The 56465-nt window shown below is 69.6% G+C and carries 56 protein-coding genes and 1 pseudogene (1 of these 57 running past the window's edge); 42 read left to right on the forward strand and 15 right to left on the reverse strand.

The annotated features are described in order from the left end of the window. The 3 genes and pseudogenes from IEX31_RS11560 to IEX31_RS11570 all read left to right on the forward strand — a co-directional run. Positions 1–808, forward strand: a pseudogene (locus IEX31_RS11560) (hypothetical protein); the annotation flags it as partial. A 2672-nt stretch (positions 809–3480) separates the two neighbouring features. Further along, on the forward strand, positions 3481–4383 hold the full coding sequence (locus IEX31_RS11565; RefSeq protein ID WP_308423502.1) for a ParA family protein: 903 nt from the start codon (positions 3481–3483) through the stop codon (positions 4381–4383). Then, on the forward strand, positions 4373–5356 hold the full coding sequence (locus IEX31_RS11570) for a ParB/RepB/Spo0J family partition protein (protein WP_188743593.1): 984 nt from the start codon (positions 4373–4375) through the stop codon (positions 5354–5356). The genes IEX31_RS11565 and IEX31_RS11570 overlap by 11 nt, the downstream gene beginning before the upstream one ends. A gap of 93 nt (positions 5357–5449) precedes the next feature. Here the strand turns inward: IEX31_RS11570 and IEX31_RS11575 are convergent, their stop codons facing one another. The 6 genes from IEX31_RS11575 to IEX31_RS11600 form a co-directional block, all read right to left on the reverse strand. Next, positions 5450–6409, reverse strand: a complete 960-nt coding sequence (locus IEX31_RS11575; RefSeq protein ID WP_188743594.1) for a D-alanine--D-alanine ligase family protein — start codon at positions 6407–6409, stop codon at positions 5450–5452. Positions 6410–6426: 17 nt separating this feature from the next. Next, positions 6427–7749 carry an aminotransferase-like domain-containing protein gene (locus tag IEX31_RS11580; RefSeq protein WP_188743595.1) on the reverse strand — a complete coding sequence of 441 codons (1323 nt, stop codon included), beginning with the start codon at positions 7747–7749 and terminating at the stop codon, positions 6427–6429. 151 nt (positions 7750–7900) lie between these two features. Then, positions 7901–8365: a thioredoxin gene (trxA, locus tag IEX31_RS11585; protein ID WP_373285521.1), complete on the reverse strand. Its 465-nt coding sequence runs from the start codon at positions 8363–8365 to the stop codon at positions 7901–7903. Then, a complete protein-coding gene (gene trxB, locus IEX31_RS11590) occupies positions 8265–9239 on the reverse strand; it encodes a thioredoxin-disulfide reductase (RefSeq protein WP_188743597.1) in 975 nt (324 codons plus the stop codon). The genes trxA and trxB overlap by 101 nt, the downstream gene beginning before the upstream one ends. Positions 9240–9396: 157 nt before the next feature. Beyond that, on the reverse strand, positions 9397–11013 hold the full coding sequence (gene murJ, locus IEX31_RS11595; RefSeq protein WP_229662296.1) for a murein biosynthesis integral membrane protein MurJ: 1617 nt from the start codon (positions 11011–11013) through the stop codon (positions 9397–9399). Next, positions 11006–13411: a DUF6049 family protein gene (locus IEX31_RS11600; RefSeq protein ID WP_188743598.1), complete on the reverse strand. Its 2406-nt coding sequence runs from the start codon at positions 13409–13411 to the stop codon at positions 11006–11008. Before IEX31_RS11600 ends, murJ begins: the two co-directional genes overlap by 8 nt. A 97-nt stretch (positions 13412–13508) precedes the next feature. Between IEX31_RS11600 and IEX31_RS11605 the strand changes: the two genes are divergently transcribed. From IEX31_RS11605 to IEX31_RS11650, 9 genes are all read left to right on the forward strand, one after another. Further along, complete coding sequence (locus IEX31_RS11605) at positions 13509–14939, forward strand: CCA tRNA nucleotidyltransferase (protein ID WP_188743599.1); 1431 nt, start codon at positions 13509–13511, stop codon at positions 14937–14939. A gap of 218 nt (positions 14940–15157) precedes the next feature. Next, positions 15158–16102: a hypothetical protein gene (locus IEX31_RS11610; protein WP_188743600.1), complete on the forward strand. Its 945-nt coding sequence runs from the start codon at positions 15158–15160 to the stop codon at positions 16100–16102. Positions 16103–16470: 368 nt separating this feature from the next. Further along, on the forward strand, positions 16471–16890 hold the full coding sequence (rpsF, locus tag IEX31_RS11620) for a 30S ribosomal protein S6 (protein WP_188743601.1): 420 nt from the start codon (positions 16471–16473) through the stop codon (positions 16888–16890). Positions 16891–16895: 5 nt separating this feature from the next. Beyond that, a complete protein-coding gene (locus IEX31_RS11625; RefSeq protein ID WP_188743602.1) occupies positions 16896–17417 on the forward strand; it encodes a single-stranded DNA-binding protein in 522 nt (173 codons plus the stop codon). Positions 17418–17462: 45 nt separating this feature from the next. Beyond that, a complete protein-coding gene (gene rpsR / locus IEX31_RS11630) occupies positions 17463–17723 on the forward strand; it encodes a 30S ribosomal protein S18 (RefSeq protein ID WP_056727560.1) in 261 nt (86 codons plus the stop codon). An 11-nt stretch (positions 17724–17734) separates the two neighbouring features. Further along, positions 17735–18187 (forward strand): 50S ribosomal protein L9, encoded by a 453-nt coding sequence (gene rplI, locus IEX31_RS11635; RefSeq protein WP_188743603.1) that lies wholly within the window; start codon positions 17735–17737, stop codon positions 18185–18187. A 557-nt stretch (positions 18188–18744) separates the two neighbouring features. After that, entirely contained in the window at positions 18745–20118 is a 1374-nt protein-coding gene (gene dnaB / locus IEX31_RS11640; RefSeq protein ID WP_188743604.1) for a replicative DNA helicase, read from the forward strand. Between the two features lie 443 nt (positions 20119–20561). Further along, on the forward strand, positions 20562–21131 hold the full coding sequence (locus IEX31_RS11645) for a dihydrofolate reductase family protein (RefSeq protein WP_188743605.1): 570 nt from the start codon (positions 20562–20564) through the stop codon (positions 21129–21131). 294 nt (positions 21132–21425) lie between these two features. Further along, complete coding sequence (locus IEX31_RS11650) at positions 21426–22376, forward strand: CPBP family intramembrane glutamic endopeptidase (protein ID WP_188743606.1); 951 nt, start codon at positions 21426–21428, stop codon at positions 22374–22376. Positions 22377–22442: 66 nt separating this feature from the next. Here IEX31_RS11650 and IEX31_RS11655 read toward each other — a convergent pair whose 3' ends face one another. Both IEX31_RS11655 and IEX31_RS11660 read right to left on the reverse strand, forming a co-directional pair. Beyond that, positions 22443–22598, reverse strand: coding sequence for a hypothetical protein (locus IEX31_RS11655; protein WP_188743607.1), 156 nt, complete (start codon positions 22596–22598; stop codon positions 22443–22445). Continuing rightward, positions 22595–23263 carry a hypothetical protein gene (locus IEX31_RS11660; RefSeq protein ID WP_188743608.1) on the reverse strand — a complete coding sequence of 223 codons (669 nt, stop codon included), beginning with the start codon at positions 23261–23263 and terminating at the stop codon, positions 22595–22597. The genes IEX31_RS11655 and IEX31_RS11660 overlap by 4 nt, the downstream gene beginning before the upstream one ends. 115 nt (positions 23264–23378) lie before the next feature. On the opposite strand from IEX31_RS11660, the gene IEX31_RS11665 reads away from it, so the two are divergent. From IEX31_RS11665 to pntB, 7 genes are all read left to right on the forward strand, one after another. Then, entirely contained in the window at positions 23379–23885 is a 507-nt protein-coding gene (locus tag IEX31_RS11665) for a GNAT family N-acetyltransferase (protein WP_229662297.1), read from the forward strand. Between the two features lie 201 nt (positions 23886–24086). Further along, positions 24087–24416, forward strand: a complete 330-nt coding sequence (locus tag IEX31_RS11670) for a PadR family transcriptional regulator (RefSeq protein ID WP_188743609.1) — start codon at positions 24087–24089, stop codon at positions 24414–24416. A gap of 2 nt (positions 24417–24418) precedes the next feature. Continuing rightward, complete coding sequence (locus IEX31_RS11675) at positions 24419–24787, forward strand: DUF1048 domain-containing protein (RefSeq protein WP_188743610.1); 369 nt, start codon at positions 24419–24421, stop codon at positions 24785–24787. Beyond that, a complete protein-coding gene (locus tag IEX31_RS11680; protein WP_188743611.1) occupies positions 24784–25626 on the forward strand; it encodes an ABC transporter ATP-binding protein in 843 nt (280 codons plus the stop codon). The genes IEX31_RS11675 and IEX31_RS11680 overlap by 4 nt, the downstream gene beginning before the upstream one ends. Next, complete coding sequence (locus tag IEX31_RS11685) at positions 25623–26387, forward strand: ABC transporter permease (protein WP_188743612.1); 765 nt, start codon at positions 25623–25625, stop codon at positions 26385–26387. The genes IEX31_RS11680 and IEX31_RS11685 overlap by 4 nt, the downstream gene beginning before the upstream one ends. Before the next feature lie 669 nt (positions 26388–27056). After that, positions 27057–28622 carry a Re/Si-specific NAD(P)(+) transhydrogenase subunit alpha gene (locus IEX31_RS11690; RefSeq protein WP_188743613.1) on the forward strand — a complete coding sequence of 522 codons (1566 nt, stop codon included), beginning with the start codon at positions 27057–27059 and terminating at the stop codon, positions 28620–28622. A gap of 105 nt (positions 28623–28727) precedes the next feature. Continuing rightward, positions 28728–30071: a Re/Si-specific NAD(P)(+) transhydrogenase subunit beta gene (gene pntB / locus IEX31_RS11695; protein ID WP_229662319.1), complete on the forward strand. Its 1344-nt coding sequence runs from the start codon at positions 28728–28730 to the stop codon at positions 30069–30071. On the opposite strand, the gene IEX31_RS11700 is transcribed toward pntB, so the two are convergent. Next, positions 30058–30252 (reverse strand): hypothetical protein, encoded by a 195-nt coding sequence (locus IEX31_RS11700; RefSeq protein ID WP_188743614.1) that lies wholly within the window; start codon positions 30250–30252, stop codon positions 30058–30060. The two genes, pntB and IEX31_RS11700, sit on opposite strands and share 14 nt — an antisense overlap. A 141-nt stretch (positions 30253–30393) precedes the next feature. Between IEX31_RS11700 and IEX31_RS11705 the strand changes: the two genes are divergently transcribed. Continuing rightward, positions 30394–30981 (forward strand): hypothetical protein, encoded by a 588-nt coding sequence (locus tag IEX31_RS11705; protein ID WP_188743615.1) that lies wholly within the window; start codon positions 30394–30396, stop codon positions 30979–30981. Continuing rightward, a complete protein-coding gene (locus tag IEX31_RS11710) occupies positions 30978–31250 on the forward strand; it encodes a hypothetical protein (RefSeq protein ID WP_188743616.1) in 273 nt (90 codons plus the stop codon). The genes IEX31_RS11705 and IEX31_RS11710 overlap by 4 nt, the downstream gene beginning before the upstream one ends. A gap of 125 nt (positions 31251–31375) precedes the next feature. Here IEX31_RS11710 and purB read toward each other — a convergent pair whose 3' ends face one another. Then, entirely contained in the window at positions 31376–32758 is a 1383-nt protein-coding gene (gene purB / locus IEX31_RS11715; RefSeq protein ID WP_188743617.1) for an adenylosuccinate lyase, read from the reverse strand. Beyond that, positions 32755–33282: a low molecular weight protein-tyrosine-phosphatase gene (locus IEX31_RS11720; RefSeq protein ID WP_188743618.1), complete on the reverse strand. Its 528-nt coding sequence runs from the start codon at positions 33280–33282 to the stop codon at positions 32755–32757. The genes purB and IEX31_RS11720 overlap by 4 nt, the downstream gene beginning before the upstream one ends. An 87-nt stretch (positions 33283–33369) precedes the next feature. On the opposite strand from IEX31_RS11720, the gene IEX31_RS11725 reads away from it, so the two are divergent. The 3 genes from IEX31_RS11725 (at position 33370) to IEX31_RS11735 (ending at position 35622) form a co-directional block, all read left to right on the forward strand. Continuing rightward, positions 33370–33705, forward strand: coding sequence for a protein kinase family protein (locus tag IEX31_RS11725; protein ID WP_188743619.1), 336 nt, complete (start codon positions 33370–33372; stop codon positions 33703–33705). A gap of 100 nt (positions 33706–33805) precedes the next feature. Further along, positions 33806–34138, forward strand: coding sequence for a hypothetical protein (locus tag IEX31_RS11730; RefSeq protein ID WP_188743620.1), 333 nt, complete (start codon positions 33806–33808; stop codon positions 34136–34138). Continuing rightward, positions 34135–35622 (forward strand): hypothetical protein, encoded by a 1488-nt coding sequence (locus IEX31_RS11735; protein WP_188743621.1) that lies wholly within the window; start codon positions 34135–34137, stop codon positions 35620–35622. Before IEX31_RS11730 ends, IEX31_RS11735 begins: the two co-directional genes overlap by 4 nt. Here IEX31_RS11735 and IEX31_RS11740 read toward each other — a convergent pair. Next, positions 35597–35980: a phage holin family protein gene (locus tag IEX31_RS11740; protein ID WP_188743622.1), complete on the reverse strand. Its 384-nt coding sequence runs from the start codon at positions 35978–35980 to the stop codon at positions 35597–35599. The genes IEX31_RS11735 and IEX31_RS11740 overlap by 26 nt on opposite strands. Before the next feature lie 122 nt (positions 35981–36102). Between IEX31_RS11740 and IEX31_RS11745 the strand changes: the two genes are divergently transcribed. From IEX31_RS11745 to IEX31_RS11760, 4 genes are all read left to right on the forward strand, one after another. Further along, positions 36103–37212, forward strand: coding sequence for a histidinol-phosphate transaminase (locus IEX31_RS11745; protein WP_188743623.1), 1110 nt, complete (start codon positions 36103–36105; stop codon positions 37210–37212). A gap of 16 nt (positions 37213–37228) precedes the next feature. Beyond that, a complete protein-coding gene (locus IEX31_RS11750; RefSeq protein ID WP_188743624.1) occupies positions 37229–38362 on the forward strand; it encodes a thiamine pyrophosphate-dependent enzyme in 1134 nt (377 codons plus the stop codon). A gap of 125 nt (positions 38363–38487) precedes the next feature. After that, a complete protein-coding gene (locus tag IEX31_RS11755; RefSeq protein WP_188743700.1) occupies positions 38488–39471 on the forward strand; it encodes an alpha-ketoacid dehydrogenase subunit beta in 984 nt (327 codons plus the stop codon). Between the two features lie 118 nt (positions 39472–39589). Further along, entirely contained in the window at positions 39590–40984 is a 1395-nt protein-coding gene (locus IEX31_RS11760; RefSeq protein WP_188743625.1) for a dihydrolipoamide acetyltransferase family protein, read from the forward strand. Between the two features lie 32 nt (positions 40985–41016). Here the strand turns inward: IEX31_RS11760 and IEX31_RS11765 are convergent, their stop codons facing one another. After that, complete coding sequence (locus IEX31_RS11765) at positions 41017–41499, reverse strand: GNAT family N-acetyltransferase (RefSeq protein WP_188743626.1); 483 nt, start codon at positions 41497–41499, stop codon at positions 41017–41019. 152 nt (positions 41500–41651) lie between these two features. On the opposite strand from IEX31_RS11765, the gene IEX31_RS11770 reads away from it, so the two are divergent. Genes IEX31_RS11770 through IEX31_RS11790 form a run of 5 tightly spaced genes read left to right on the forward strand, consistent with a single transcriptional unit; the run spans position 41652 to position 45701 of the window. Further along, positions 41652–42704, forward strand: a complete 1053-nt coding sequence (locus IEX31_RS11770) for a metal ABC transporter substrate-binding protein (protein WP_188743627.1) — start codon at positions 41652–41654, stop codon at positions 42702–42704. Positions 42705–42708: 4 nt separating this feature from the next. Further along, a complete protein-coding gene (locus IEX31_RS11775) occupies positions 42709–43539 on the forward strand; it encodes a metal ABC transporter ATP-binding protein (RefSeq protein ID WP_188743628.1) in 831 nt (276 codons plus the stop codon). 46 nt (positions 43540–43585) lie between these two features. Continuing rightward, positions 43586–44458 (forward strand): metal ABC transporter permease, encoded by an 873-nt coding sequence (locus IEX31_RS11780; protein ID WP_229662299.1) that lies wholly within the window; start codon positions 43586–43588, stop codon positions 44456–44458. Further along, entirely contained in the window at positions 44458–45300 is an 843-nt protein-coding gene (locus tag IEX31_RS11785; protein WP_188743630.1) for a metal ABC transporter permease, read from the forward strand. The genes IEX31_RS11780 and IEX31_RS11785 overlap by 1 nt, the downstream gene beginning before the upstream one ends. Beyond that, positions 45297–45701, forward strand: coding sequence for a Fur family transcriptional regulator (locus IEX31_RS11790; RefSeq protein WP_188743631.1), 405 nt, complete (start codon positions 45297–45299; stop codon positions 45699–45701). The genes IEX31_RS11785 and IEX31_RS11790 overlap by 4 nt, the downstream gene beginning before the upstream one ends. A 187-nt stretch (positions 45702–45888) precedes the next feature. On the opposite strand, the gene IEX31_RS11795 is transcribed toward IEX31_RS11790, so the two are convergent. Further along, positions 45889–46557: a GAP family protein gene (locus IEX31_RS11795; RefSeq protein WP_188743632.1), complete on the reverse strand. Its 669-nt coding sequence runs from the start codon at positions 46555–46557 to the stop codon at positions 45889–45891. 688 nt (positions 46558–47245) lie between these two features. On the opposite strand from IEX31_RS11795, the gene gad reads away from it, so the two are divergent. The 7 genes from gad (at position 47246) to IEX31_RS11830 (ending at position 53005) form a co-directional block, all read left to right on the forward strand. Continuing rightward, positions 47246–48613, forward strand: coding sequence for a glutamate decarboxylase (gene gad / locus IEX31_RS11800; RefSeq protein WP_188743633.1), 1368 nt, complete (start codon positions 47246–47248; stop codon positions 48611–48613). An 11-nt stretch (positions 48614–48624) separates the two neighbouring features. Further along, positions 48625–49272: a hypothetical protein gene (locus IEX31_RS11805; protein ID WP_188743634.1), complete on the forward strand. Its 648-nt coding sequence runs from the start codon at positions 48625–48627 to the stop codon at positions 49270–49272. Between the two features lie 217 nt (positions 49273–49489). Further along, positions 49490–49726 carry a 50S ribosomal protein L28 gene (gene rpmB / locus IEX31_RS11810; RefSeq protein WP_136708936.1) on the forward strand — a complete coding sequence of 79 codons (237 nt, stop codon included), beginning with the start codon at positions 49490–49492 and terminating at the stop codon, positions 49724–49726. After that, positions 49726–49893, forward strand: coding sequence for a 50S ribosomal protein L33 (gene rpmG, locus IEX31_RS11815; protein WP_089916186.1), 168 nt, complete (start codon positions 49726–49728; stop codon positions 49891–49893). The genes rpmB and rpmG overlap by 1 nt, the downstream gene beginning before the upstream one ends. Before the next feature lie 3 nt (positions 49894–49896). Continuing rightward, positions 49897–50202, forward strand: a complete 306-nt coding sequence (gene rpsN, locus IEX31_RS11820; RefSeq protein ID WP_188743635.1) for a 30S ribosomal protein S14 — start codon at positions 49897–49899, stop codon at positions 50200–50202. Positions 50203–50560: 358 nt separating this feature from the next. Then, a complete protein-coding gene (locus IEX31_RS11825) occupies positions 50561–50848 on the forward strand; it encodes an HU family DNA-binding protein (RefSeq protein WP_136708938.1) in 288 nt (95 codons plus the stop codon). A gap of 141 nt (positions 50849–50989) precedes the next feature. Next, entirely contained in the window at positions 50990–53005 is a 2016-nt protein-coding gene (locus IEX31_RS11830; protein WP_229662300.1) for a bifunctional copper resistance protein CopD/cytochrome c oxidase assembly protein, read from the forward strand. Between the two features lie 48 nt (positions 53006–53053). Here IEX31_RS11830 and IEX31_RS11835 read toward each other — a convergent pair whose 3' ends face one another. Beyond that, the gene (locus tag IEX31_RS11835; protein WP_188743636.1) at positions 53054–54100 is read right to left on the reverse strand and encodes a hypothetical protein; all 1047 of its coding nucleotides are present in this window, start codon (positions 54098–54100) and stop codon (positions 53054–53056) included. A 185-nt stretch (positions 54101–54285) separates the two neighbouring features. On the opposite strand from IEX31_RS11835, the gene IEX31_RS11840 reads away from it, so the two are divergent. Further along, positions 54286–55611: an ATP-dependent DNA helicase gene (locus IEX31_RS11840; protein WP_188743637.1), complete on the forward strand. Its 1326-nt coding sequence runs from the start codon at positions 54286–54288 to the stop codon at positions 55609–55611. Positions 55612–55700: 89 nt separating this feature from the next. Beyond that, positions 55701–56465, forward strand: the 5' portion of a protein-coding gene (locus tag IEX31_RS11845) for a serine hydrolase domain-containing protein (protein WP_188743638.1). 546 nt of this gene lie beyond the right edge of the window; only the first 765 of its 1311 coding nucleotides appear in the window; the start codon lies at positions 55701–55703; the stop codon falls past the right edge of the window.

The raw sequence follows: 56465 nt of genomic DNA on the forward strand, positions 1-56465 counted from the left end.
CGATCCGCACCGCACCCTGTCTGAAGTCTTCATCGAACTTCCGATACCTGCTCATCGCTCCTCCTACTTAAGCGATGTCTCCACGATACGAGGGGAAACCCACGGCGGGGTCGATCACGTCTTCGGGTACAGCTTCATCCTGACCAACCTGGAAATCACCACGCCGGAACACCTCGCCGAGACCGAGTGGTGGTACCGCCACCGCACCGACATCGAGGCGCTGAACAAGGACGCCAAGCACGGCGGGGCGCTGCGCCACCTGCCCTCGAAGTACCACGCCGTCAACACGGTGTGGATGTGGGGCGCGCTGCTGGCCTGCGCGATCTCCGCCTGGCTGCAAGAGATCACCGGGCTCGACCGCGGAAACGGGCGCGGCCGGCGCACCCTCGCGACCCTGTGCCGTGAGCTGATCAACGTCCCCGCCCGCATCACTCGCCGAGCGGCGTCATCGTGCTGCGACTGCCCCCCGGTGACCAGCTCCTGGCTGCCGTCCTGCCCTGCTTGCAGCAACTCCCACGCGCCGGCTGACCCACGAACCATCCAACCCCACCAAGACGAGAAGGACCATCGGAGCGGAACCCCGCCCACCCGGCGCGACAGCCGGGCCGGCGTCATGCGTTCACCGCACCGGACACGCAAACGACACGAACCCTCAGCAAACCGATGCACGCGCGACCGCTACTCGCAGATCTGGGTCAGAGTAGCGTTCTCCAAGAATTCGCTGCCGGCCGAACCTCGAGGGCCTCGGCGACATCCGGCCCCCTGCCCGCCGCTGGACCACAAACACGCCGGAGCGCCGCCGCCGTAGGACCCGGCCGTATCAGTGCAGCACCAGGGCTTCAGGTGAAACAGTTGCTCTGCTCGGCAAGGTAGGCCTTCCGCACCCAGAGCGCCCAAGGCTCGGCTTGGACGAGCGCTCTCAACGCTCTGCTTGGTAAGGGCGGGAATTCAACAGCCACAGCGCCCGAGACGCTCCTCAGCGCCCGAGACGCCCCTCAGCGCCCGAGATGCGAGGCTCGGCTCGGACGAACGGGCTCAACCCTCCGCCGAGCAATTCTTCTCTGAATGGACCCGACGACGTCCGGCGTCTGCACGCCCACGTCGCCGCGCAACGTTCCTGCCGGAGCGGCTGGTGCCGTGGGGTCGCTCGGATACGGTAGCGCCCAACGTTTCACGCAATACGTCTTCTGCTTGGGATGGGCGGGAATTCAACGCCACAGTGCCCGAGACGCCGAGGCTCGGTTCGGACGAGCGCACTCAACACTCCGCCGAGCAATTGTTCTCTGAAAGGACGCGACGATGCCGGGGGCCTCCGCGCGCCCACGCCACCACGCAACCTTCACGCCGGACCGTCGGCGTGGTAGGCGGCTCGGATACGCAGCACGAAGGGTTTCACGTGAAACGGATCGCTCCGGTCGGAGAAATGGCCCTCCCCCAGATGGCCTCAGCGACCGAAACACTCATGCTCGGAGGAGCGCTCTCGGAAAGGCCCTGTCGCCAGAATCGGAGGCGGGCTCGACGTAGTCCGGTTACAGCAGCCCGGACGGCGAGGACCTGGCCGGCGGTCTCCATCAGCCGGCGTGCGATGCGCAGGCCGCTTCAGGAGGGACGCCGGGATCGATGATTGACCGAGGACCGGTGTGCCAAGGCCGCGACCGTCGTCAGCTTGGAGGAACGTGGCACCTCGACGTCTGTAACGCGAACGACAGAACGTGACACCGTCGCGCGTGACAGGCATACGTCCGGGGTTACACCCGCGTTTCACGTGAAACACCCACCTCGTCGACTCCACGCGGCGTTCAGTTGCCGCCGCCGCGCGACCCGTCCTCACCAGGTCTCCTCGACACACATCAGAATGCGGTCATCCGCGTTCCACACCGTCGTCGCCGCCGCCGCCGGTTAGGCTTGAGTGTCGGATCGGCGGAGCGTTGCCGGCCACGCTGGCACGAGCATCGGGTGGGAGCAGTCGGAATGGGACAAGGCGCCGGACGCGGGTGGTTCCACCGCAAGCGCCACGAGCCCGACTCCGACGAGATCGGCGGCACGACACACGCCAGTGCCGACCGAAGCTTCGACGTTCAAGATCAGGACGAGGTCGCACCCACGCCTCCGGCTCCGACGTCCGACCCAGTCGACCACTCGCAATGGAGCCCTGAGGCCCGGGGCAGCATCCCACCCCGGCAGCCGGACGTACACCCGGTCGACGCCCTGCGAACAGAGCGTCACGAGAGCCGGGCGGCGCCGCCTGAGAGCCTCGGCGTTCCGTCGCGGGCAGGGGTGGCCGAAGCACCCTCGAACTGGCCCGCAGGGGGAATCGCCGCAGACGACGACCGGGACGCTCTCGCCCCGACGTCCGGCCGCGACAAGGACGGCCCGGGTCACTCGCCTGATGATGACAACACGTCCGACCCAACCACGGTGATCGCGGGTGACGTCAGCCAACGAGCAACGCCAAAAACGACGAGCATCGATTGGGACGCGGCTACCGCGGCTGCGCTCAGCGACGAGACGGAACCATTGGGGACGACACTCAACCCGCGAGCGGTCTCAGGATCGACCGCGGATCGACTCCTCGAGGACATCATCAGGGAGATCGTCGGTGATGCCGCGGCCGACACGGTCTCGTCATTGCAGCCGTCGCACATCGACCCCGAGACGTACACCGCCGCACCCGCTGCCCAGGTCGGCTCCACCTCGCAGTCCGAGTCGACGGCATCTGAGTACACGCCCCCGACCGCGTCGACAGCGACGCCCGAGTCGGAGGGCTACAACGCTGACGGCAAGGACGATGTTGCCGCCGCGGAGGCAATGGACCATCGGACTGCGCCTGCGCGCGCCGAGGTCAGCATCGTGACCGGTCCAGCCGATGGTGAGCCGCTCCGATCGCGCACGACAGAGTCGAACACTTTCCTTGCTGCGGCACTGTCGGACACCACAGCCCACGCAGACGACGCGTCAGCCTCAGAGCCGCCACAGCAGCAAGCGGCGCCCGACGAGGCCCTCGCCGCGCCGACCGCGATCGAGGGTGCCTCGATCGACCGGGTGGTTGTGGAGTGGCAATCGCAGGAGACCGGCGAGGACGCCGCTCCCGCCGCGACCGGGGTGAACGGGACGGCGAAGGCGGTGTTCACGATGGAGTCATCGCGGATCTCGGCCACCCATTCGGCCGCAGTGAATGCGGCCGCCGGGCATCCCGCTGACGCGGAGCACGTCGACGTGACATCCGATGATGCATCCGACGTTCTCAGATCAAGCCCACCGGTGGCCTCACCAGACGTGCATCAGGTGACGGTCGATGACGATGGATCGCTGGACTCAGATGTGCCCGAGCCCACCGATGTCGACGCGCACAACCCCCAACCCCTGAACGCGTCGTGGCCGACCGAGGCCTCGATCGCCGCAACCACGACCGGCGAAGGCATCGACGTTTCACGTGAAACTGTCGTTCGCGCTGCAACACCCGTTTCACGTGAAACGGTCATCGAATACGGAGGAACTCCCCTGGCTGACCAACTCGCCGACGAGACTCGTCGGCGCCTCGCGCTGGATGAGGCGGTGCTTCCGATCCCCCCGAGCACGCGCATCATCACGATCTCGAACCAGAAGGGGGGCGTGGGCAAGACCACGACCGCCGTCAACCTCGCCGCCGCACTGGCGCGTTCCGGTGCGCGCGTGCTCGTGGTCGACCTCGACCCCCAAGGCAATGCGTCCACGGCGCTCGGTGTCGATCACCGCTCCGAGCAACAGAGCGTCTACGACGTGCTCGTCGCGGACTTGCCGCTCGCCGAGGTCATCCGGCCGTCGACCGAGCACGATCGCCTGGACTGCGTGCCCGCCACCATCCATCTCGCGGGCGCCGAGATCGAACTGGTCTCACTCGTTGCTCGCGAGCAGCGCCTCCGACGCGCACTCGACAACCACCTGGCCTCGATGGAACGACCGTACGACTACGTCTTCATCGACTGCCCACCGTCGCTGGGCCTCCTCACGATCAACGCATTCGTCGCGGCCCGTGAAGTGCTCATCCCGATCCAGTGCGAGTACTACGCCCTCGAAGGACTCTCGCAACTGCTCAGCAACATCGAGCTCATCGAGAAGCACCTCAACCCCGAGCTCCGCCTAACGACGATCCTGCTCACGATGTACGATTCGCGCACCAACCTGGCGCAACAAGTGGCGCAGGAAGTGCGCGACCACTTTCCCACCCAGACGCTCAAGACGATCATTCCGCGTTCGGTGCGGGTATCCGAGGCGCCCAGTTATGGTCAGAGCGTCATCAGCTACGACTTCGGATCCACGGGGTCGTTGTCCTACCGTGAGGCGGCCGCCGAGATCGCGCGCCGATCCGTCTCCAACCCGAAGGAACACACGCATGGCAACTAAGCGAACCGGACTCGGACGTGGAATCGGGGCCCTCATTCCGAGCGGAGACGACGCGACTCGTCCGAACCGGCCGGTCGACGTCTTCTTCCCCGACGCCGAATCCACGCCAGCCACGGCGATCGCGGCGGTCGAGCAGGCCGCGACAGCCGAGGGACTCATCACGGTGCCGGGCGCCCACCTCGCGCGGCTCGATCCGAACGACATCGTTCCGAACGCGCAGCAGCCGCGAGTTGTGTTCGACCCCGATGATCTCGCGGAACTGGTGCATTCCATCCGCGAGTTCGGAGTCCTGCAACCGATTGTCGTGCGCCCACACCCCACGGAGCCCGGCAAGTACGAGTTGGTCATGGGTGAGCGTCGGCTGCGCGCGACCAAGGAGGCCGGGCTCGACTCGATTCCCGCCGTGGTGAAGGACACCGCCGACGAGGCGATGCTCCGTGACGCCCTACTCGAGAACCTGCACCGCTCACAACTGAATCCGCTGGAAGAGGCGTCGGCCTACCAGCAACTGCTGTCTGACTTCGGAATCACGCAGGAGGAACTCGCCGCCCGCATCGGACGTTCCCGCCCACAGGTCACGAACACCCTGCGGCTGCTCAAGTTGCCCGAGTCGGTGCAATTGCGAGTCGCTGCCGGCGTGCTGAGTGCGGGACACGCGCGGGCGATCCTCTCGATAACCGGCGACGCCGAGGCGATGCAGCGTTTCGCCGACAAGATCGTCAATGAAGAACTGTCGGTGCGGGCCGCCGAGGCGGTCGCCACCGGCACACCGAAGCCATCGCGCGCCAAGCCAGCGGCGGGCAAACGACAGGACTTCCTCGACGATCTCGCCGGCCGGATGAGTGACCGGCTGAACACCCGGGTGCGCATCGCGTTGGGCGCACGAAAAGGGCAGATCAGCATAGATTTCGCGACCGTGCAGGACCTTCGCCGGATTCTCTCGGATCTCGGCGAACAACTCGACGGCGTGTAGGAGGCCGACGCGCGCAGAATCGTTCCTGACAACCGAAACGCCCGCGTCGAGCTTCCTCGACACGGGCGTCTCACGTCCAGGTGGTCGCGGTCCTCAGGACACGCGAGCGACAGCGGCGTGCACGAGGCCGTTGTACACGGCAGCCGCATTCGTCTGGGAAGCTTCGATCGCGAGGGGGACGAGCGACGTCTCAGTAAGGCCAGGGATGACATTGGCCTCAAGGAACCACGGCACCCCCTCGTCGTCGACGATGAAGTCGACGCGCGAGAGGTCGCGAAGACCGAGGGTGCGGTGCGCGAGCATCGCGGCATCCGAGACGGCGGTCGAGATCTCGTCGCTGAGACGCGACGGAGCGTAGAACGTGGTCTCCCCCGCGTTGTACCGCGCCTGGAAGCCGTACACCCCGTCGACCGGTTCGATCTCGACCGGCACGAGCGCCCGAGGCCCATCCCCGAGGTCGACCACCGCGACCGCGATCTCGGTGCCGACGACCCGCCGCTCCACCACAGCCACCTCGTCGTACGTGAACGCCTCGACCATGGCGCGCGGCAGGTCGTTGGGATCGCCGACGATCGTGACGCCCTGCGCGGAGCCGCCCGACCCGGGCTTCACCACGAGGTCGCCCTCGAGAGCACCGCGTACCACGCGGAGCACGCTCGCGGCACCGAGCTCCCGGAACGCCTCGTGCGACAGCACGATGGACTCAGGCACGGCGATGCCGGCCTCCGCGATGAGCGAGCTCGCCACAGGCTTCGACCAGGCCTGCCGTGCAGCGGCGCCCGTCGATCCGACCGTCGGCACTTCGAGCGCACGAAGCAGGTCGAGCAGCGACCCGTCCTCACCGCTCGAGCCGTGCAGCGCGGGGAACACCACGTCGGGGCGCTCGCGCGCGAGGAACGGCAGCAACCCGGCATCCGGATCGCGAAGCTCCACCCGATGACCAGCATCAGTGAGGGCGTCGGCGACCCGACGCCCGGAGCGGAGCGAGACGTCGCGCTCGTGCGAGATGCCGCCCGCCAGCACAACGACGTACAGGCCACTAGAATCACTCATGATCTGGGTTTTCTCCACTACTTGAGGTCGGAAGGCGGGGCGGCTTCGAACCCGGCGCTCGGGGGGAGCTGTAGCGGGCCGGTGCCGGCGAAGGTGTCGAGCAGGTCGAGTTCGCCATTCACGACCGTCGCGAGGCGCCGGATGCCGACGCGGATGGCATCGGGTGTCGGGTAGCAGAAGGACAGGCGCATCGCGTGTCGGCCTCGTCCGTCGGCGAAGAATGCGGTTCCGGGCGTGTACGCAACGAGTTCCCTGACGGCGCGGGGCAACATCTGCTTCGAGTCGAGCACGTCGGGCATGGTGACCCACACGTAGAAGCCGCCGTTGGGGTTCGTCCAGCTGAGTTGCGGCAGGTACTCCCCCAGCGCCTCGATCATCGCGTCCTTCCGTTCGCGATAGACGCCGCGGAAGGTGTCGATCTGCGCCCGCCAGTCGGTGGTCGACAGGTACTCCGACACGACGAACTGGCTGAACGAGCTCGGGGAGAGGATCGCCGACTCCGCGGCGAGGATGAGCTTCTCGCGGATCGCGTGCGGGGCGAGCGCCCACCCCACTCGGAATCCCGGCGCAAGCGTCTTCGAGAACGAGCCCAGGTAGATCACGCCGTCCTCGTCGAGTGAACGCAGCGCGTTCGGCGCCGGCTCGTCGAAGTGGAGGAGGCCATACGGGTTGTCCTCGAGCACGAGGATCTCGTTGCTGCGGCAGATCTCGAGGATCTCGGGTCGACGCTCGGCCGACAGCGTGACCCCGGCCGGGTTGTGGAAGTTCGGGATCGTGTAGAGGAACTTGATGCGGCGACCTTGGCCACGTAGGTGCGCGATCGTCTCCCGGAGCGCCTCGGGGATGAGCCCGTGTTCGTCCATCGCGACGTGTACGACGGTCGCCTGGTAGGACCGGAAGACCCCCATCGCCCCGACGTAGCTCGGCGCCTCGGCGAGGATCACGTCGCCCGGGTCGATGAAGAGCTTGGCGACGAGGTCGAGCGCCTGCTGCGACCCTGTGGCGGTGACGACGTTGTCGACGCTGCCCCGGATGCCCTCGAGGGCCATCACGTCGAGGATGTGCTCGCGGAGGGCGGGGATCCCCTGGCCCGACCCGTACTGCAGGGCCACCGGGCCCTGTTCGCGCATGACGCGCTCCATCGACGAGACGATGAGCTCCTGCGGCAGCGCCGAGACGAAGGGCATGCCGCCCGCGAGCGACACCACCTCGGGGCGGGAGGCGACGGCGAAGAGGGCTCGGACCTCTGAGGCGGCCAGTCCCGCGGCACGCTCGGCGTAGTTCGCGTACCACGGGTCGAGATTGTTGCCGGTCCGCTGGGGGACGCCGTCAGAGGTCACATCGCTTCCGTTCTGCTCAGGATATTCATGCTAGTTGCTGGGCTCACGCCGCCCGTTTCCGTGACGATACTCGAGGCCCGCACGCCCGGACGACGCGAAAGACCCGCCCGGTTCGCACCGGACGGGTCTTCTGGAATCGCGAGGTCGCCGGCTACGAGATGAAGGCGGCGAGGTCGGCCTCGAGGGCGGGCTTCGGCTTGGCGCCGATGACGGTCTTCACGACCTCGCCCTTCTCGAACACCTTGAACGCGGGGATCGCCGTGATCTGGTACTTCATCGCGAGGTTCGGGTTCTCGTCGACGTTGAGCTTCACGATGTCGAGCCGGTCGGAGTTCTCGGTGGCGATCTGGTCGAGGATCGGGCTCACCGCGCGACACGGGCCGCACCACTCGGCCCAGAAATCCACGAGGACGGCCTTGTCGTTCATGAGGACCTCCTGCTCGAAGGTGGCTTCGGTAACGGCACGTGCGGTCATTGCGTTTCTCCTTTGGTGGAAATCGGATGTAGCGTCGACGTCAGTCGACGACGGCGAACTCGGTCTCGAGCACTGCCTCCGCGGCCTTCTCGTTGCCGAGCGCGGCGAGGAAGTGCTCGGCGTCGAGTGCGGCGGTCGCACCGGTGCCCGCCGCGGTGACGGCCTGACGGTAGGTCGGGTCGATGACGTCGCCGGCTGCGAAGACGCCTGCGACGGACGTCCGCGTCGAGCGCCCCTCCACGGCGATCGTGCCCTCGGGGGTGAGGTCGAGCTTGCCATGCACGAGGTGCGTGCGCGGATCGTTGCCGATCGCCACGAAGAGGCCGTCGAGGTCGAGGCCGCGCACGTCACCAGTGACGGTGTCGCGGAGGCTGACGCCGCTCACCTTGGACTCGCCGTGGATCGCCGTGACCTCGGCGTTCCAGACGAACTCGATCTTCTCGTTGTCGAACGTGCGCTGCTGCATGATCTTGGACGCCTTGAGCGTGTCACGGCGGTGGATGACGTAGACCTTGTCGGCGAAGCGGGTGAGGAAGTTCGCCTCCTCCATGGCCGAGTCGCCGCCACCGACGACCGCGATCGTCTTCTGGCGGAAGAAGAACCCGTCGCACGTGGCGCACCACGACAGGCCATGACCCGAGAAGACCTCCTCTTCGGGCAGACCGAGCTTGCGGTAGGCCGAGCCGGTCGCATAGATGATCGCCCGAGCCTCCTCGACGCCGCCGTTGCCGAGCTTCACGCGCTTGACGAGACCGTCGAGCTCGAGCTCGACGACATCGTCGTAGACGACCTCGGTGCCGAATCGCTCGGCCTGGGCCTGGAACTTGGCCATCAGGTCGGGGCCCATGATGCCCTCAGGGAAGCCGGGATAGTTCTCGACCTCCGTGGTGTTCATGAGTTCGCCGCCGATCTCGACCGAACTCGCGATGAGCAGCGGCTTCAACTCTGCGCGCGCGGCATAGATGGCCGCCGTGAACCCTGCCGGGCCCGATCCGATGATAATGATGTCGCGCAACGCCACTCCTCTGATCACTGCCTGCATCGGGCACCCACACGAGCGGATGCCACGACATTGTGAACACAGTCTAGGCGGCGAGTATTCCGGCGGTCTGTACGACAGCGCACGTTCGGGTGGCCCGCCCACGCGGCATCCGCGGACTCCGCCGGTTCGGTCAATCGCGGCCGACGCGGCGCAGGAGCGGCTCGGCGAAGGCACGCAGCTCCTTCGACCGGAGCATCCACAGCAGGCCGAAGTAGAGCACCGCCATGGCGGTGCCGATGGCCGCCATGGAGACGATGGCGCCGATGCGATCGGCGATCGCGAAGCCGCCCTCGGTGTAGCCGCCGAGGGCCGCGAGCAAGCCGAGGCCGGCGACGACCGGGACAACGGCGGCAGCAAGGTCGCGCGCGAGGCTGCCGATGATGCGACGCCCGTCGATGCGGTCGAGACGCCGGCGGAGGAGGCCGATCGCGAGGAGCAGCTGTGCGGTCGTGGCGATCGTGGTGGACAGGGCCACGCCGACGGCAATCCACTCGACGGGCAGGAAGATGCAGGTCAGGGCCCCGATCGAGAAGACCACGACCTGGAAGAGCGTGAAGAAGAACGGCGTGCGGGTGTCGCCGAGCGCGTAGAACGTGCGCTGCACGATGAACAGGATGCTGAAGCCGACGAGGCCGATCGCGAAGGCGATGATGACGTTGCCGAGGGCGGAGGCGCCGGCGAGGCCGGGCTGGAAGACCGCGGCGAACGGATAGGCGACCACGACGAGCACGGCGCTGGCAAGGACGAGGATCAGCGACACGCCCCGAACGGCGCTCGACAGGTCGTCACGAACGCGGTCGAGGGCGCCGCCGGCCGCATGCTCGCTCATGCGCGTGAAGTACGCCGTGGCGATCGACACGGTGATGACGGAATGCGGAAGCATGAACACGAGCCACGCGGCGTCGATCGCCGCGAGCGACGCGGCCTGGTTGGAGGCGATCAGCACGACCTGCGTCTGCACGATCCCCGCGAGTGTCGTGAGCAGAAGCATGCCGAAGGTCCATCCGGCCATCCGGCCCGCGGCGCTGAGGCCCACACCCCGCCAATGGAAGTCGGGCCGGTAGCGCAGGCCGATGCGCCGCCAGAACCAGAAAAGCACGACCGCCTGCGCCACGATGCCGAGCGTGGCCGAGCCCGCGAGCAGCGCGACCATTCCGGGGGTCCACTCCCCCACGCTGCGATCGCCTTCAGGGTCGAAGCCGAAGAGCAGCCCGAATGCCACGAGGCCGATGAGGGCGACGATGTTGTTGAGCACCGGCACCCACGTGAAGGGGCCGAAGCTCCGACGTGCGTTCAGCACCTCGCCGAGCAGTGTGTACAGCCCATAGAAGAAGATCTGCGGGAGGCACCACCAAGCGAAGGCGATCGCGAGCGGCAGGATCTCGGGATTCGAACCGGCGTAGATCCACGCCAGCACGGGGGCGAGGGCGGTCGCGACGACGGTCGCGGCGCCGATGACGACGAGGGCGAGCGTGAGCAGCTTGTTGATGTAGCCGCTGCCACCGTCGGCGTGCGTGCTGGCCCGCACGATCTGCGGCACGAGCACGGCGCTCAGCACGCCGCCTGCGACGATCACGTAGACGGTGTTCGGGAGGCCGTTGGCGACGGCGAACGCGTCGGCGCTCGCGGAACCGACGACGCCGATCGTGCCGGCCAGCACGATCGCCTTCAGGAATCCGAGCATGCGCGACACGATCGTGCCCGACGCGAGGAATACGCTGGCGCGCCCGATGCGGTCCTCAGCCACGCGTGCCGCTCTCCGCGTCGGTGTCCGCTTGGGTGTCGGATGTCTCGGTGTCCGTGTCCGACGTCGGCGCGACCGCGTCGGTTTCGGTGTCCGCGTCGGTGCCGGATGCCTCGGTGTCGGATGCCTCGACCTCTGCGCCCTCGGCGGTGGCATCCGCCGCCTGATCGGAGCGAGCACGGCGACGGCGACGGATGTTGCGCCAGATGCCGATGCCGAACACGAGCACGACGAGGGTCGCGAGGATCGTGGCGCCGAGGCCCTCCCAGTCGGCCTGCACATTCGCGGGGATGGTGACCGAATCGCCGATGGGAACGCCGGTCGGCGACGTGAGCGAGACCACGAGGGACACGTCGCCGTTGCCGACACCCGCCACGACGGGCACGCGCACTGTGCTTCGCGACTCGGGCTCGACCGTGACCTCGATGCGGTCCTCCACGATGAGCCTGCCGTTCGACGGGTCCACCTCGACCAGGACCGTGACGGGGTACGGCAGGCCGTTGTCGATGGTGGTCGGGACACCCGTCTCAGTGGACACCACGTTGATCGGGCTCGACTGCACGACCGAGACCGATCCGATGATTTCGCGCTGGTCGACGAGCCAGTCGCCGACGGCCGAGGTCCACGACTCGGGGTCGTCGAGCCAGGTGACGTCGAGGAGCGACATGAGGTCGCGACGCGTCGGCGCGGTGAGCAGGCGATCGTCGGCGAGGACGCTCGCGAACGACACGACCTCGGCCTCGGCGGCGATCATGCGTGAGACGTTCGCGCGCCGGTCGTCGGCCTCGACGCCGTCGACGAGCGTGCGCGTCACGGGCGGTGCGCCGATCGCGTCGGCGAGCCCGGCGAGCGTCGACCACCCCGACCCCTCGAGCTCGTCGATCAGCGCCGAGACGCGGTCGGAACGCGCGGGTGCACCGCGGTCGAATGACGCGAGCACGGTGGTGCGGGCGGAAGCGGCGTCGAGGGCGAGCTCCGAGAGCACTCGGCCGGTCGCGGCGCGCCACGCGGCATCGGTCTGTGCGGCGGCGGCGGCGCGCAGTGGCTCGGTGAGTCCCGCGTCGGCGACCAGTGCCGTGGAGGCATCGATCGTGGCCGACGCCGAGGTCGGCCCGTCGACGGGCGCCGCGTTCGTCGGGGCGAGCAGCGCCGTCGTCAGGCCGGCAGCGTCCAGGTACGCGAGATCGCCTGGCGCGACCGTGTCGTCGGCGGGCCAGGCGATGTCGGTGCGGGTGTACGGCCAGGCGAGGAGGTCGTCTGTCGTGGGCACCGCGCCGGGTGTCGAGGGCTCCGCAGCAGCCTCCGTCGGCTCGACACCGTCGGCGTCGGCATCCGTGCCATCACCGTCGGTGGGAGTGAAGTCCGCCGGATCCATCGCGTCTTCGAACGAGGTCGGCGACAGCAGCCCGGGCAGGCCCACCTGCGACTGCACGGCAAGGTCGGCGTCGGCGTAGGCGAGCGGGAAGATCTCATTCGCGAGCCCCGAGAGCCGCTCGAGCCAGGCGATCGCCGAGGCCGGTGCGCTCGAGCCGAGCACCCGGATCGAGGCCAGGATGCGCGGGTCGAGCCCGATCGCGACGCGACGGCCCGCGAGCGCGTCGAGCTGGCGGGTCAACACGCCCGTCGGGCCGGTCCAGTTCTCGAGCTGCGTCGCGGGGATCAGGCCCGAGGGCCCGCCCCCCACGGGGACCGTGACCGGTGCGACGAGCGCCACGGCGACGGAACCGCCGGCCGGAACGTCGGCGTTCGGATACGCATCGGTGCCCGTGGCGACCACGGTGTCGCCCACGACGAGCTCCGCGCCGAGGCCGACGATGGGCGAGCCCGCGAGATCGGCGAACAACTCGGGCGCGATCGTGAAGGGCACGAGCACGGTGCCACCAGCGGAGAGCCCGCGTGACTCGCCCTCGGCGAGCGGAACCGCGGCGCCACCGATTCCGGCGCCGGAACCGCCGCCGACCGCGAGCCAGTCGTCGAGCTCGGCCTCGTCGTCGATCACGGCGCCTGCGTGGACGAGCCGGACGCGGCCGGGTGCGACGGCCTCGCCGGTCGCGTTCTCGATCTCGACCGTGATCGTGACGGGTGCGGAGACCGTCAGGCTCGTGGAGATGGTGGGCGAGACCCGCACGCGGAGGCCGGCCTCCTCGCCGTCGACCGACTGGGGCGGTCGTGATTTCGCGGCGCCCGACGCGCCGCCGGCACCGGCGGCACCCCCGCCTCCGATGCCGAGCATCGCCTGCAGGCCGGCGGGATCGACGCCCGCCGTCGCGGCGATCGGGGCGGCGGCGATGCCGGCGAGGGCGGCCACCGCGAGGCCGACCACGACGGCACGGCCGCGGCGCCTCGAGCGGGGAGTTGGTGAGTCGGCGCGGCGACGCGCTGGTTTCACCTCGGCCACCATGCAGGCGATTCTACGGCGTGGGCCCGGGGCATCCGGTCGGCGTCCACAGGCGCGCGTGGGACGGGCCGCCCGGCGTTCGCCGCTTAACATAGGGGGCATGCAGAGTGTCGCGGCGGCCCTCGACCGCCTGGGCGAGCTGGCCGCTTCGCCGACCGTCGCGAAGCTCGCAGCGGCCTTCGAGGCGGCCGACCACGAGATCGCCCTCGTCGGCGGACCGGTGCGCGACGCGTTCCTCGGCCGGCAGGTGAGCGACCTGGACTTCACGACGGATGCCACGCCCGACCAGATCCTCGAGATCGTGAAGCCGATCGCCGGCGCTCACTGGGACGTCGGCCGCGACTTCGGCACGATCGGCGCGAAGATCGCCGGCGAGACGGTGGAGATCACGACCTACCGCTCCGACGCGTACGACGGAGCCTCGCGCAAGCCCGAGGTCGTATTCGGCTCGACGCTCGACGACGACCTCACGCGACGCGACTTCACGGTGAACGCCTTGGCCCTGCGCCTCCCCGAGCTCACCCTCGTCGACCCATCGGGCGGCGTGGAGGACCTCATCGCGGGCATCCTGCGCACGCCCGCAGCCCCCGAGCAGTCGTTCGGCGACGACCCGCTGCGGATGCTCCGTGCCGCCCGCTTCTCGGCCCAGCTCGGCTTCGTGATCGAGGAGGGCACGCGCGCCGCGATGTTCGAGCTCGCGCCGCAGATCGACCGGATCTCGGCGGAGCGCGTTCGCGACGAGCTATCGAAACTGCTCCTGACCGCGACGCCTCGCGGCGGCATCCGGCTGCTCGTGGATTCGGGGCTCGCCGAGCGATTCATCCCCGAGATCCCCGCGCTGCGGCTCGAGGTCGACGAGCACCATCACCACAAGGACGTGTACGAGCACTCGCTCATGGTGCTCGACCAGGCGATCGACTACGAGGTCTCTCGCGGCCGGATGGCGTCGCCCGACCTCGTCCTGCGGCTCGCGGCGCTGCTGCACGACATCGGCAAGCCGGCCACGCGACGGCTCGAGCCGGGCGGGGCTGTGTCGTTCCACCACCACGACATGGTGGGCGCGAAGCTCGCCCGCAAGCGGCTCCGCGCGCTGCGCTTCGACAACGACACGATCGCGGCCGTCTCGCGCCTCATCGAGCTGCACCTGCGCTTCTTCGGGTACACCGACGGCGTCTGGTCGGACTCGGCCGTGCGTCGTTACGTGCGCGACGCAGGCGATCAGCTCGAGCGGCTGCACATCCTCACGCGAGCGGATGTCACGACCCGAAACCGCCGCAAGGCGGACCGCCTCGCGTTCGCCTACGACGACCTCGAGGAGCGCATCGCGGTGCTCGCCGAGGAGGAGGAGCTCGCCGCCGTGCGCCCCGAGCTCGACGGGCGGCAGATCATGCAGCTCCTCGGCCTCAAGCCCGGGCCGCTCGTGGGCGAGGCGTACCGCTTCCTGCTCGACGTGCGGCTCGACGAGGGACCCATCGGTCCGGATGCCGCGGCCGAGCGCCTGCGCGCCTGGTGGGCGCGTCGCGCCGACTGACCCGTCCCCGTCCCTCTCTCCTCCCTCGCCCCGGCGAGTGTTAACGTTCGGTCCCCAGTGATAACGTTCTGGGTCGCACGAATCCGGCCAACGTTAACACTCGCGGCGTGGCGCGGCGGGGCGGAGACTCGTCCTCGACAGGCCGGGCGAGTTGAGTCGACCCGGTGAGGTGTCCTCCCTGGGCCAACGGGCGGGGCTTCGCGCGGCACAGTTAGCGCGTGGACGATTGGGAAGTGCGTCGGGTGGCCGTCTTCGGGGCACGGGATGCCGCGGTGCGAACCTCCTCCGCCGAGACGCGATCGAGCCACGTTCGCGTCCGGCGCGGAATCTACGTCGACAACTCGGACTGGGCCGAGAAGGAGCGCGAGGCGCGGCACTTCGTGCGGATGCAGACGGTCTCGGCGTCGATGAGATCGGCCCCGGTGTTCTCGCACCAATCGGCCGCGCTCATCTGGGGCCTGCCGGTCGTCGGGGTCCCGCTGCAGGTGCAGTTGATCGCCGCGGGCCGCGTCGGGGTGCGCTCGCAGCGAGGCATCCGCTGGCACAACGACGCCCTACGCGACAGCGAGATCGCCGAAGTGGGCGGATTCCTCGTGACGAACCTCGAGCGGACGTTGGTGGATCTCGCCCGGGCGTGCACGTTTCCATCAGCGGTGGCGGCGCTCGACGCCGGCATCAGGACGTCATTCGAATCGCCGGTGGCCGGCCGGGTGCGGGGCGTGGAACCTGCGCGACTCGGCGAGTTGGTGAACGCCGCAGCGAGGCGGCGGGGCGTTCGCGCGGCACGACGAGCCGTCGCTTTCGCGGATGCTCGATCCGGTTCGGCCGGGGAATCGGTCAGCCGGGCGAACCTGCACCTGCTCGGCTTCCCGGCGCCGGAGCTTCAGGTTCCGTTCCGCCGCGACGACGGCGGGTTCGACATCGTCGACTTCGACTGGCCCGCGCTCGGCCGATTCGGGGAGTTCGACGGCCGCGGCAAGTACCTTCGCGATGAGTACACCGCGGAACGAACGATCGAGGAGATCGTCCTTGCCGAGAAGGATCGCGAGGACCGGATCCGTCGGCACCGCCCGCTCGGCGTGCGGTGGGGATGGGATGTCGCGCTCGAGCCCATGAAACTCCACCGCCACATGGTGATGCACGGTTTCCATCCAGCGGGCTGACACCTGCCATGCCCACGCGAGTGTCAACGCTCCTCTCGGGATGGAGTGGCGGACCGTCATCATTCGGCGAGGAGCGTTAACACTCGCGTGAGGTGAGGTGAGGTGAGGTGAGGTGAGGTGAGGTGAGGTGAGGTGAGGTGAGGTGAGGTGAGGTGAGGTGAGGTGAGGTGAGGTGAGGTGAGGAGGGGAGGGGAGGGGAGGAGAGGGGTGGGGAGGGGGCGGCGGGCGAATGGCGCGCGGGTGCCGCATCCGTTACACTCAGAAGGTTGCCCGTGCGCCGCAGTCGCAGCCTCCTCGGAGCGACGTATGCACAACCCTCCTGTTACAGAGAGCCTGTGACCGTTCAGTCCGAAGGAGGTGGGTTAGTCATGCATCAGTACGAGCTGATGGTCATCCTCGATCCCGAGATCGACGAGCGCACCGTTGCTCCCAGCCTTGACAAGTTCCTCAACGTCATCCGGAACGATGGCGGAACGATCGACAAGATCGATATCTGGGGACGCCGTCGCCTGGCCTACGAGATCAACAAGAAGTCCGAGGGCATCTACGCCGTCGTCGACTTCACGGCCGAGTCCACGACCACCGACGAGCTCGACCGCCAGCTGAACCTCAGCGAGGCCGTCATGCGCACCAAGGTGCTCCGCGCCGAAGAGGCGATCGCCCAGGTCGCCGCCCACGCGAAGGCTCAGGAGGAAAAGGCCGCGAAGAAGGCCGCCGCCTCTGCGAAGGCCAGCGCGAAGGCCGCTGCCGCGGCATCCGCCCCCGTCTCGGCCACGAAGGACGCCTAGTCCCCATGGCCGGCGAGACCATCATCACCGTGGTGGGCAACCTCACTGCAGATCCCGAGCTGCGATACACGCAGAACGGCCTGGCGGTTGCCAACTTCACCATCGCGTCCACGCCCCGCACGTTCGACCGTCAGGCGAACGAGTGGAAGGACGGTGAAGCGCTGTTCCTGCGCGCGAGCTGCTGGCGTGAATTCGCCGAGCACGTGGCGGGTTCACTCACCAAGGGTTCCCGGGTCATCGCTTCCGGGCGTCTCAAGCAGCGTTCCTACGAGACGAAGGAAGGCGAGAAGCGCACCACCATCGAGCTCGAGGTCGACGAGATCGGCCCGAGCCTGCGCTACGCCACCGCGTCCGTGACGCGCGCCCAGTCGAGCCGCGGTGCGGTCGGAGGCGGCTCCTACGGCGGCGGCCAGTCCGACGACGCATGGGCGCCCAGCGCTCCCGCGGCCACGCAGTCGGGCCAGGCCTCCGGCGGCGACGTCTGGAACGCGCCCGGTACCAACTACGGCGACGAGACCCCCTTCTAGTACTCAGCGGGCCTTGCGACCCGCACCATCAAGACAGGAAAACCAATGGCTGGAAAGAGCAGCGGCGACCGCCGCAAGCCGAGCCGCGGGAAGGGCGCGAAGAACGCCGCCCCGGCGAAGTCGATCAAGGTCGGCGTCATCGACTACAAGGATGTCGCCACCCTTCGCAAGTTCATCTCGGAGCGCGGCAAGATCCGCGCCCGTCGCATCACCGGTGTCTCCGTGCAGGAGCAGCGCCTCATCGCCCGCGCCGTGAAGAACGCGCGCGAGATGGCCCTCCTGCCCTACTCGGGCTCCGGCCGCTAAGGAGCACGACAATGGCAAAGGTAATCCTCACGCACGAGGTCACCGGCCTCGGCACGGCCGGCGACGTGGTCGAGGTCAAGAACGGCTACGCGCGCAACTACCTGGTCCCCCAGGGCTTCGCGACGCCGTGGACCCGTGGCGGCCAGAAGCAGGTCGAGCAGATCAAGGCCGCCCGCGCGGCCCGCGAGCTGCACTCCCTCGAGGACGCGCAGGCCCTCAAGGCCAAGCTCGAGTCGGGCAAGGTCAAGCTGGCCGTCAAGGCGGGCCTCGGCGGCCGCCTCTTCGGTTCGGTGAAGACGGCGGATGTTGCGGCTGCCGTCTCGGCGGCCGGCCTCGGCGAGATCGACAAGCGCAAGATCGAGATCCCGTCGCCCATCAAGGCGGTCGGCGAGCACGAGGCGACCGTTCGCCTCCGCGACGAGGTCTCGGCCACGATCACCCTCCAGGTGGTCGCCGCGAAGTAGTTCGCGACCCATTCGCAGACGGCGGTTCGGGCTTCGGCCCGGGCCGCCGTCTCGTCGTTCCCGGGGGCGGTTCGCAATCAGCGCGCGCTGCCTCCGTCGGCACACGTGGAACCTCCCGACGGCCCAGCTTCGGATGCCAGTCGGATGTCTCAGGCCTACACCTCCGAGGGGAGTCGCGCAAGTCGAAATGGAGAGTTGCCTGACATGGTTGTGCACAGGTGAGCATGCGGCATCCGTGGACTTCTGAAGAAGTTTTCCCCCACAGGTGTGGAAACACGAAATCCCCGATCGTTTGGAAATTCAGCCCGTGTAATTCCACAGAATTCCACAGTTTTCCACAGGCTGAGTGCACACGTTCGTCGGCGTTTCGCGCAGTTTCTCCCCAGAGTTATCCACAGGCTGGCTTGTGCTGTGAGTGAGGCTTCCCTATCGTGAAGCCGCGTCCTTCGAACAGTGGATCCGCTCCGGTCGATGAGCCCGTGTCAGAGGCTCCGGCCACACTGGTTGCTGGGCGCTGAAACGTGCAGCCGCGTGGCTGCCAAGGGGGAGGTCACGAGTTGTCGATCGCGCACATCGGGCTCGCCGAACCGAACGACGAGGGTGAGTCCCGTCGCGGCGAACGAACCCCTCCGCACGACTTCCTCGCCGAGCAGAGCGCACTCGGCGGCATGATGCTCTCGAAGGACGCCGTCGCCGACGTCATCGAGACGGTACGCGGCGTCGATTTCTACGTGCCGAAGCACGAGGTCATCTTCAACGCGATCCTCACGCTGTACTCGCACGGCGAGCCGACCGACGTCATCGCGGTCACCGACGAGCTGACCAAGTCGGGCGAGGTGCAGCGGGCGGGCGGTGTCGAGTACCTGCACACGCTCACGAGCCTCGTGCCCACCGCCGCGAACGCCGGCTTCTACGCGTCGATCGTCGCGGAGCGGGCCCTCCTCCGCCGCCTCGTCGAGGCCGGTACGCGCATCGTGCAGATGGGCTACGCGGGCGAAGGCGAGGTCACCGAACTCGTCAACCACGCCCAGGCCGAGATCTACGGCGTCACGGGGTCGACCGAGAGCGAAGACTACGTGCCGCTCACCGAGGCGGTCACGGCGGCCATCGACGAGATCGAGGCGGCCAAGCACACCGACGGTAAGTTCACGGGAGTCCCGACGGGGTTCGCCGACCTCGACGAGCTCACGAACGGCTTCCACCCGGGCCAGATGATCATCGTCGCCGCGCGTCCCGCCATGGGCAAGTCGACCCTGGCGCTCGACTTCGCACGTGCGGCATCCATCGGCAACAACCTTCCGTCGATCCTCTTCTCGCTCGAGATGGGCAAGAGCGAGATCGCCATGCGACTGCTCTCGGCCGAGGCATCCGTGCCGCTGCAGATGATGCGCAAGGGCACCGTCGACTCGCGCGACTGGACCACCATCGCGGCGACCCGCGGCCGCATCAACGACGCGCCGCTCTACATCGACGACTCCCCCAACATGACCCTCGTCGAGATCCGGGCCAAGTGCCGCCGCCTGAAGCAGCGCGTGGGGCTCAAGATGGTGGTCATCGACTACCTGCAGCTCATGACGAGCGGCAAGCGCGTCGAGAGCCGCCAGCAGGAGGTGTCGGAGTTCTCACGTGCGCTGAAGCTCCTTGCGAAGGAGCTGCAGGTACCCGTGATCGCGTTGTCGCAGCTGAACCGCGGCCCCGAGCAGCGTGCCGACAAGATGCCCGCCCTCTCCGACCTACGCGAATCGGGCTCGATCGAGCAGGACGCCGACATGGTCATCCTGTTGCACCGGGAGGCGGCCTACGAGCGCGACAGCCCCCGTGCCGGCGAGGCCGACCTCATCGTGGCCAAGCACCGCAACGGCCCGACTCGCACGATCACGGTCGCGTTCCACGGGCACTTCTCGCGGTTCACCGACATGGTGCAGGTGTAACGCCAGGTTGGTGTAGGTTCCGCGTGAAGATGGCGGCTTCCACGGATTGATGGCAGGCACTTGGCATTTCTGCCATTTGCTATGGGCGATCGGCGGGTCGGCGTGGGTGATGAGATCGAGGCCACGGCCGCTCCGCTCCGCTCAAACTCGACATTTCGCATGGAATGTTCTGAGCCTGCGGCGACTGCCGACTGCCGACTGCCGACTACCGTGGAATCCCGGCGACCTCCGCCATCTCGAACGGGAACCTACAGTTGTTCGTTCTCGGCGAAGACGGCCACTTCTGCGGCGAGATGGCATCCACTTGGCATTTGCTCTTGCCATGGCCGCGTAGCGCCCGAAACGGGTAGGGTGCGATCGGGGCAGCGATGAGAAGATGGCGCCGGCAGTCGTCTGAGTACGGTCCGGTGAATACGGGGCGCGGGTCAGGGGAGAGCGACGAGATGAGACCACTTCGATACTCGATCAACGTGACACTCGACGGTTGCTGCCATCACGAGGCAGGGCTCCCTCCGGACGAGGAGTCGATGCGCTACTGGACCGCGGAGATGGAGCGCGCCGATGCGTTGCTGTTCGGCCGGGTGACCTACGAAATGATGGAGTCGGCGTGGCGGAAGCCGGCCACGGGCACGTGGCCTGACTGGGTGAATGAGTGGCAGATTCCGTTCGCCGCGACCATCGACCGGGCGAAGAAGTACGTCGTGTCGAGCACGCTGAGCGGCGTCGACTGGAATGCCGAGCTGGTGCGAGGCGACGTGGGGCAAGCGGTTCAGCGGCTCAAGCAGGAGTCAGGCGAAGGCCTGTGGGTGGGTGGCGTGACGCTCCCCTTGGCGTTGGCAGATCTGGGATTGATCGACGAGTACGAGATCCTTGTGCAGCCGGTCCTTGCCGGACACGGGCCGACGTTGCTCGCCGGTCTGCGCGAGCGCATCCAGCTCGAGCTCGTGGACCGCCATGAGTTCCGGTCGGGAGCGGTCGCCCTGCGGTACCGGCCCACGCGAGTTACGGCTTGACGTGACCTCAGAGGGTGAGGCAGCCGAGTTACGGCGACCTCGCCGCCCTGCGCCTGACAGTTCAACGACGTCGACGATGAACCGGTCATAGATGACCGCGAGGTTCCAGTACCGTCTGGTCGAGCGCGCCGGTGATCGTAACGGGCTCGCGGTCGTCGTCCGCCGCGACCAAGCCCGAACCCCGCCCGCGACCGCATGCGGCCCGACGCGGCGCGGGACCAAAGACCGTGGCGGGCCGCCTCCGACGCACGTAGACACGGATCCAGGAGATCCGCAGCGTGTGAGGAGCCGCTCGTGAGCACGTCGAGCGACAGCGTCCGAGACGACAGCACTCGTGCAGGCACGCCCTACGGCCGGCGGCCGGCGCCCGCGGATGCGCGACCCGTGGTCGTGGCATCCTGGACTCTCACGGTCCTCGTCTCGGCGTTCCCGGCGATCGTGAGCACCCTCATCTGGGGCCGGGTGCCGCCGTGGATGTGGATCGCCCAGGTCGCCGTCGCGTTCGCGGTGCTCATCGCGGGCTTCGCGTGGCGGGCGCTGAGGCCCGTGCGGCCCTTCGCCGTCGTCATGGCGGTGCTCGCGCTCGCGCTCGCTGCGCTCCCGCTCCTGGATCTGGCCTGGATGCCGATGCAGGCGCTCTTCGGTGCGACGGCGTTCGATGCGCACATGCAGCCTGAGCAAACGGCGAAGCTGGTCGTCTCGGTCGTCATGATCGGCACGCTGTTCGCGCTCGGATATCGCCGGCGGAGCATGTTCCTCGCGCTCGGCCACCTGACCGCGCCCATCACGCCCGTTCGGGTGCTCGGGTTCCCGAAGGCTGACTCGTGGCGGCGCTTCGGGCTCATCTGGGGCTTCGGCATCGCGGGGACCCTCGCCCTCGTCCAGTACCTGCTGATGAGGCCCACCGCCGCCGACTTCGGCGCGATCCTGCCCATGGTGCCGTCGATCCTCTTCTACGCGGCGCTCAATGCGCTCAACGAGGAGGTGACGTATCGCGTGCCGATGCTCACCTCTCTCGAACCGGCCATCGGCAGCACCCAGGCGCTGTGGCAGGCGGCCACGTTCTTCGGCATCGCCCACTATTTCGGCATCCCCGGCGGGCCGCTCGGCGCGGCGCTCTCGGTCTTCATGGGCTGGATCCTCAGCAAGGCGATGATCGAGACGCGGGGCCTGTTCTGGGCGTGGTGGATCCACTTCCTGAGCGACGTCGCGATCTTCGTGTTCCTCGCGACGGCGCTCGTCTGACCCGCGGCAGGCGCCTCGGAATCACGGCGTTGTCCGCCGCTTCGAGTCTCGTAGCCCGTCGACGGGTCACCAGCGCGTGTCGAGCAGCGTCCGCACGACGATGGCGAACGAGACCTGGACGATCAGTCCCAAACGCCGCCATCGCTCTGGGAGCAGGCCCGTCGCCAGCAGCATCCATGGGACGAACGGCAGCCAGATGCGTTCGACCTCGGCGCGGCTCATCTGCGACAGCGCCGCCGGGATGCACACCGCCGCGCCGGCGAGCGCGAGAGCGCCACCGCGCGGCGCCCAGGTGCGCCGCGCTCGGTCGAGCGGCGGAACGCGTCCACCGAGGCGACCCCGAGCCCCGCGCCCACCCAGGGCACCGCGCTGATCGAGACCGCGGCGAGGTCGGCCCACGTCCAGTACGCGCCCGGCCGGTGCCGCGCGATCCCCGCCCAGTGTCGCTCCTGCAGCACCGGCAGCGCCTCCCACCACGCGAATCCGAGCGCCGCGAAGGCGACCACGACGGCGACCGCGCCCGCGAGAGCCCACGGCAGTGGCCGCCACGCGCGGGCGAGCACAAGCACCGTGACGGCGAGCACGCCCAGCAGCGGCAGACCGTACGAGAGCATGACGCAGCATCCATAGAGCACACCGGAGGCGAGCCCCGCGAGCGTCTGCAATGCGACGCGGCGCGTGGTCGCTGACACCGCGAGCAGCAGGGTGGCCCACGCGGCGACGGCGGCGAACATCGCGTCGGCCGACACGCACATCCAGATCGCGGCCGGGCCCGCCGTGAGAAACGGCGCGGCTCGCCGCGCGAACTGCTCCGCCCCGAGCCGGCGGGCGGTCGCCATGACGGCGAGCGCCGCCGTCGCGGCCAGCAGCGTGACGACGAGCCCCACGGCGAGGGTGCTCTCCCGCCGATCGCTTCCATGCAGTCTCGGCTCGGCCGCGTCTCGCGCGGCTCCGGCAGGGTCAGAGAGCGCGATCGCCGTTACGCCTCGATAGGGTTCGCCTATGGTCCCCCCGGTCACCGTCCGGCCCGCCCGACTCGACGACGCCGCCGGCATGGCGCGCGTGCTCGTCCGCTCATGGCAGGAGACGTACCGCGGCCTGATGCCCGACCACGTGCTCGACGACCCTGGGTTCGTCGAAGCCCGCGAGCGGTTCTGGACCACTGCACTCGTCGACGAGCGCTACCGGGCGAACCGCATTGCGGTGGCTGAACGCGACGGTGCCGTGATCGGGGTCGCGATGGCGGGTCCGCCAGAGACCCCCGAGCCAGGATGGGGCCTGCATCTCTACGTGCTGTACGTTCTTGCGGCCCATCACGGATCCGGCGCCGGCGCGGCCCTCCTGGACATGGTCATCGCCCCACACGAGTCGGCCGCGCTGTGGGTCGCCGATCCCAATCCTCGGGCGCAAGCTTTCTACCGGAAACATGGGTTCGTGCCCGACGGCACCGTGCAGGTGGAGGACGGCGTGCGGGAGATCCGCATGGTGCGAATCCCCCAGGATCGCTGAGACAGCCCGGTGTGGCGCGAGAAGCGTCGTCGTCTGTGAAGCTGCGCCAGTTCCTCGGCGCGTGCACCGCGACATCCTTGCTTCTTCCGTTACTCCCGGCGCACCCGAGAAAGTTTGGTATTCAGTGATGCTATCTACCGGTACTTATGCTTACCATGTACCGGTAGTCAGCGACACCGAGTAGATGAAGGGAGGCGTTCCATGGGCAAGCAGATGACCGAGATGCTCAAGGGCTCGCTCGAGGGCATCGTCCTCGCGCTCCTAGCCGTTCGGCCGGCGTACGGGTATGAGATCACCGCCCGGTTGCGCGACCAGGGCTTCACCGACATCGCCGAGGGCACCATCTACGCCCTGCTCGTCAGGGTCGAGCAGCGCGGTCTCGTCGACGTCGAGAAGGTCCCTTCCGAGAAGGGGCCGCCCCGCAAGGTGTACTCGCTCAACGCGCTGGGCGGCGAGTACCTCGAAGAGTTCTGGAGGAGCTGGAGCTTCCTCGCGGAACGGATCGAACAGCTCCACGAAGGAGAGAAGTGACCATGGCTGCGAAGTGGATCGAGACCGTCACCGGCTCGCTCGAGCAGAAGAAGCAGTACCGGCAGTACAAGGCCCGGATCGAGGCCCTTCCCGAGCCGTACCGCGCCGCCGCGAAGGCGATCGATCGGTACTTCATGTACGCGGGCGGCATCACCGACGGAGACACCCTCGTCACGATGCTCGGCGACTCCGCCGACCTGTGGGAGCGCGCGGCCGTCGACGGGACGCCGGTGCGCGACATCGTCGGCGACGACCCGGTCGAGTTCGCCGAGGCGTTCGCGGCCGCGTACTCCGGCAAGCAGTGGATCGACAAGGAGCGCGCTCGCCTCAACAAGGCGATCGACGACGCAGAGAGGAAGGCGCAGGAATGACCACGGAAGCAGCGATTCGCGTCCAGGGCATCGAGAAATCGTTCAAAGACCTGCACGTGCTGCGGGGCGTCGACTTCGACGTCGCGCGCGGCAGCATCTTCGCGCTGCTCGGCTCGAACGGTGCGGGCAAGACCACGCTCGTGCGCATCCTGTCGACACTGCTGAAGGCCGACGCCGGCACCGCCTCGGTACAAGGTTTCGACGTCGCCGCGAATCCCGGCGACGTGCGCGAGTCGATCAGCCTGACCGGCCAGTTCGCCGCGGTCGATGAAGTGCTCAGCGGCCGCGAGAACCTCGTGCTGGTCGCGAGGCTCCGCCACCTGAAGGACCCGGGTGCGATCGCCGACGACCTGCTCGCCCGCTTCTCGCTCACCGACGCCGGGGGGCGCAAGGCGGCGACGTACTCGGGCGGCATGCGCCGCCGGCTCGACATCGCGATGAGCCTGATCGGCAACCCGCCGACCATCTTCCTCGACGAGCCGACGACCGGTCTCGACCCGCAGGCGCGCATCGAGGTGTGGCAGACGGTCAAGAAGCTCGCCGACAACGGCACGACCGTGCTGCTCACGACGCAGTATCTCGACGAGGCCGAGCAACTCGCCGACCGGATCGCGATCCTGCACAAGGGCACGATCATCCAGAACGGCACCCTCGCCGAGCTCAAGCAACTCCTCCCGCCCGCCACGGTCGAGTACGTCGAGAAGCAGCCCTCCCTCGAGGACGTCTTCCTCGCCCTCGTCGGCGACACCGGCGACGAAGACGACGGAGAGACCGAGACCGTCGACGTCGAGACATCCGCCGCCGACCGCACGGTCAGGGCACGAAAGGAACCCAGATGACCACCCACGTCCTCGGCGACACCGGCATCCTCACCGGTCGCTCGCTGCGCCACATCCTTCGCAGCCCCGACACGATCATCACCACCGCAGTCACCCCGATCGCGTTGATGCTGCTGTTCGTGTACGTGCTCGGCGGCGCGATCACCACCGGATCCGACGAGTCGTACATCGACTACATGCTCCCCGGCATCCTGCTCATCACGATCGCGTCGGGCATCGCGTACACCGCGTACCGGCTGTTCCTCGACATGCAGGGCGGCATCTTCGAACGCTTCCAGTCCATGCCGATCGCGAGGTCGAGCGTGCTCTGGGGGCACGTGCTCACCTCGCTGGTGTCGAACCTGACCTCGGTCGCGATCGTCATCGGCGTCGCGCTGATCATGGGGTTCCGTACCGGGGCACCCGTGGGCGCCTGGCTGGCGGTCGCCGGCATCCTGATCCTCTTCACCCTCGCGCTGACCTGGCTCGCCGTGATCGCCGGGCTCTCGGCGAAGACCGTCGACGGCGCGAGCGCGTTCGCCTACCCGCTGATCTTCCTGCCGTTCATCAGCTCGGCGTTCGTGCCGACCGAATCGATGCCCGCCCCGGTCGCCTGGTTCGCCGAGAACCAGCCCGTGACCTCCATCGTGGACACCATGCGAGCCCTGTTCGCCCAGGAGCCCGTCGGCAGTGACATCTGGATCGCCCTCGCCTGGCTCGTCGGCATCCTCGTCGTCGCCTACGCCTTCGCGATCGCCGCCTACCACCGCAAGCTCAGCTGAGGCGAGGGCCGGATGTCGCGACCGCGACGGACGCCGCCCGCTCCCCCGATGGGAGGCGGGCGGCATCGGTCGTCACCGCCCGGTCTGGGTGGACCGGATCCGGACGCGCCCTCCGTCGTTCATTCGACCGGCGGGACCTTGGGACCGTCCGACGGTCTCACCTTCGCGCACCTCGCGCACTTCGCGCACTTCGCGCACTTCGCGCACTCGAAGTACCTGGAACCGGACTCTGGCTCGCGGTGCGCGACCCACTCATGCCCTCCGAGACGGCATGGCCAATGTTCCGACACGGCGATCCCTCCCAACGCGGCATTCATCTTCGGATGCCCCGTGCCACCGCGGAGGCCACGGGCAGCCCTGGTCGCGACCGCCGCGACATTTTCTGCCAGCTGAAAGATCGTCGGATCTTTCCATCCGCAGGAGCCCGAATCGGCGCGAACGGCGAAATCTGCGACATACTCTGAACGACGTGCAGCAGCGCGGCCGCGCGGGATCCTCTCGAACCGGCGGCACCGCTGCACTCCGTGTGAGAGGTTTACCCGTGAACGGCATCGCAACGAGGTCGCGGATGCGCGCGCTCGGCGGCGGGGCGTGCGCGGTCGCATCGGGCGCACGGACGCTGCAGGCGGCGTGTCCGTATGCGGCGGCATCGACGAGGAGGAGAACCACATGACGCGTATCGGGGTCGTCACCGAGCAGGGCTCGGAGGCGCGCGTGGCCGCGACGCCGGCAACCGCGAAGCAGTTGATCGGGCTGGGCTACGAGGTTGTCGTCGAGTCAGGCGCCGGAGCGTCGTCGTCGTTCCCCGATGACGCGTTCGTCGACGCCGGGGCTTCCATCGTGTCGCTGACCGACGCATTCACCGCCGACATCGTGCTGAAGGTGAATGCGCCGACCGACGCCGAGATCGGCCTCCTCACGCCAGGAGCGGTGGTCGTCGGCCTGCTCAGCCCCGCGCTCAGGCCCGAGCTGCTCGCCGCGTTGTCGGCACGTGGCGTGACCGCGCTCGCCCTGGATGCGGTGCCCCGCATCTCGCGCGCCCAGTCGATGGACGTGCTCAGCTCGATGGCGAACATCGCGGGCTACCGGGCCGTGGTCGAGGCCGCTCACGAGTTCGGCCGGTTCTTCACGGGCCAGGTGACCGCCGCCGGCAAGGTGCCGCCCGCCAAGGTGCTCGTGGCGGGCGCGGGTGTCGCCGGCCTCGCCGCGATCGGCGCGGCGTCGAGCCTCGGCGCCATCGTGCGCGCCACCGACCCGCGCCCCGAGGTCGCCGACCAGGTGAAGTCGATCGGCGGCGAGTACCTGAAGGTCGAGGTCGAGGTCGAGCAGTCCACCGACGGCTACGCGAAGGCGACGAGCGAGGCGTACGACCGTCGCGCCGCCGAGATCTACTCCGAGCAGGCGCGCGACGTCGACATCGTCATCACGACCGCCCTCATCCCGGGCCGCCCGGCGCCGCGGCTCATCACCGCCGCCGACGTCGCGAGCATGAAGCCAGGCAGCGTCGTCGTCGACATGGCCGCGGGGATGGGCGGCAACGTCGAGGGCTCGGTCGCCGGCGAGCGGATCGTCACGCCGAACGGCGTCGTCATCCTGGGCTACACCGACCTCGCCTCGCGGCTTCCCACGCAGGCGTCGCAGCTGTACGGCACGAACCTCGTGAACCTCCTCAAGCTGCTGACGCCCGGCAAGGACGGTCGGCTCGTCATCGACTTCGACGACATCGTGCAGCGTTCGGTCACGGTCGTGCGCGACGGCGAGACCACGTGGCCGCCGCCTCCCGTGCAGGTCTCGGCCGCCCCCGCGGCGCAGGCGCAGGCGAAGACGGCGGCGGATGCCGGGACCGAGGTCGCCCGCCCGCCCAAGCGCGGGCTCACGAGGGGTGGCCGCATCGCGCTCATCGCGGCGGGAATCGCCGCGCTCTTCCTGGTGAACGCCATCGCGCCCGACCCGCTGCCGCAGCACTTCACGGTGCTCGCGCTGTCGATCGTCGTCGGCTTCTACGTGATCGGCAAGGTCGCCCACGCGCTGCACACGCCGCTCATGAGCGTGACGAACGCGATCTCGGGCATCATCATCGTCGGCGCCATCGTGCAGGTCACGAGCGACGTGCCGGCCGTGCAGGCGCTCTCGGCGATCGCCATCCTCATCGCCAGCATCAACATCTTCGGTGGATTCGCGGTGACCCGCCGCATGCTCGGCATGTTCGCCAGGGGCGACCGAGCGAGCAGCTGACCGCCCGACGACGACGTCCCTAGGAGCCTCCCTGTGCCTGAAACCCTGCTGACCCCCGAATCCGTCGCGGGCGCCGCGTACCTCGTCGCGGCCCTGCTCTTCATCATGAGCCTCGCCGGCCTGAGCCGCCACGAGAGTTCCCGCGCCGGCGTGACCTACGGCATGATCGGCATGGCCATCGCGCTCATCGCCACCGTCTGGCTGACGTTCAGCGACGGCTGGGGCGAGCCGGCCGTCATGGTCGGCCTCGGCCTGCTCGTCGCGGCCGTGATCGTCGGCGCCGCCATCGGCCTCTGGCGGGCCCGCGTGGTGCAGATGACCGGGATGCCCGAGCTCATCGCCCTGCTGCACAGCTTCGTCGGTCTCGCCGCGGTGCTCGTCGGCTGGAACGGCCACCTCGAGGACCCGGGCCTCGAGGGTGCGCTGCGCGACATCCATCACGCCGAGGTCTTCATCGGCGTGTTCATCGGCGCCGTCACGTTCACCGGATCGATCGTGGCGTTCCTCAAGCTGTCCGCGCGCATGAAGTCGGCGCCGCTCGTGCTGCCGGGCAAGAACGCGCTGAACCTCGGCGCCCTCGTCGTGTTCGTCGGCCTCACCGTCTGGTACGTCGTCACGCCCGAGCTGTCGCTGCTCGTCGCCGTGACCGCGCTCGCGCTGGCGCTCGGCTGGCATCTCGTCGCGTCGATCGGCGGCGGCGACATGCCCGTGGTCGTCTCGATGCTGAACAGCTACTCGGGCTGGGCGGCGGCGGCCGCGGGCTTCCTGCTCAACAACGACCTGCTGATCGTCACCGGCGCGCTCGTGGGCTCCTCGGGTGCCTACCTCTCGTACATCATGTGCCGGGCGATGAACCGGTCGTTCATCTCGGTCATCGCGGGCGGCTTCGGCATCGAGGCGCCGAAGAAGGGCGACGAGGAGGTCGGCGAGCACCGCGAGATCCAGGCAGCGGGTGCCGCAGAGCTCTTGAAGGACGCCACCAGCGTGGTCATCACGCCGGGCTACGGCATGGCGGTCGCGCAGGCGCAGTACCCCGTCGCCGAACTCACGCAGAAGCTGCGCGAGCGTGGCATCGACGTGCGATTCGGCATCCACCCCGTCGCCGGGCGCCTGCCCGGGCACATGAACGTGCTCCTCGCCGAGGCGAAGGTGCCCTACGACATCGTGGAGGAGATGGACGAGATCAACGACGACCTCGCGTCGACCTCCGTCGTGCTCGTGATCGGCGCCAACGACACCGTCAACCCGGCCGCCGCAGAGGACCCGGGCAGCCCGATCGCGGGAATGCCGGTGCTGCGCGTGTGGGAGGCCGACAACGTCATCGTGTTCAAGCGTTCCATGGCGTCGGGATACGCGGGCGTTGCCAACCCGCTGTTCTACCGCGACAACGCGCAGATGCTGTTCGGCGACGCCAAGGAGCGCGTGGAGGACATCCTCAAGGCGCTCTGACGCGTTCCGGTGGCAGGCGGCCCAGCCGAGGCCGACGATGACGGCCGTGCCGTCCGGACCGCGGAACGGAGAGGCGCGCGGTGACGAACGAGCTCCAGCCGAGCTGTTCGCCGAGTGCGAGGGCGACGAACGGCAGCACGCCCGGGATGAGGCCGACCACGACGGCGAGGAGGGGCGGCATGCCCGTCGATTCCCCGTTCCCGGCTCTTCGACATCGAGGTCGGAGTGCGGCGCACGGTCGGTCCACCCGCCCTCGGCATTCGCGCAGCGGGGCGGCGCGTAGGATGGATCGGTATCCCCCTCCGACGTGAAAGAGGTCGCCGTGGCCAGCGCCCGCGATGCCGCCCCGGAGCGCGCAACCCACTCCTGGGTCGTCCCGGTCGTGCGCGGCGCGCTCGCCGTCGTCCCCGGCGTGGCCATCGCGTTCTCGCAGGACCATTCCGCGGGGTTCGGGCTCTTGGTGTTCGGCACCTGGGCGGTCGTCTCCGGACTCGTGGTCGGCGCGCTCGCGGTGCGCGACGCGACGGTTCCCGGCATCCGGTCGCTGTTCGCCGTGAACGCGGTCGTCACGGTCGCGGCGGGCATCCTCGCCCTCACGGTGCCCGGCGGACTCCCGTTCCTGCTCTACCTGGTGAGCGTGTGGGCCGCCGTCACCGGCTTCGTCGAGATCTACGCGGGCCTTCGCGCGCGCGGCCGCATCGCCGCCGCGCGCGACTGGATCGCGGCCGGCGCGTTCACGGCGCTGCTCGCGATCGTCTTCCTGCTGCTGCCGCCAGACGCCGTCGCCGCGGTGGGGCTGCTCGGCGCCTACCTCGTGATCCTGGGCGTGTACCTGGTCATCGGCGGGTTCTCGTTGAAATGGGCCGCGGCGCCCGATCGTGCCGCGGCCGGAACGGAGCAGCACCCGTGAGCCAGTCCCCCGGCGAGTTCAAGCCGAGCCGACGCGACATGCTGCGACCGATCGAGTACGTCGGCGGTGCGGCGATCGGCGCCGTCTTCACGAGTCTTATCGTGCTCATGGTGACGCGCGACGTGACGCTCACGCTCATCACGGCGGGCGGGGTGTTCATCGTCGTGCTCGTGATGCTGGCGCTCTTCGCGATGACCGTGAAGACGGATGCCTCGGGGCCCGATGACCCCGACGACGTCCCGCCCCCGCCGCCCTCCTCGCACGGCTGAGCCCACCGGGCGCGCACCTGCTCGCTGCGCCAGTCCCGCGCCCACTGCGCCAGCACGACTGGCGCACCGGGCGCTCGCGTGGCGCAGCGCCGCCGTCGGGCTGGCGGGCCGTCGGGCCGTCGGGCTCAGCCCAGGCGGTCGACGAGCTCCGACGCGATGCCCGTGTAGCCGCCGGGCGTGAGTGCCAGCAGGCGCCGCTTCGCGGCATCCCCGATCTCGAGGCCCTCGATGAACGCCGCGAGGTCGGCGGCGCCCACGCGCTTGCCGCGCGTCAGCCCCTTGAGCAGCGCGTACGGGTCGGTGATCGTCGAGCGTCCGGCGACCACCTCGGCGCGGATGACGGTCTGGATCGCCTCGCCCAGCACCTCCCAGTTGCCGTCGAGGTCGGCGGCGAGCACGTCGGGGTCGAGGTCGATCTCGCCGAGGCCGCGTTGGATGTTGTCGAGCGCGAGCAGCGAGTGTCCGAAGCCCACGCCGATGTTGCGCTGCGCGCTGGAGTCGGTGAGGTCGCGCTGCATGCGGCTCGTCACGAGGGTGGAGGCGAGTGAGTCGAGCACGGCGCTCGACAGCTCGAGGTTCGCCTCGGCGTTCTCGAACCGGATCGGGTTGACCTTGTGCGGCATGGTCGACGAGCCCGTCGCGCCCGCGGTCGGGATCTGCCGGAAGTAGCCCAGCGAGATGTACGTCCAGATGTCGGTCGCGAGGTTGTGCAGCACGCGGTTGGCGTGCGACACCTTCGCGTAGAGCTCGGCCTGCCAGTCGTGCGACTCGATCTGGGTCGTGAGCGGGTTCCACATGAGGCCGAGCGACTCGACGAACTCGCGCGAGACCTCGGGCCACGCGACATCCGGTGCCGCGACCACATGCGCCGAGAACGTGCCGGTCGCGCCCGAGAACTTGCCGAGGTACTCGTTGGCCTCGATCTGCGCGGCGATACGACCGAGTCGGTGGGCGAATACCGCGAGCTCCTTGCCCATCGTCGTGGGGGTCGCGGGCTGGCCGTGCGTGCGCGAGAGCATCGCCGCGTCGCGGTGCTCGACGGCCAGGGCGGCGAGTGCGTCGATCACGTCACGGATCTTCGGCAGCCAGACCTCGCGCACGGCGTCGCGCACGGTGATGGCATAGGAGAGGTTGTTGATGTCCTCGCTCGTGCATGCGAAGTGCGTGAGCTCGGCGATGTCGTCGAGGCCGAGGAGCTCGAGGCTGCGGCGCACGTAGTACTCGACCGCCTTGACGTCGTGGCGGGTCGTGGCCTCGAGCCCCGCGAGCTCGTCGATGTCGGCCTGGCCGAACTCAGTCACGATGGAACGCAGCCGGGCCTGCTGCTCGGCCGAGAGCGGCGAGGAGCCGAAGAAGCGACGGTCGGTCTGGGCGATGAGCCACTCCACCTCGACCTGCACGCGAGCCCGGTTGAGCCCGGCCTCCGAGAGGTGCTCGCCGAGCTCGCCGACCGCCGAGCGGTACCGTCCGTCGAGCGGGCTGAGCGGCTGGGGAGCCAGCGAAGTCATCGGTGTCCTTGTCTGAGTGCGGGGGCGAGTTGCCGGAAGAGCGCCTGGGTCGACCGCTCTATCATCCCAAGAACTCGATCGAAGGTCGCCGCGTCGGAGTAGTAGGGGTCGGGCACGTCCTGCAGGACGGCGAGTTCGGGGTCGAACTCGAGCAGCAGCCGTACCTTCTCCTGGTCGACCTGCGACGGGGCCCAGTTGCGCAGGATTCGCAGCTGCCCCCGGTCGAACACGACGATGAGGTCGAGCGCGGGGAAGTCCTCAGCGTCGAACTGGCGGGCCCGGTGGTGCGTGCCGTCATAGCCGGCGCGCTCCAGCGCGTCGATGGTGCGCTGGTCGGCCTGCTCGCCGACGTGCCAGTCCCCCGTCGAGGCCGACTCGATCGCGATGCGCTCGCCGAGCCCGGCTCGTTCGGCGAGGGAGCGCAGCACCACCTCGGCCATCGGCGAGCGGCAGATGTTGCCGGTGCACACGAAGGAGACTCGGAAGAGCTGCGCGGCGTCCCCCGCGGGTTCCGCTCGCGTCATGCTCCCATTGTGGACGACCGCGCCCGATCGCACAGCAGGGAATTCACCCGCTCAGGTCTTCTGGTCGCCGCGATCCGAGGAGGGACCATGACGACGGATGCCCCTCCGCCCGAGCTGCACGTCGACTCGCCGCTCGCGGCGCGGCTCGCGGCGGCGCAGCACCCCGATCTCGCGGGACCGATCGAGCTCGTGGCCAACGCGATGATCCGCCTCGGCGACCGCTATGCCATCCGGTTGCCGCGCCGCCGCCTCGCGATCCCGCTCGCCCGGAACGAGCAGCGCTGGCTTCCCGTGCTCGCCCCGCGGCTGACGGTGCCCATCCCCTCCCCCCGTGCGCGTCGGCACGCCCGCGCCCCGGACGCCCCGGCGAACTCGTTCGGCAGCATGGGCGCCGAGGCGCTCGAGCAGGTGCCCGCCGATTGACGTCGGTCGGGTCGTCCTCCCCAGCCGCGCCGGCGCGGAATCGATGCACGAATGCCGCGGCGCGGGTGTTCCGGCGTGGCCGCCGCGCGAGGCTCGGGGCATGCAGGACGCCCCTCCACCCGCCGTGCCGCTCGCGCTCGCGGGCCGGACCGTGACACCTGAGCTCGTCGACGCGGCGCGCCGGCACCTCGTGATGCTGCGTGCGCTGCATGAGGAGGTGCGCCTCACCGTTCCGACCCTGTGCCCACCCGGCACGGGCGCATGGCGCTCTGCCGCGGCCGACCGATATGTGGAGCGGCTCGACCACCTGCGCGACCGGCTCATCGGCGCGCTCGGATGCCTCGCGGATGCGTCGGCCGCGCTCGACGAGCGCATCCGCCGGATGCAGGCGCAGCTCGACGCGCAGCACGCCGCGGGCGGGACGGGGCGATGAGCGGCGACGAGCTCACGGTCTCGGGCGGCGGCATGACCGCCGTGGCCGTCGACGAGCTGTTCGCCGACGCGGCGCGACTCGGCACGGCCGAGGCCGTGATCGTCGACTGGAACGCGCGCGCGGGGGTGATCCGACGCGGGATCGGCGCGCTCGACCTCCACGAGCCGGCCGCGGGATGGCGCGACCCGACCTCGCCGACCTGGTTCCTGCAGCTCGCCGACGTCGGGCTCGACCAAGCCGCCGACCGCGCGCGGGCGCTGTACCGGTCCCTGCTCGAAGCCGCCGAACGGTACGGCGCGACCGAGCGGATGATCGACGGGCTCTGGCGTCTCGGCGCGGCGCTCGCTGCACCGTGGATCGGCGCGAGCCTCCTGTCACCCGCGGTCATGGCGGGCGGGCTCCTCGTCGGGGGTGGGCAGTGGGCTGGATCGGCCGTCTGGCGAGGTCTCGGATGGGGTCCGACCCCGCTCGCGTCCTGGCTCGCCGAGCACCGCGACCTGCTGTCCGATCCGGCATTCGTGCGACTCGTGCGGCTCGCGGCCGACCACGCCGACGAGCTGGCGGCGGGCGCCCTGCATGCGCCGGTCCCGGCGCCGGTCATCGCGATGCTCGGCGCCGGTGTCGGCGCGCCCGAGTCTGCATCGGCGCTGCTCGGGCTCGCCGGCGTGGCCGGGCTGTTCGGCAGCCGCGTGCTCGTCGACGGGCCCGTGCGAGTGGCGCGTTCCGACGGCCCGGCGGTCTCGCGCGTCGAACCGCCGAACGGTCTCGGAGAGCTCGCCGAGCGGGTGCCGCCGCCCGACCGGAACGAGCCGCAGCTCCGGGTCGAGCGATACGGCGACGCCGGCGACCCCCGTTTCATCGTCTACATCGGCGGCACCGTGGAGCCCGTCGTCGTCTCCGGCGCCGAGCCCTTCGACCACACGTCGAACGCGCACGGCGTCGCCGACGACAGCTGGGTCGACGCGCTCCGGCCGGCGGGAGCCGACACGGGCGCAGGTGAACGGGCGGCACGTCAGGCCATGACGGCGGCGGGCGTGCGGCCCGGTGATCCGTTGCTCCTCGTGGGATACTCGGCCGGCGGCATCGTCGCCGCGAAGCTCGCCGCAGATCCCGGACTCGGCGCGGTGGGGGTGGTGAACCTCGGCGGGCCCGTGGCCTCGGCCCCCACGCGCGAGGGCGTGGGCCTGCTCTCCTTCGAACACGAGGAGGATCTCGTCCCCGCGACCGGTGGGGCGGGGCATCCGGCCGACGAGCGGGTCACCGTCACCCGGAGCGTCCTCGACCCGGGCAGCTCATACGACGCGCTCCTCCCCGCCCACGAACTGGCGCGGTACCGCGAGACGGCCGCGCTCGCCGACGAGTCCGATGAAGCCCGGCTCGCCCGGTTCCGCGAACTCGTCGCCGAGGTCACGGGCGACGCCCCGGGGGAACGCACCGACTGGATCGCGACGCGCGACGTCAGTCTTTCGACGGGCGAACGATGAGGCCGATCAGCCAGGTGATGAGGCCGAGCACGAGCGCGCCGAGTACACCCCACCAGAACCCGTCGATCACGAGTCCGAAGCCCAGGAGATCGCTGATCCATGCGACGAGCAGGAGCAGCAGCCCGTTCACGATGAACGAGATGAGTCCCAGGGTGAGCACGTACAACGGGAACGCGACGATGCGCACGAACGTGCCGACGACGGCGTTGACGAGCCCGAAGATGAGGGCGATGAGCAGGTAGGTGAACACCGTGGCGACGGTCGTGTCCTCGTAGGGCACGAGGCGCACGCCCGAGACGATGAACGTCGTGAGCCAGAGGGCGAACGCGACGACGATGACCTTGACGATGAACCGCATGCTCCAACTCTGGCAGAGTGGCGCGCGCGATCTGAGAGGCGCGCGCGATCTGAGTGGCGCGCGCGATCTGAGAGGCGCGCGCGATCTGAGAGGCGCGCGATCGAAGGGGTACGGTGGAATCCGTGACCGCACCGGAGCCCACGGGGGCGAGCGTTCGACTGCGCCCCGAGATCGCCGCCCTTCCGCCGTACCGACAGGGCCGGCCGGCCCCCGCCGACGGCTACAAGCTGTCGAGCAACGAGAACCCGTTCCCGCCGCTGCCCGGTGTGGTGGCGGCGGTGGCCGCCTCAGCGAACGAGATCAACCGCTACCCCGATGCCACGGCACTCACGCTCCGCGAGAAGCTCGCCGATCGCTACGGCGTCTCGGCCGATGAGGTGCTCGTCGGGGTCGGCTCGGTGTCGCTCCTCGCCCAGTTCATCGCGGCCGCCGCAGGACCGGGCGACGAGGTGGTGTACTCGTGGCGCTCGTTCGAGGCATACCCGGGCCTGGTCACGGTCGCCGGCGCCACGAGCGTCGTCGTGGGCAACCGTGACGACCACGGCCACGACCTCGAGGCCATGGCCGCCGCCGTGACCGATCGAACCAGGGTCGCGATCGTGTGCTCCCCCAACAACCCCACGGGCGTGATCGTCACGGCTGCCGAGTTCGAGGCGTTCATGGCGAGGGTGCCGCGTGACCTGCTCGTGCTGCTCGACGAGGCATACATCGAATTCGTGCGCGACGAGGCATCCGTCGACGGCCGTACCCTCATCGGCCGCCACCCCAACCTCGTGATGCTCCGCACGTTCTCGAAGGCGTACGGGCTCGCCGGGCTGCGTGTCGGCTACGCCATCGGGCCCGTGCCGATCCTCGACGCCGCCCATTCCACGGCGATCCCGCTCGGCGTCACCGGCACCGCAACGGCCGCGGCGCTCGCCTCGCTCGAGCCGGCTGCAGAGGCCGAACTCCTCGAGCGCGTGGGTGTCATCGCCGCGCGCCGCGACCGCCTCCGCGATGCGCTCGTGGCGCAGGGCTGGCCGGTTCCGCAGGCCCAGGGCAACTTCGTGTGGCTTCCCACGGGCGACGCCACGGCCGACGTCGCAGAGCGCCTCTTCGAGGCGGGGCTCGTCACGCGGGCGTTCCCGCCCGACGGGATCAGGGTCTCGGTGGGCGAGGAGGAGTCTGTCGATACCCTCCTCAGGATCCTGGGTGAGCTTGTACCGGCCTCACAAGAAGGGCACCACGCCTAGCGGGTACCGTGGAACGGTGGTAGCCCGCGAGAGAGACTTCACCGCGCCGACGGTCCAGCTTCTGAACCCAGCCGGGGTGCTGCGTCCGACCCCCGAGGCCGAGCCGTACCTCCCCCTCGTCGAGGCCCTGCCCGACACGACGCTCGAGCAGTTCTACCGCGACATGGCGATCTCCCGTCGCATCGACATCGCGGGCGCGAACCTGCAGCGACAGGGCCAGCTCGCCCTCTGGGTGCCGAGCCACGGGCAGGAGGCCGCGCAGGTCGGCTCCGCGCGCGCCGCCCGCGCGCAGGACCACATCTTCCCGTCGTACCGCGAGCACATCGTCGGCATGATCCGCGGTCTGGATCCCGTGAACATCCTGTCGCTCCTGCGCGGCGCGACCCTCGGCGGGTGGAACCCCGCAGAGAACGGCAACTTCCACCTCTACACGCTCGTCCTCGCCTCGCAGACGCTGCACGCCACGGGCTACGCCATGGGCATCCAGTTCGACGGGTCGGTCGGCACGGGCGACCCCGAGACGGATGCCGCGGTGCTCGTGTACTACGGCGACGGCTCGACGTCCCAAGGCGACGCGAATGAGGCTCTCGTGTTCGCCTCGAGCTACCAGACGCCGCAGGTCTTCTTCATCCAGAACAACCAGTGGGCGATCTCCGTGCCCGTCTCCCGCCAGTCGCGCAGCCCGCTTTCGCTGCGCGGCAGCGGCTTCGGCATGCCCGGCGTGCGCATCGACGGCAACGACGTGCTCGTCAGCTACGCCGTCACGCGGCAGTCGCTCGAGGAGGCCCGTTCGGGTGCGGGTCCCAGCCTCATCGAGGCCGTCACCTATCGCATGGGCGCGCACACCACTGCCGACGACCCCACCAAGTACCGCACCGACGCCGAGGTCGCCTACTGGGCCGAGCGCGATCCCATCACGCGGTACCGCACCTGGCTCGAGGGGCGCGGGGCATCCCCCGCGTTCTTCGACGAGGTCGACGCCGAGGCGGCGGATGTCGCCGCCGACCTGCGCCGTCGGGCGCTCTCGCTGACGGCGCCGACGCGCGAGAAGATCTTCGCGCACGTCTACAGCGAGCCGCATCCGCTCATGGCCGAGGAGCTCGCGTGGCTCGACGCATACGAGTCCGGCTTCGAGGGAGGAGCGGCATGAGCGCGCGCACCGAGGAGGAGCAGGCCGTGGCCGAGACGATCGAGCTCGCCGACGCGGCATCCGTCTCCGCATCCGTCGCCGAACCCGCTCAGCGAGACGCCCGAGACGAACATGCCGAGCAGGGCATGCGCGGCGTGCAAACCCTCTCGATGGCGAAGGCCATCAATGCCGGGCTCCGTGAGGCCCTGCGCGCCGACGAAAAGGTGATCCTCATGGGCGAGGACATCGGGCCGCTCGGGGGGGTATTCCGGGTGACCGAGGGTCTTTCGGCCGAGCTCGGAGAGCGTCGCGTGCTCGACACGCCCCTCGCCGAGTCGGGCATCGTCGGCACCGCGATCGGACTCGCCATGCGCGGGTATCGCCCCGTCATCGAGATCCAGTTCGACGGCTTCATCTTCCCGGGGTTCGACCAGATCACCACGCAGCTCGCGCGGCTCACCGTGCGTCACGACGGCGCCATCTCGATGCCGGTCGTGATCCGGGTGCCGTACGGCGGCCACATCGGCTCGATCGAACACCACCAGGAGAGCCCCGAGGCCTACTTCGCCCACACCCCCGGCCTGCGCGTGGTGAGCCCGTCGAGCCCGCACGACGCGTACTGGATGATCCAGGAGGCGATCGCCTCGAACGATCCCGTGCTGTTCTTCGAGCCGAAGAGCCGGTACTGGCCGAAGGGCCCCGTCGATCAGGATCACTCGGGCGTGCCCTTGCACGCCAGTCGCGTCATCCGTCAGGGCACGGATGTGACCGTCGTCGGCCACGGCGCGATGATCTCGACGCTCCTGCAGGCCGCCGACATCGCCGCGGAGGAAGGGATGAGCCTCGAGGTCGTCGACCTCCGGTCGCTCTCCCCCATCGATTACGGCCCGCTGCTCGACTCGGTGCAGCGCACCGGCCGGCTCGTAGTCGCGCAGGAGGCGTACGGGTTCGTGAGCGTCGGATCAGAGATCGCGGCGACCGTGGCCGAGCGCGCGTTCTACTCGCTCGAAGCCCCGGTGCTGCGGGTGTCGGGGTTCGACACGCCGTTCCCGCCGGCCGCGCTCGAGACCGAGTACCTGCCGAGCCCCGACCGGGTGCTCGAGGCCGTCGACCGTGCGCTCGGGTACTGATGGCGGAGCAGACGCGCGCGGCTCGCCGGGTGTTTCCGTTCCCGCGTGGCGTGCCCATTGGAACAGGAACACTGCGCGCGAACGGAAACAGTCGACGCAGCTGGTGGAAGGTGGACACATGAACGAGATCCGGTTCCCGCTGCCCGACGTCGGCGAGGGGCTCACCGAGGCCGAGATCGTGCAGTGGCGCGTCGCTCCGGGCGACAAGATCGCCCTCGACCAGGTCTTCGTCGAGATCGAGACGGCGAAGTCCCTGGTCGAGCTGCCGAGCGCGTTCGAGGGCGTCGTCGCCGAACTGCTCGTCGACGAGGGCAGCACCGTCGACGTCGGCACGCCCATCCTCGTGATCCGCGCGGACGATGCGGCTCCGGATGCCTCGGCGCCCGCGCCTGCCACCGTGCCGGCAGCGGCGCACCCTGCCACCACGGCCGCCGCTCCCCCGTCGGGAACGGTCGCCTCGCACGCACCCGTCGCGGCCGAGGCGGGAGGCGCCGTGCTCGTGGGCCACGGCTCCTCGGGACACACCGCGACGCGCCGGAAGCGGCATCCGTCACCCGGTGGTGCGCATGAGCACCTCGCCGCGCCGCCGCCGCCCGCCGCACCGGCACCTCATGGGCCGGCGGTCGTCGCCGCACCGCGTCCCGACCCGGGCATGCCCGTCATCGCGAAGCCCCCGATCCGCAAGCTCGCGAAGGATCTCGGGGTCGACCTCTCCCGCGTGACGCCCACCGGCCCGATCGGCGACGTCACCCGCGGCGACGTGATCCGCGCGGCCAGTCAGGTGACCGTCTTCCGCAACATCCAGACGCCGGAATGGCCGACCGACCGCGAGGATCGCATCCCCGTCAAGGGCGTGCGCAAGGCCATCGCGCAGGCGATGGTGCAAAGCGCATACTCCGCGCCGCATGTGAGCGTGTTCGTCGATGTCGACGCAACGCGCACGATGGAATACGTCAAGCGGCTGAAGGCCTCCACCGACTACGCGGGCGTCAAGGTCTCGCCGCTGCTCATCATGGCGAAGGCCATGATCTGGGCGGTGCGGCGCAGCCCCACCGTCAACGCGCAGTGGACCGACGACGAGATCATCGTGAAGCACTACGTGAACCTCGGCATCGCGGCCGCGACGCCGCGCGGCCTCATCGTACCGAATGTCAAGGAGGCGCAGGCCATGAGCATGCTCGAACTCGCCACCGCGATCGAGCAGCTCACGCTCACGGCCCGCGAGGGCCGAACGCAGCCGGCCGAGATGCAGGGCGGCACCATCACCATCACGAACATCGGCGTCTTCGGCATGGACACCGGCACGCCGATCCTGAACCTCGGCGAGGTCGGGATCGTCGCGCTCGGCACGATCAAGCAGAAGCCCTGGGTGGTCGACGGCGAGGTGCGTCCGCGGTTCGTCACGACCGTCGGCGCCTCGTTCGACCACCGCGTGGTCGACGGCGACGTGGCGAGTCGATTCCTCGCCGACGTGGCGTCGATCATCGAGGAGCCGGCGCTGCTCCTCGAGTGAGCGTTGCCGCCCGCGCCCCGGCGGCGCAGCGGTCAGAGGCGGATCTCGTAGGTGACGGTGCCGGCGGTTCGCGCGACCTCGACGAGTCCGGCGTTCTCGAGCACACGGCGGGCGGGGAGGTTCGCGATCTCGGCGCCGGCGCGCGCGATCGCGGCGCCTGCCGACCGGGCGAGCGACAGCGCCTCGAGCACGGTGTGCAGCGCGAGGCCCTGACCGCGCACCGCGGGCACCAGGCCGAACGCGAACTCGACCGCGCCGTCGGCATCGGGTGGGCCGAACAGGTTCACGCCTCCGATGGCGGCGCCGTCGTTGGCGCGCCGGACGAGGTAGGGGCCGAATGGCGCGGGGTCGCCCGTCTCGCGAACCGCCTGGACGTACTCGCGGAGCAGCTCGGGTTCGTCGGTGAACGCGTAGCCGCCCTCCCAACCGTCGAGCGGATCGACCTCGCCTGAGAGCACGCGCTCGGCGTCGGCGAGGGTGAACGGATGCAACGTGAGGGTCGTCGTCGTATCCACGTGCCTCATGGTCGCACGTCGGTCCGAAATCTGCCAGCACTCTCCACAGGCGTGACGGGGGATGACGCCCCGCAGGCGGCGTTGCACCGGCTGCGCGGAGGGCCAGCCAGATGGTTGTGACAATCATTATCAATAAGAGCTACCATGGAGTCATGACCGACTCAGCCGCACCCACCGTCCGCCGCGTCCGCACCGTGCTCGCGACGGCCGCCGTGCTCACGACGGGTGTGCTCGGTCTCGCCGCGTGCGCGACGCCCGGCGCGACGCCCGGCGCGGGCGGCGGCGCGGCCGGCGGGCCCACCATCGTGGCGACGACCACGCACGTGGGGGACTTCACCCGCGAGCTCGTCGGCGAGACGGCCGAGGTCACCCAGCTGCTCGCGGCAGGGCAGAGCGCCCACGGCTTCGATCCCTCGGCGGCGCAACTCCTCGCGCTCGCCGACGCCGACGCGCTCGTGATCAACGGCGCGGGCCTCGAGAGCTGGCTCGACGACGCCATGGGTGCGTCGGGCTTCGACGGCGTGCTCATCGATGCGAGCACGGGCATCGAGCTGTACGGCACCGGCGATCACGACGACGAGCACGCCGACGAAGCCACCGCCGTCGAGGCGGACGAGCATGACCCAGCCGACGGCAACCCGCACATCTGGACCGACCCCGAGCTCGCCGAGCACATGGTCGAGAACATCGCCGCCGGGCTCGCCACCGTGCCCGGCATCGACACTGCCGCCGTCGACGCGAACGAGGCGGCCTACCTCGACCACCTTGGGGCGCTCGACGCCTGGATCGAGGAGAACGTCGCCGAGGTCCCCGTGGGAGAGCGGCTCCTCGTGACGAACCACGACGCCTTCACCTACTTCCTCGACGCCTACGACGTCACGTTCGTCGGCAGCATCATCCCGAGCTTCGACGACAACGCCGAGCCGAGCGCCGCCGAGATCGACGAGCTCGTCGCGAACATCCGCGCCACGGGCGTCGAGGCGGTCTTCTCCGAGGCATCCATCTCACCGAAGGCCGCCGAGACGATCGCGCGGGAGGCGGGGGTCACGGTGTACTCCGGCGAGGATGCGCTGTACGGCGACTCGCTCGGCGCGCCGGGCACCGAGGGCGCGACCTACCTCGGCAGCCAGATCCACAACGTGCGACTCATCCTCGAGTCGTGGGGCGTCGAGCCTTCCCCGCTCCCCGCAGTGCTGCAAGGATGACGGCATGACCGACTCCCCAGTGCTGCGGCTCGAGGGCGCGGCCTTCACCTACCGGGGCGGAGCCGGCGTCCGCGGCCTCGACCTCAGCATCCGGAGCGGCGAGGCGGTGGCGCTCATCGGGCCGAACGGTGCGGGCAAGTCGACGCTCCTCAAGGGCGTGCTCGGCCTCGTGCCGCTGACCGCCGGCTCCATCGAGGTCGGCGGCGCCAGGGCGACTGCCGCAGCCGCGGCGTCCGCTCAGACGACGGATGCCGCGACCGACCCCGCCCGTGAGGCGCATGCCCGAGACCGCATGATCGGATACCTGCCGCAGTCGATCCACGTCGACCCTGACTTCCCGATCAACCTCGAGCAGGTCGTCATGCAAGGGCGCTACCGGAGGCTGGGCCTCCTGCGCTGGCCCGGCCGCAAGGACCGTGCCGTGGTGCGCCGCGCCCTCGAGACGGTCGGCCTCGCCGATCTCGCCGAGCGCCGCTTCGGCGAGCTCTCGGGCGGGCAGCGCCAGCGGGGACTCCTCGCCCGGGCGCTCGCGGGCGAACCGCGCCTGTTGCTGCTCGATGAGCCGTTCAACGGCCTCGACCAGGCGAACCGCGACGCGCTCATCGACACCCTGCACACGCTGAAGCGACAGGGCGTGGCGGTGCTCGTCTCGACGCATGACCTCGAGCTGGCAAGACTCGTGTGCGACAGCGTCGTGCTCGTCAACGGCAATCAGCTGGCGTCGGGTCCGGTCGACGACGTGCTGACGCTCGGCAACGTGCAGGAGTGCTTCGAGGGCGTCGAGGTCGAGGTCGACGAGCACACGCTGGTGGTGCCCGGACACGAGGGACACTGATGCCGCAGACGGCATGCACCGTGGAGCGGCGGGGGAGTGGGGCCCGGTGAGCCTGTTCGACGCGCTCTTCGGCGCCTTCGCGATCCCCTTCATGGCCCGGGCGCTGCTGGTCATGCTGGTGCTCGCCGTGGTCGCGGGCACCGTCGGCGTGCTCGTCAACCTCAGGGGTCTCGAGTTCATCAGCGACGGCCTGACGCACGCGGTGTTCCCGGGCTTGGCGATCGGACTCGCCATCGGGGGCACCGCAGGCCTCCTGCCCGGTGCGGCCATCGCAGCGCTCGCCGGCGCCGTGATCCTCACCTGGCTCGATCGCGCGGGCGTCACCTCCGACGCGGCGATCGCGATTCTGCTCACCGCCGCGTTCAGCGTCGGCGTGATCGTGGTGTCGAGGGGCGACGACTACGCCGGCGAGCTCGAGACGCTGCTGTTCGGGCGCGTGCTCACGATCCCTCCCGAGGAGGTGCTCCCGCTCGTCGCCGTCACCGTCGTCGCCGCGCTCGCCGTGGTCGTCACCCTCAAGCAGCAGTTGTTCCGCGCGTTCGATCGTTCGGGCAGCCTCGCCGCCGGCGACTCGGCACTCGTGCTCGACCTCGTGCTCAACGCCGCGGTCGCGCTGGTGGTGGTTGCCGCGGCGAGCACGATCGGCACGCTGCTCGTGCTCGCCCTGCTCATCGTGCCGGGCGCGGCCGCCAGGCTCATCACCCGGCGCATGTGGTGGCTGTTCCCCGCCGCCGCGGCGTTCGCGGCGGTCGCGGCCTGGCTCGGGCTCGCCGCAGGGTTCGCCGGATCCGTCGCAGGCGGCGTCGACCTGCCGGCCGGCAGCATGATCGTCGCCGTGTTCATCGCAGGCTACGCCGTCGTGCTCACCGTGCGGTGGTTCCGCGATCGTGTGGCCGCGGCAACCGGAGCGGTGCAGTGATGGGCTACTTCGAACGCGCACTCGTCGCGGCCATCCTCATCGGGGCCGGCACCGGTCTCGTGGGCGCCCTGGTCGTGCTCCGGCGCCGCACCTTCTTCGCGCAGGCGCTGACGCACGGCACCTACCCCGGCGCGGTCGCCGCGGCGGCGCTCGGCGCGAGCGTGCCGCTCGGCGCGGCCGCGGCATCCGTCGTGCTCGTCGGGGTGATGGCGGGCATCGCTCGGCTCAAGCACCAGGGCGCGCAGGTCGCCGCCGGTATCGTGCTCACGGGGGGGTTCGCGGCGGGCGCGATCCTGCAGGCGCTGCTGCCGGGCATGCCAGTGCGGGCGGAGTCGCTGCTCGTGGGGTCGATCCTGACGGTCGCCGACGGCGACCTCGTGCTCGCGGCATCCGTCGCGCTCGTCGCCGTGCTGGTCGTGGCGGCGTTCGGCAAGCTGATCATGTTCTCGACCTTCGACCCGGAAGGGTACCGGGCCTCCGGCCATCGGGAGTGGCCCATCGAGCTGCTCGTGCTCGGCCTCACGGCCGCGACGGTCGTGAGCGCACTGCCCGCGGTCGGTGCGATCCTCGCCATCGCGCTGATCGCCGCGCCGGCCGCCGCGGCACGGCTCGTGGTGCCGACCTATCGGGGCATCCTGTTCGCGGCGCCGGTGATCGGCGCCGCATCCGGCATCGTCGGCGTGCTCGCGTCGCGTGTGCTCGCGGTGGCGGCCGGGCCCAGCATCGCGCTCGCCGCGACCGGCTTCTTCCTCCTCGCCATGGGGATCTCCAAGCTGCGAGCGGTACCGTGGAATCGGGTCGCCCTACCCGTGGAGACCGCAGAGGACGCACGCACCGCATGAAGCGCAACACCTGGCAACGCGAAGCCGTTCGCGAAGCGCTCGACGACACCGAGGGCTTCATCAGCGCGCAGGCGCTGCACGCGGCGCTCCACGCGTCGGGGTCTCCCATCGGCCTCGCGACCGTCTACCGCGCCCTCGGCGACCTCGCGGCCAGTGGTGAGGCCGACTCGCTGCAGTCCCCGGATGGTGAGTCGCTCTACCGCGCCTGCATCACCACGGGCCACCATCACCACCTCATCTGCCGCAACTGCGGCCTCACGGTCGAGATCGCCGCCGACGAGGTCGAATCATGGGCGAAGCGCGTCGCCGCCGAGCACGGCTTCACGGGGGCGGCGCACGTCGTCGACGTGTTCGGGCTGTGCGCGAACTGCATGCGGCCGGCCCGCGACGAGCGGGGCTGATCGAGCGGATGCCGCGCACGCTGGCGTGCGACATCCGCCCGGTGTCACCGTCCCCATCCAGGGTGCCCCGTGCAATGGCCGCGCTGAGTGGGACCGGAACCACGCGATGCAACGGAAGACTGCGGCGCGGTCCCTGCGGCCGGGTCGCGCCGTGACGCCGCTCTCGTCGTTTCGGCGCCACTTCGGCTCAGAGTCGCGCGATGCCGGTGCCGATGACCGCGGCGGCGATCACGATGACGATGATGCTCGTGGCCACCGGTCCGTTCCGCAGGAGCCAGTCCTGCGCATCGCGCAGGGGCACCGCCGTTCGGTCCGGTGCGGCCACGGTCGCGATGATCGGCGCGGCGACGGTGGACGCGCCGACGATCGTGTAGAAGGTGACGGCGACGACCGACTCGCCGAGCGAGAGCCCCTCGGCGCGGAGCGCCAGGCCCGCGGCGATCGCGAGGAGAAGACCCTTCGGTCGCACGTTCAGGATCAGCGCGAGCCCGAATGCCGACCACGGCCCGATCGTCCCCACGGAGCGCAGCCACTTGGGCAGGGCGGTCGCAGCCTGTCGGCGTCGGCCGCGAAGGGTGACGACGGCGACGACGGCCAACGCGACGCCGACCAGGATCTCGGCGATGCCGATCGCCGGATCCGGTCGATGAGACGACCGGGATGTCGGCACCGCCTGGGCGGCGACGGCGCAGATCGAGACGACGAGCGCCATCCCGATGACCCATCCGGTGAGGAAAGGCAGCGCCGATCGGGTCCGTCCGGGCGAGAGCAGGATCAGCAGGGTGGCCATGATCGGCACCGAGCTGACGGCGAGTGCCACCGCGAGGGGGAGAAGCTGTCCGATCACCTGCAGCATCGCCGGTCCCGAACGATCAGTCCGGCTGGTGCGGTCGGGACCGCGCGAAGCGCCGCGCCACGTGCGGCGTCGAGTTCGGCGTCGGACGCCGACCTTGACTCCGTCGCCTCTTCGATGTCCCCGAGGAGCGGCCGGGCCCACGTCATCGAAGGGCTCGTGTCCTCGAGGGTCACGCGCACCATCAGCGTGAGCGGGATGGCCGGCAGTGCGCGTGCCGGGTGCAGCGGTGAGCCGATCAGCGGGTTTCGTGCGGCATCCGGCATCGTGTCATTCCCCTCGGCGCTGCGGGACCGCACCGGGTCCAGCAGCGCCCCTTCGTCCGGGCGGTGGTCGCGATCCATCCGGCGCGGTTTCGCCGTCTCCGCACGCTACGAGCGCGTGTGACGTCCCCACATCACGCGAATCGGGTGAATTGCCGGGTGGCGGGATGCTTCATGCGAATCGCGTGAAGCGGTCGGCGGGGCCTTGCCATGGACTGTGATCGTGCACGTGCGTGCCCGAAATCGAGGGAGAGGGGTGAGGCCGTGGACACCTCACCCAGAAGGCGTGACGCGTCGATCGAGCGCTCGGCGTACGCTCAGCGATGGGGACGGCGACTCGACCGGACGGCTCCGGAACATCGCAGACGCCTGTCGCCCGACCGCCGCGTCACGCGGTGGGTAGCCGAACGAGCGATGGAGGGGAAACCATGCGCAAGGAGGAGCAACTCGAGCCGACGTTCACGCGAGCGGGCGAGGCGACGACCGCGAGGTACACGAGGATCCCGGAGGGCGAGATGCTTCCGGAGACCGCATATCGCATCATCCACGACGAATCGATGCTGGACGGCAACGCCCGCCTGAACCTGGCGACGTTCGTGACGACGTGGATGGACGAACACGGCGACCAGCTGTACCACGACGCGTTCGACAAGAACATGATCGACAAGGACGAGTACCCGGCCACGGCGGCGATCGAGGAGTATTGCTGGCGCATCCTCGGCGACCTCTGGAACGCGCCCGACGACGACGACGTCATCGGCACGTCGACGATCGGGTCGAGCGAGGCGTGCATGCTCGGCGGGCTCGCGCTGAAACGTCGCTGGCAGCACGCGCGTCGTGCTGCGGGGAAGTCGACCGAGACGCCGAACCTCATCATGAGCTCGGCCGTGCAGGTCTGCTGGGAGAAGTTCTGCAACTTCTTCGACGTGGAGATGCGCTTCATCCCGACCAGCGACGAGCACCCGCTGATGGACGGCACCGGTCTCGAGGACGTCGTCGACGAGAACACGATCGGGGTCGTCGTGCTCATGGGCGTGACCTACACGGGCGCGTACGAGCCGGTCGCGAAGGTCGCCGCGAAGCTCGACGAGATCCAGGCGAGCACGGGACTCGACATCCCGATCCACGTCGACGGGGCGTCAGGGGCGATGGTCGCACCGTTCCTGCAGCCCGACCTCGAGTGGGATTTCCGTGTCGAGCGGGTGCAGTCCATCAACACGTCCGGACACAAGTACGGGCTCGTCTACCCCGGCGTCGGCTGGGTGGTGTGGCGATCGGTCGCGGCACTCCCTGAGGACCTGGTGTTCCGGGTGAGCTACCTCGGCGGCTCGATGCCGACGTTCGCGATCAACTTCTCCCGGCCCGGGGCGCAGGTGCTCCTGCAGTACTACCGGTTCGTCCGGCTGGGTCGCGAAGGGTTCACGGCCATCCAGGGCGCCTCGCAGGCGGTCGCGCTCTACCTCTCAGCCGCCATCGCCCAGATGGACGCCTACGAACTCCTCACCGACGGCAGCGACATCCCGGTCTTCGCCTGGCGGCTCACGCCCGGACACACCGACAGGTGGACCCTGTACCACCTGTCGGAGCGGCTCCGCATCAAGGGGTGGCTTGTCCCGGCGTACCCCCTGTCTGGTGACCAGTCCGACCAGACGGTCATGCGCATCGTGTGCCGCAACGGCCTCAGCCACGACCTCGCCGAGGACCTGATGCGGGACATCCGGGAGGAAACGGAATTCCTCGACGGGCTGGACGCTCCGATGCCGCACCCCGGTCTCGGCCCGACATTCCACCACTGAGCGGTGAACGCTTGAGCGACGCGACCCGATCGGCGGTCCCGACGGTACGGCGCCTCCGGCGCGAGGCGTGGGGCTTCGCCGTCGGGTCGCTCTGCTTCCTGGTGGCGGCGTTCCCGTTCTACGCCAGGTGGCTCGGGCCGGTCGGCGTCAACGCGACGTTCGTCGTCGGGTCCGTCTTCTTCACGCTCGCCGCGTTCATCCAGCTGAGACTCAGCGGTCGGCACATCCCGCGGCGCGGCACGAACCGCGCGGACGTCTGGGACTGGTGGGCGGCCGCCGTCCAGTTCGGCGGGACGATCCTCTTCAACATCAGCACGACGGCCGCGCTCGCCGCCGCGATCCTCGATCCGACGTACGTCGGCGCGGGATGGAAGCCCGATGCGTGGGGCTCGATCGCGTTCCTCGCCGCGAGCGCGTTCGCGATGGTGGCGACGGCTCGCCGGGGCGAGCTCTGGGACACCGACGCCCGGACCTGGCACGGCACGTGGCTCAACATGCTCGGCTCGATCTTCTTCGGTGCGTCGGCGATCGGGGCGTACGTGATCCCGGAGACCGGGAGCTTGCTCAGCCTGCTCTGGGCGAACCTCGGCACGCTGCTCGGCGCGCTCTGCTTCCTCGTCGCGGCGCTGCTGTCGCGCCGGACCATCCCGAAGGGCTAGCGACGGATGCCGCGGGCGCGCGCCCGCGGCATCCGTCCGAATCCGGCCACCGTCGGCCGGTCTGGTAGACTGCTCGTTTGGCTGGGTACTTCCACTGCCCAGACCGCGACGATCCCCATTCGAGATCCGCGAGCAATCGCGGGCCTCGGCGCGGCAACGTCAGCAGACAAGAGACCTTGGGAGGGGCATCCGCCCCTCGGTATTGGAGGAAAGACCAATGGCAGCAGTGTGCCAGGTGACCGGAGCCGTTCCCGGCTTCGGACACAACATCTCGCACTCGCACCGCCGGACGAAGCGCCGCTTCGACCCGAACGTGCAGAAGAAGACGTACTACGTGCCGTCGCTTCGTCGTAACGTCACCCTGAACGTGTCCGCCAAGGGCATCAAGGTGATCGACGCCCGTGGCATCGAGGCCGTCGTCAAGGACATCCAGGCTCGTGGGGTGAAGCTCTGATGGCCAAGCAGCAGGACATCCGCCCCATCATCAAGCTCCGTTCGACGGCCGGCACCGGGTACACCTACGTGACCCGCAAGAACCGTCGCAACGACCCCGACCGTCTCGTGCTCAAGAAGTACGACCCCGTGGTGCGCAAGCACGTCGACTTCCGAGAGGAGCGCTAAGACATGGCGAAGAAGAGCAAGATCGCGCGCAACGACCAGCGCAAGGTGGTCGTCGAACGCTACGCGGCGAAGCGCCTCGAACTGAAGAAGGCACTCGTCGACCCGAACGGCACCGACGAGTCCCGCGAGGCCGCCCGCGTCGGCCTGCAGAAGCTTCCGCGCAACGCCTCGCCGGTGCGCGTGCGTTCGCGTGACGCCATCGACGGCCGCCCCCGCGGCATGCTCACGAAGTTCGGCGTCTCGCGCGTCCGCTTCCGTGACATGGCGCATCGCGGCGAGCTGCCCGGCATCACGAAGTCGAGCTGGTAGGCCGCCAGGCTTCACCGAGAGGGGCGTCCCGGAAGGGGCGCCCTCTCGTCGTGTCCGGGCCCGGAAGGATCAGGCGATCGGAGCGAGTGTGTTGCCGCCGCCTCATGTTTCCGTTCGCGCGCCGGGTGTCCGTCCCGGCGGAGACACCGCGCGCGAACGGAGACATGGGGTGTCGCGGCATCCGGCCAACGACGCGCCGACCGCGAGAATGCCCGAATAGGCCGGAAATCCGCGTGATTCCGCGGTTCTCTGTTACATTCGAGGCGGCCCGATCGGCCACGGGGGCGGTTGAACGATCGTTCCCGAACACGCATAGATAGCTGTACCGAAAACAGCGGAAGTCCGAGGAGGACATTCAATGGCTGACAAGTCGCTGAACAAGACCGAGCTCGTCGCGAAGATCGCTGCGTCGACCGGCCAGAGCCAGGCCACCGTGGACGCCGTGCTCGGCGGTCTCTTCGACGCGCTCGCCGAGTCCGTCGGTTCGGGCACCAAGGTCTCCATCCCCGGCTGGCTCTCCGTCGAGCGCACCTCGCGTGCCGCTCGCACCGGCCGCAACCCGCAGACGGGTGCCACCATCCAGATTCCGGCCGGTCACTCGGTCAAGGTCTCCGCGGGATCGAAGCTCAAGGCTGCTGCCAAGTAGCATCCGAGACGTCCGGAGGGGCGTGCGGCTTCGGCCGTGCGCCCGTCCGTCGTCTTCGCCGGGATGTCGCGGCACGGTGGGCGAGCGCATGCCGCGGCCGCTCCGAGCCGGCGCACGGGCGACGACGATTAGGCTGGTTCGGTGCTCCGCTCCGTCCGCGTGCTCGGCCCCGCCGTGCTCCTCGCCGTCGCGCTCATCGCGACCCTCGCGGGCCTCGGCTACGGCGGCGGCGCCTCACCCCTGCCCATCCAGGACCCCGGCCCCGTCGTGAGGTGGGGCCTGCCGGTCGCGAAGCTCGTCGTGAACCTCGGCGCGGCCGGCATGATCGGCGCGCTCGTGCTCGCAGTGTGGGCGCTCAGCCCGAAGCGGCGCGAGTTCGACGTCGCGCTCGACGTGGCCGCGGCATCCGCTGCCGTCCTCACGGTCGCCGGCGGTGCGACGACGATCTTCACGTTCCTCATCGTCACCGGTGCGCCCTTCGAGCTCAGCGAGGCGTTCGGGCAGCGGCTCGGCCAGTTCGTCACCGAGATCGAGCTGGGCCAGGCGTGGCTCACGACGACGCTCGTCGCCGCCGCGGTCAGCGTGCTGTGCTTCGCGGTGCGCAACCCCACGGCGCTCGTGTTCGTGACGGTGCTCGCCGCTGCCGCGCTCGTGCCCATGGCGCAGCAGGGCCACGCCGCCGGGGCCGCCGGGCACGACGCGGCGATCACCTCGCTCGGGCTGCACCTCGTGTTCGTCTCGGCGTGGCTCGGCGGGCTCGTCACGATCGTGTTGCTGCGGCGCGAACTCGACGCCGAACGGCTGCCGGTGGTGCTCGCCCGTTACTCGACCGTCGCACTCGTGTCGTTCATCGTCGTCGCGCTGTCGGGCTACGCGAGCGCCGCGCTCCGCATCGGCACGTGGCAGGAGCTCGGCACGCCGTACGGCGTGCTCGTCGTCGTGAAGGTCGCGGCGCTCATCGCCATCGGCCTGTTCGGTGCGGTGCTGCGGCGGTTCGTGATCGGGCGGATGTCCCGCGCCGGCGAAGGTCTCGAGACGCGTCCGCGTTCGGCGGGCGCTCCACGACCAGCGGGCGTGGTTGGCGCGTTCTGGATCCTGGTGGTCGCCGAGCTCGCGTTCATGGGCATCGCCTCGGGCGTCGCCACCGCCCTGGCCCGCACGGCCACGCCCGTCTCCGAGGACCCCGGTTCGCTCGCGCGCACGCCCGCCGAGATCCTCACGGGCGAGTCTCTGCCGCCGTGGCCCGACTGGTGGCGATACTTCACGGAGTGGAGCCCCGACCTCATCTGGCTGCTCGTCTGCGGCTTCGGCATCTTCTTCTACGTCGCGGGCGTGGTGCGCCTGCGCCGCCGCGGCGATGCCTGGCCCGTCTACCGCACCGTGCTCTGGGTCTCGGGCCTCGTCGTGCTCGCCTACATCACGAGCGGCGGCGTGAACGTCTACGAGGGCTACCTCTTCTCGGCGCACATGGGTGCGCACATGGCGCTCACCATGGCCGTGCCGGTGCTGCTCGTGCCCGGTGCCCCGGTGACGCTCGCCGCCCGGGCGATCCACCCCCGCAAGGACGGCTCGCGGGGCGGACGCGAGTGGATCCTCATCGCCGTGCACTCGCGATATGCGGCCGTCATCGCGAACCCGATCGTCGCGGCCGCGCTGTTCGCGAGCTCGCTCTGGATCTTCTACTACACGCCGCTGTTCCGCTGGGCCATGATCGACCACCTCGGTCACGAGTGGATGATCGTGCACTTCCTCATCACGGGCTACCTCTTCGTGCAGTCGCTCATCGGCATCGATCCCGTGCCCTACCGGCTGCCGTATCCATTCCGACTGGTGCTGCTGCTCGGCACGATGGCGCTGCACGCGTTCTTCGGCCTCGCGATCATGTCGGGCACGGGGCTGCTGCTGGCCGAGTGGTACGGTGCCATGGGCTGGGGCACCGACGCGCTCGCCGACCAGCAGGTCGGCGGCGGCATTGCATGGTCGGTCGGCGAGATCCCGACCGTCGCGCTCGCGATCACCGTCGCGATGCAGTGGGCACGGAGCGACGAGAAGGAGTCGAGGCGTCTCGATCGGCACGCCGACCGCACGGGCGACGCGGAGCTGGACGAGTACAACGCCAGGCTCGCGGCGATCGCCGAGCACGACCGGCAGGGGTAGGGGTCTCGATTCGCGTCGCGCTTCGCACGGCGCCACTACAGTCGACGGCTACTTCAGCTGGATCGCGATGCTGCCGTCGGGTCGGATGCCCGCCGTCAGTGCGAGCAGGAACGGCTGGTCGACCTCGAGCTGCGAGAACTCGCCGTCGAAGAGCGACTGCACCTCGACGGAGATGTGCGCGACGCCCTCGGTGGGCGGCATCTCGAACGCGGTCTCGCCCGCGATCAGGGTGACCGGGGGGTTCGACACCATCGTCCACACGGGCTCGCTCACCACCCGGTCGTCGATCTCGATGCCGAAGGGGCATCCGGCAGGCTGGAGCACGGGCTGCGTGGTGCACTGCAGCAGGTAGTCGTCGACCTTCGACTGCACCCGCTCGACGAAGGTCGCCGTGGGCATGGCGTCGACCGTGACCGCCGTACGGGTCGCGGGCTCGACGGGCAGCGCGACGGGAACGGCCTCGAGGAGCGTCGACGTGTACCCGAACTCGTAGACCGCCGGGGCGATGGCGAGATACGGCGTGACCTGCGTGAAGGCGGCGAGCTCCTCGCCGGCCTTCGTCGCCCTGGTGTCGAGCGTGAGCGAGCCCACCGTGAAGAGCGGATTGTGGGCCGCGGTGACGTCGACGACGGCGATGGGGCTCACCGCGAACTCCCACCTGTTGAGGAGCCCGTAGAGCGGAGCGAGGGGCCGCACTTCGAACGTGGTCTCGACGATGGCGTCTTCGAGCCGGTAGCTCGCCGTGACCGAGTGGATGCCGTCGGGATTCGCGACGTCGCGCACGATGCGAAGGTCTTCGGGCCCCGTTTCGATGACGTCGGAGCGGAACATCGCCGTCGAGACGTTCTCGGGCAGCCCGAGCGCCGCGAGCTCGGCGGCGTCGAGGGCGACGCCCGGGGTGGTCGAGGCCGTCGCGATGTCGTCCTCCGCGATCGCCGTGAGGTACCGCTCGACGAAGCTCGACGATCCGTAGAAGGTCTGGTTCAGCGCGCCGAGCGCTGCGAGGAACGCGGCGACGAGGAGCAGCGCGAGCGAGGTCCAGCCGAAGACGGACAGGACGGACAGCCGACCGCTGCGCACGCCTGAGCTCCCCACCCGGACAGTCTACGCAGGCGGGCACACCGTTCCTGGAGGTTCCACAGGCCCGCCGGGCGTGAGCACAGGAGCAGCGACCTCAGCCGGCGTCACAGGCTGCGCGGTTACAGTGGGAACGCGCCCCACGGGCGCCGTGGCCGCGACGCCCGCTCGCGGCATCCGACCGTCGGATCGAAAGCATCCTCGTGCAGAACGTGACCCTCACCCGCGAACAGGCCGCGGTGTTCCAGGCCATCGAAGGCACGCGCGAGCACGTCTTCGTCACCGGCCGCGCGGGCACCGGCAAGTCGACGCTCCTGAACCACCTGAACTGGCACACGCAGAAGCAGATCGTCATCTGCGCGCCGACCGGCGTGGCGGCGCTCAACGTCGGCGGGCAGACCATCCACTCGCTGTTCCGCCTGCCGATCGGGGTCATCGCCGACCATGACATCGAGCAGAACGACGCGGTGCGCAAGATCCTGAACGCCATGGACACCCTTGTGATCGACGAGGTGTCGATGGTGAACGCCGATCTCATGGACGCCATGGACCGGTCGCTGCGCCAGGCCAGGCAGCGGCCGCACGATCCGTTCGGCGGGGTGCAGGTCGTGCTCTTCGGCGACCCCTACCAGCTCGCCCCGGTGCCCGGCTCGGGCGACGAGCGCCGGTACTTCGCCGACACCTACTCGTCGATGTGGTTCTTCGATGCGAATGTCTGGCGGGAGGCCGACCTGCGCATCTACGAGCTCGGTGAGATCCACCGCCAGCACGACGACGCGTTCAAGCGCATGCTCGACGCCGTGCGGCACGGCTGGGTGACCGCCGAGATCGCGGGCGCGCTCAACGATGCGGGCGCGCGGCGGCCGTGGCCCGAGCAGGGCGCCATCACGCTCGCCACCACCAACGAGACCGTCAACCGCATCAACCGCTCCCAGCTGCACCGGCTGCCCGGGCAGTCGCTCGCGAACGAGGCCGAGGTCAACGGCGACTTCGGCGGGCGTGCGTTCCCGGCCGACGAACGGCTCGAGCTGAAGCTCGGCGCGCAGGTCATGTTCCTGCGGAACGACACCGCGGTGCGCGGCGACGGCCCGCGGTGGGTCAACGGCACCATCGGCACGGTCACGTCGCTGACGCGCGAGGTGCGCGTGGAGATCGACGGCGAGGAGCACGAGGTCGAACCGGCCACCTGGGAGAAGTACAGGTACACGTGGGATCCGGCCCGAAAGAAGCTCGAACGTCAGATCGTCGCCGAGTTCACGCAGTTCCCGCTGCGACTCGCGTGGGCGGTCACGATCCACAAGTCCCAGGGGGCGAGCTACGATGCCGCCATCGTCGATCTGGGATCACGGGTGTTCAGCCCGGGCCAGACGTACGTGGCGCTGTCGCGGCTGACGAGCCTCGAGGGCCTCTACCTCGCCCGCCCGCTGCGTCCGAGCGACATCATGGTCGACCGCGATGTCGAGCGATTCATGTCCGGGGCGGTGCGCGACATCGGCACCGACGCCGTGCAGCCAGGGGCGACGGCCTGACGCCGTCCGTGGCCGCTCGAACGCGTCGCGTACGTCGGCGCCACCTGTGCGGGTTACAATCGCTGCGGGCGCACGGCTAGGGGGGCAAGGTGGCTGACCGTCTGGGAAGATCACGGCGGCGGGTCGGACTCGTCGCCGCGATCGCTGCATCCCTCGTGCTCTCGGGGTGCACGATCGGCGTCATCGACCCGGCCGCCGAGTTCGAACAGGTCGACGCCGCGCTCACCGAGGAGACTGCGAGCGGCATGCAGGCCCTCCTCGACCAGGCCGTCGCCCTGAGCGGCTCGAGTGGCGGGCTCGCCGGCGTGTGGGCGCCGTGGGCAGGCGAGTGGATCGGGACATCCGGCACTTCCGGATTCGGCGAGGGTTCGCCCGAGGTGCAGCTCGACGACCGATTCCATCTCACGACCGTCACGACCGAGATCACCTGCAGCGTGCTGCTGGCCCTCGTCGACGAGGGCGTCGTCTCGCTCGACGACGAGGTCGAGCGGTACGTGGACTGGATCCCTCGGCTCGACGGCATCACGCTCGAGCACCTCTGCCGGCACACGTCGGGCCTCGCCGACTACCACCCGGGCCTGCGGAGCCACTTCGTGGCGAACCCGCAACGTCCGTGGCCGCCGGCGGAACTGGTCTCCAACGGGCTCGCGATGTCGCGGACCGGCCCGCCGGGGGAGCAGGTGCGCGAATCCCGCACGGGCATCCTCCTGCTCGCGCTGGCGCTCGAGCGCCGTACCGGCCGGTCGTGGTCGGACCTCGCGTCCGAGTACGTCTTCGAACCGCTGGGAATGGAGGCCACGGAGCTGCCGGATGCCTCGGTCACCGAGCATGACGGCACACTCGACGCCTACTCG

This window comes from Agromyces bauzanensis, from assembly GCF_014645655.1.
GTDB lineage: Bacteria > Actinomycetota > Actinomycetes > Actinomycetales > Microbacteriaceae > Agromyces > Agromyces bauzanensis.

What these genes read in the sequence shown, in the direction of transcription:
- IEX31_RS11570 (WP_188743593.1), top strand. Translation starts at nt 4,373, where the DNA reads ATGGCAACTAAGCGAACCGGACTCGGACGTGGAATCGGGGCCCTCATT.
- IEX31_RS11575 (WP_188743594.1), bottom strand. Translation starts at nt 6,409, where the DNA reads ATGAGTGATTCTAGTGGCCTGTACGTCGTTGTGCTGGCGGGCGGCATC.
- IEX31_RS11600 (WP_188743598.1), bottom strand. Translation starts at nt 13,411, where the DNA reads ATGGTGGCCGAGGTGAAACCAGCGCGTCGCCGCGCCGACTCACCAACT.
- IEX31_RS11605 (WP_188743599.1), top strand. Translation starts at nt 13,509, where the DNA reads ATGCAGAGTGTCGCGGCGGCCCTCGACCGCCTGGGCGAGCTGGCCGCT.
- rpsF (WP_188743601.1), top strand. Translation starts at nt 16,471, where the DNA reads ATGCATCAGTACGAGCTGATGGTCATCCTCGATCCCGAGATCGACGAG.
- IEX31_RS11625 (WP_188743602.1), top strand. Translation starts at nt 16,896, where the DNA reads ATGGCCGGCGAGACCATCATCACCGTGGTGGGCAACCTCACTGCAGAT.
- rpsR (WP_056727560.1), top strand. Translation starts at nt 17,463, where the DNA reads ATGGCTGGAAAGAGCAGCGGCGACCGCCGCAAGCCGAGCCGCGGGAAG.
- rplI (WP_188743603.1), top strand. Translation starts at nt 17,735, where the DNA reads ATGGCAAAGGTAATCCTCACGCACGAGGTCACCGGCCTCGGCACGGCC.
- IEX31_RS11645 (WP_188743605.1), top strand. Translation starts at nt 20,562, where the DNA reads ATGAGACCACTTCGATACTCGATCAACGTGACACTCGACGGTTGCTGC.
- IEX31_RS11655 (WP_188743607.1), bottom strand. Translation starts at nt 22,598, where the DNA reads ATGAGCCGCGCCGAGGTCGAACGCATCTGGCTGCCGTTCGTCCCATGG.
- IEX31_RS11665 (WP_229662297.1), top strand. Translation starts at nt 23,379, where the DNA reads ATGGTCCCCCCGGTCACCGTCCGGCCCGCCCGACTCGACGACGCCGCC.
- IEX31_RS11670 (WP_188743609.1), top strand. Translation starts at nt 24,087, where the DNA reads ATGGGCAAGCAGATGACCGAGATGCTCAAGGGCTCGCTCGAGGGCATC.
- IEX31_RS11675 (WP_188743610.1), top strand. Translation starts at nt 24,419, where the DNA reads ATGGCTGCGAAGTGGATCGAGACCGTCACCGGCTCGCTCGAGCAGAAG.
- IEX31_RS11680 (WP_188743611.1), top strand. Translation starts at nt 24,784, where the DNA reads ATGACCACGGAAGCAGCGATTCGCGTCCAGGGCATCGAGAAATCGTTC.
- IEX31_RS11685 (WP_188743612.1), top strand. Translation starts at nt 25,623, where the DNA reads ATGACCACCCACGTCCTCGGCGACACCGGCATCCTCACCGGTCGCTCG.
- IEX31_RS11690 (WP_188743613.1), top strand. Translation starts at nt 27,057, where the DNA reads ATGACGCGTATCGGGGTCGTCACCGAGCAGGGCTCGGAGGCGCGCGTG.
- pntB (WP_229662319.1), top strand. Translation starts at nt 28,728, where the DNA reads ATGAGCCTCGCCGGCCTGAGCCGCCACGAGAGTTCCCGCGCCGGCGTG.
- IEX31_RS11700 (WP_188743614.1), bottom strand. Translation starts at nt 30,252, where the DNA reads ATGCCGCCCCTCCTCGCCGTCGTGGTCGGCCTCATCCCGGGCGTGCTG.
- purB (WP_188743617.1), bottom strand. Translation starts at nt 32,758, where the DNA reads ATGACTTCGCTGGCTCCCCAGCCGCTCAGCCCGCTCGACGGACGGTAC.
- IEX31_RS11720 (WP_188743618.1), bottom strand. Translation starts at nt 33,282, where the DNA reads ATGACGCGAGCGGAACCCGCGGGGGACGCCGCGCAGCTCTTCCGAGTC.
- IEX31_RS11725 (WP_188743619.1), top strand. Translation starts at nt 33,370, where the DNA reads ATGACGACGGATGCCCCTCCGCCCGAGCTGCACGTCGACTCGCCGCTC.
- IEX31_RS11730 (WP_188743620.1), top strand. Translation starts at nt 33,806, where the DNA reads ATGCAGGACGCCCCTCCACCCGCCGTGCCGCTCGCGCTCGCGGGCCGG.
- IEX31_RS11735 (WP_188743621.1), top strand. Translation starts at nt 34,135, where the DNA reads ATGAGCGGCGACGAGCTCACGGTCTCGGGCGGCGGCATGACCGCCGTG.
- IEX31_RS11740 (WP_188743622.1), bottom strand. Translation starts at nt 35,980, where the DNA reads ATGCGGTTCATCGTCAAGGTCATCGTCGTCGCGTTCGCCCTCTGGCTC.
- IEX31_RS11755 (WP_188743700.1), top strand. Translation starts at nt 38,488, where the DNA reads ATGCGCGGCGTGCAAACCCTCTCGATGGCGAAGGCCATCAATGCCGGG.
- IEX31_RS11760 (WP_188743625.1), top strand. Translation starts at nt 39,590, where the DNA reads ATGAACGAGATCCGGTTCCCGCTGCCCGACGTCGGCGAGGGGCTCACC.
- IEX31_RS11770 (WP_188743627.1), top strand. Translation starts at nt 41,652, where the DNA reads ATGACCGACTCAGCCGCACCCACCGTCCGCCGCGTCCGCACCGTGCTC.
- IEX31_RS11775 (WP_188743628.1), top strand. Translation starts at nt 42,709, where the DNA reads ATGACCGACTCCCCAGTGCTGCGGCTCGAGGGCGCGGCCTTCACCTAC.
- IEX31_RS11785 (WP_188743630.1), top strand. Translation starts at nt 44,458, where the DNA reads ATGGGCTACTTCGAACGCGCACTCGTCGCGGCCATCCTCATCGGGGCC.
- IEX31_RS11790 (WP_188743631.1), top strand. Translation starts at nt 45,297, where the DNA reads ATGAAGCGCAACACCTGGCAACGCGAAGCCGTTCGCGAAGCGCTCGAC.
- IEX31_RS11795 (WP_188743632.1), bottom strand. Translation starts at nt 46,557, where the DNA reads ATGCTGCAGGTGATCGGACAGCTTCTCCCCCTCGCGGTGGCACTCGCC.
- gad (WP_188743633.1), top strand. Translation starts at nt 47,246, where the DNA reads ATGCGCAAGGAGGAGCAACTCGAGCCGACGTTCACGCGAGCGGGCGAG.
- rpmB (WP_136708936.1), top strand. Translation starts at nt 49,490, where the DNA reads ATGGCAGCAGTGTGCCAGGTGACCGGAGCCGTTCCCGGCTTCGGACAC.
- rpmG (WP_089916186.1), top strand. Translation starts at nt 49,726, where the DNA reads ATGGCCAAGCAGCAGGACATCCGCCCCATCATCAAGCTCCGTTCGACG.
- rpsN (WP_188743635.1), top strand. Translation starts at nt 49,897, where the DNA reads ATGGCGAAGAAGAGCAAGATCGCGCGCAACGACCAGCGCAAGGTGGTC.
- IEX31_RS11825 (WP_136708938.1), top strand. Translation starts at nt 50,561, where the DNA reads ATGGCTGACAAGTCGCTGAACAAGACCGAGCTCGTCGCGAAGATCGCT.